Consider the following 56,877-nt stretch of genomic DNA (forward strand, 5'->3'; position numbering starts at 1 on the left):
CCACGCTCCAGGCCGGGACCACCGCTCTGGCGTCCGACGGCAACGGCTCCACCGTAATCATCGGCGGCGCGTCTAACCAGGCCACCCAGGTGGGCGCCACCGCCCTGCAGGCTCAGGTGAACATCCCCGATACGATCAAGGTCGCCCAGGGCGTACCGGTCCAGGTGTTCGTCGCCCGTGACCTCGACTTCGCCGCGGTCACCCGCTGAGCCGACCATGAGCGCCAACGTCTATCTCTCGGCCTATCTGGCCCCCCTGGCGCCCTGGCTCTCGCGGCCGGACGTCACCGACGTACTGATCAATCGGCCCGGCGAGGTGTGGGTCGAGACGACCGGCGGCGGCATGACCCGAGAGCCGGCCGACGAGCTGACCGAGACCGCGCTGCAGCGCCTGGCCCGCCAGATCGCCGCCGCCAGCCACCAGGGCGTCAATCGCGAGCAGCCCCTGCTCTCGGCGACGCTGCCCGACGGTTCGCGCGTGCAGGTCGTTTCGCCGCCGGCGACTCGCGGGGGCTTGGCGCTGGCAGTGCGCAAACACCTGATCTCGGACATGTCCGTGGGCGACCTGGCCCGCGACGGCCTGTTCGACACCGCCGCCCGCACCGACCCGGCCCGCGAGAAGGAGGTCGACGCCCAGCTCGAGGCCCTGCTGGCCGCCGGCGACATGGCCGCCTTCCTGAAGGCCGCCGTCCAGCGTCGCAAGACCATCGTCATCTCGGGCGGCACCGGGAGCGGCAAGACCACCCTGCTGAACGCCCTGGTCAAGGAGATCGACCGCGGCGAGCGCCTCGTGGTGATCGAGGACGCCCCCGAGGTGCGCCTGGATCATCCCAACAGCGTGGGCCTCGTGGCCGTGCGCGGCGAGCTGGGCGAGGCCAAGGTTGACGCCGACGCGCTGCTGGCCGCGTCCCTTCGCTTGCGACCCGACCGCATCCTGCTGGGAGAGTTGCGCGGCAAGGAGGCCTTCGCCTTCCTTCGCGCCGTCAACAGCGGCCACCCTGGCTCGCTGACCACCATCCATGCCGACAGCCCGACCGGCGCGCTAGACCAGATCGCCCTGCTGGCCCTGACCTCCGGCGTCGACCTCGGTTGGGACAAGGTCCAGACCTACGTCAGTCGGGTGATCGATATCGTCGTTCAACTGGACCGCCTGGATGGCGCCCGCAGGGTCACCGAGGTGCTGTTCCGGCCCCGATGACTCGCGCTTGGCGCGACTATGGGTCGCGCAAAAGATGACCCTTGGTTGCGGGAATGCGAACGAGTTCTCAACCAGACTTGCGTAAGGTTCGGGCATGTCATCGCGGCCGATGCCCAATTTCTCCGAACGCAGGGTGGAGCCCCGCCTGCCGGCCAGCGCGCCTGGACGCGTCATGCACGGCGAGCGCCTCGCACTTTGGGCGGATTGTCTGATCAAGGATCTGAGCGCGTCGGGCGCCAAGATCGAGCTTTCGCACTTCTACCGCCTCCCGCCTCGCTTCGTGCTGTTGCACTTCCACGAGGCCGTGGCGTTCGAGGTGGTGCTGAAGTGGCGTCGCGGCGACCTCGCCGGGATGGCGTTCGAGCATCGCCACCCACTGGACACCCTGGACGACCCGCGGCTTGCCCCCGTCGTCGAGGCCTGGCGGGCCCTGCAGCCCGGCCAGGGCCCCCGGCGGGGCGATCCTGGGATGATCGGCTAGACGAACCCCAGGTACTTGGTCTGGAAGTTTCGCGCCCGCGGGAAGATCAGGTCGATGTCGCTGTCCGAGACCCCGAACCAGCGCCCCAGCGTCGCCCCGTACTGATCCACCGACGTTGTCGGGATCTGGGCGCCGCCCACGCCGTCCGGATTGTTGAAGCCCGCCACGTCGGCGCCGATCGTCGGATACTGTCCGTAGAAATCTCCGCCGTTCACGGCCCCACCCATGATGAAGTGGTGGGCTCCCCAGGCGTGATCGGTGCCGTCGCCATTGGTCGCGAAGCTGCGCCCGAAGTCCGAGGCGGTGAACGTCGTCACCTGGTTGCGCCGATCGAGACCGCCCAGGTTCGCAAGCGCGCCGTCGAAATAGCTGAGCGCGTGCGCCACCTTGGCCAGCAGGTTGGGCTGGGTGGCGTTCTGGAAATCGTGGGTGTCCCAGCCCCCCAGGCTGACGAAGAACACCTGCCGACGGACGCCCAGCGACGGCGCGGCTGCGATCATCCGCGCCACCGTCTGCAACTGCAGCGCCAGCGAATTGGTCTCGACCCGCGCCGTCAGGGGGTTGGTATACGCCGGCGCCGTCGCCACGCTCGTGACGGCCGACTGAGTGAAGGCGTTATTGATGGTCGCCGACGCATTGAGCGAACGGGTGACCACCGATGAATAATCAGCGGCGAAGTTGCTGGTCAGGTTGGTTTCGGTGATCAGGTCCCGCACCCGAGCGGGTCCCAGGGACGAGCCGAACAGCGTCGACCCTTGCGCGCCTGTCACCACGACGGCCGGCTGCGTGCCGGTCGACAATTGGTACTGCACAACCGACTGGCCCGACAGGAACACCGCGTTTCCCGACGTCGAGATGGCGGTGAACAGTGTGTTCTGGCCGTTCATCCCCGCCATCAGGTCGGCGAACCGGCCGCCCCAGCCGGACTGGGCGCCCTCGGCGGACAGCGCCTGCCATGTCGACTGCTGGTCGTTGTGCGAGAACAGGCTGGTGGGCAGCGCGACCGACCGGGCCTGATACTGCGCCTTGGTCGTCGGCTGGATCAGCGGACCAACGTTCGCCAGGACCGCGAGCCGGTTCTGGCCGAACAGCGTCTGCAGCGACCCCATGAACGGGTGCAGGGCGAAGCTCCGGCTGGACGCGTTGGTGCCAGGCGGCACCGCCTGGGCGGTCCGAGGGGTGATCGGCAGCACCCCGCCCCAGGCCTCTGGGGAGCCCATGGTCGCGACCCGGCCCGTGACCGAATTGGTCTGCCCCACCGGCGTGGGCGCCGTGCCGACCGGCATAAGGGCGATCGGATCGGTCCCGGTGTTGCGGGTGTTAAAGTAGCGGGTCCACGAGTCCGTATCGGTCGCCAGGACCATGTTGTGGGCGTCGTTGCCGCCGAACAGGAACACGCAGACAAGGGCCTTGTAGTCCGCCGCGGACTGCCCCGCAGCCGAGCCGGCCGCCGCCAGTTGCAGGGCCAGAGGCGCGCCCACTCCCAGGGCCGAAAAGGCGCCGCCCACGCGCAGGAAGTGGCGTCGATCCATCGGGCTCATCGCTGCACCAGGTATTCGGGCGAAGCCATCGACATATAGATCGCCAGCTTCACGCGGTTGGTTAGCGCCGTGGTCTGATTGGTCGTCGGCACGTTGATCGCGGACACCGCCTCGACGATGCGCGACCGTGTCGAGGGTGACATCCGTCCACTCAGCAGGATCAGGTTCATCCGGTCGACCAGCACGCCGGCGTCGTTGGCCAGGGCGATCTCGGCCGCGTAGTTGGGGCGCACGTCGCGGACGCCGTTCGACGCGGTCCCGATCCCGGCGTCGATCGTGGTCTGCATAGTGTTGAGATAGCCGGCGACCGTGATCTCATCGACGATCTGGAACTCGGGCGCCACGAGGCCCGCCGCACCCACCCGCGAATTCGGCGGCGAATAGCCTGGCCGGAAGAAGTTGAACACCGAAGGCGACGTCAGTGCTGACTGGCCCAGCGATGTGTTCGCGCTGGTCGTCGTGATCAGCCAGTCGCCCGACGACGAGGTCGCCCCGAAGGCCCGGGCCCAGTGCGCCATCCGTACGACGGGCTCGCGCACCTTTCCGAAGTTGACGCCGTTCGAGACCGTCGCGCTACGGGCCTCCTCGTCCAGTAGAATGGCGCGGACAACGGCGGCCATGTCGCCGCGCACACCCCTGCCGTTGTTGTTGAACACCGTCGCCACCCGCGCCACGTAGGCCGGGCTAGGATTGCTGGTCACCAGCCGCTGGATCAGCTGCTTGCCGATGAACGGTCCGACATTCGGGTGGTTGAACAGGGTGTCCAGGGCGATCCGCAGGTCGCCGGCCGGATCCGAGACCGTGGAGGCCGGAATCACGGTCCCCAGGAACGCCTTGCTGCTCGTCGAGTGGAACTGGGGATACGGGATCATCGAGCGCGTGACCGCTTCCGGCGGCAGGTTCCCGCCCCGGAACGTCGTGTTCGACGGCGCGCTGGAGAAATAGCTGTAGCCGGTGAACACCTTGGCCAGGCCGCTGATGTCGTCGGCGGTGTAGGTCGGGATCGGCCGGCCCGAGAGGTCTGTCTTCTGCGTGCCGTCGAGGTTCAGCTGGTAAAGCCCGATGGTCATCAACTGCATGACCTCGCGGGCGTAGTTCTCGTCGGGCTGGCGTCCGGTGGCCGGATCCTCCTTCTGGTTGCCCAGCCACGTGAGGTAGACCCCCATCTGCGGATGGAGCGTCACCTGCTCGAGCAGGGTCCGGAAGTTCCCGAAGGCGTTGGCGCCCAGCATGTCGTAGTAGGCGCCGGCGCCGCGGTAGGACACGTTGGAGTCCGCCAGCGAGATCACGAAGATCTCGGACAGCGCCAGCTTCATCCGCTGGCGCAACTGGTCCGGCCCGGTCACCGCCTGACGCCAGTACGAATAGTAGAATTCAGAGTTGCTGGGCGACACGCCGGTCGCGACCCGAGCGTCGATCTCGGCCAGGTGGCTGGTCGGCGCCGGCGTCGTCATCTGCTGGTCGATCCACTGGGAGTATCCCAGCGCGCGCACCTTGCTGATCTCGCTCTCGGTGGGGCCGTAACTGGCCTGGGCCAGGAACCGCGAGGCCTCGACGGCTGTCGGCGGAGCGGTGTTGTCGGCGCCGGTCCCACGCGCGCCGCTGCACGCGGAGAGGGCCAGCGCCGCCAGGACGCCAAGCCCGCGCAACCACCTGCGCGGCATCGAATCCCCCACGTGTAACGCCCCTTCCACTTAAGCTTGCCGGGCCGGCAGGCCCGTGTACACCCGTCTAGTATACGACGGATGCGACTTATTGGCTTCCACGGCTGGTCAAGCTCTCTCCGTCGGAACTGGTGATTGTGCGCGTGTAAGAGCCAGCTAGGATCGCGCAGGGCAGGAAACCGGGCATGGCCACATTCACCGCGGGCGCGATCGGCGTCGACTTCGACATTCTGGACCTCGGGCCCCTCGCCCTGGCCCCGATCGCCGGGGCCACCCCCACGTCGGTCGCCCTGAACCTCGCCGGCGTTTCGACCCAGCTTTATGGAGTCGGCTTCACCTTCGGCGCGTCCGGGCCGCCCACCACCGGGACGATCCAGCGAATCATCGTGGGCGTCGACGCGGGCACAGTCTACGACATCGCCGGCGTCTCGATCTCGGCGACCACCTTCCGTAACTGGGTCGCGACAGGAGACAACGCGTCGGCCAAGGCCGGCATCTTCGCGGGCTCTGATCTGTTCACCGGTTCAGGCGTCGACGACCGCCTGAGGGCCTATGCCGGCGCCGACACCCTGAACGGCGGCGGCGGGGCCGATGTTCTCGATGGCGGCGATGGCGACGACCAGGTTTTCGGCGGGACCGGCGCCGACACCATCGTCGATCCCACCGGCTCGAACTACCTGCGCGGCGAGGATGGCGACGACTACATCGTGGGTGGCGTTGGTTTCGACGACATCAACGGAAACATGGGCGCCGACACCGCCGATGGCGGGCCGGGCGACGACTGGGTCGTGGGCGGCAAGGACAACGACCTGCTCTACGGCGATACCGGCAATGATCTCGTCTACGGCAACCTCGGCGACGACGTCCTGTTCGGCGGCGACGGCGCCGACACCATGCGGGGCGGCCAGGCCAATGACAGCCTGTCGGGCGGGGCCGGCAATGACTTCGTCTCGGGCGACCGTGGCGAAGACACGATGACCGGCGGCACGGGCGCCGACATCTTCCATTCGTCGAACGAAGTCGGCACGGATCGCGTGCTCGACTTCAGCCTGGCCGAGGGCGACCGGGTTATGCTGGATCCGGGCACGACGTTCAGTGTCGCGGTCGTGGGCGGCGACACCGTGATCACCGTCACCGGCGGGCAGATCATCCTCGTCGGCGTGACGACGCCCCTGCCGGCCGGAACCATCTTCGGCGCCTGAGGCGCCGCGCTACGCCGTTAGATGATTGGCCAGCCGCAGGCTCAACTGCACGATCGGCAAGGTCGGGTTCGAATGCCCGCCCGAGGCGAACACCGCGGCCCCCGCCACGTACAGGTTCTTCGAGCCGTAGACCTTCAGGTTGCGGTCGACCACGCCGGTGGTGGGGCTGTCTGACATCCGCGCGCCGCCCATGTGGTGGTGGCCCGCCAGTTCGTCGTCCTTCGGATAGTCGCCACGCCCCAGCACCCAGTCGTCCAGCTTCAGGCGGCCCAGCTTGCGGGCCATCAGCCACTCGTTGAACTGTCCGGTGGTGGCCGTCAGGGTCCTGCGCTCGAGCGGGCTCTTGCGCCAGGTCAGGACGGTCGACGGAATGCCGAACCGGTCGCGGGACTTGGTCGACAGCGTGATCCCGTTCTCCAGCCTGGGTCCCTGCTCCCATGCCGCGCGCAGCTTCACCCCGCACACCAGGTTCTCGCCCATCAGTTCCGACGCCCATGAGCCTACGGCCGGCGCCACGCACATAAGGTCCTTGACCAGTCGCTTGGCTGCGCTGGGGCTCAGCGGTTCGAACCGCAGTCCGCAGTTCAGCACGCCCAGCTCGGCCTGCTTCTGCGGCGTCAGCGAGAAGAACCGGCGCTTGCCCGGCAGACCGAAGTCCACCAACGCCGCTCCGATCGTGAAATGCGGGTGTTCCATCCAGTAGCGGCCCACCGGCGCGCCCTTGGCGTACAGCTGCCCGTTGTTGCGCGAATTGTGCCACAGCAGCTGCCGGCTGTTCTCGATCCCGCCCATCGCGAAGACGTACTTTCCGGCGACGATGTCCAGCTTCTTGCCGGTGTAGGACTGGAACGTCGCGTTGACGACCTGGCCGCCGCTCACCTTCACGTCGGTGAGGTTGGCGTTCACGAACAGGGCGATGTTCTTAGAGTCGGTCAGCGTCTTGCGGTACTTCGTCCCGAAACGGGTCGGTGGCGAGAACGAGAAGTAGACCTCCTGGATACCCTGCTTCGTCGACAGATGCCGGGTGGCCCGCGGCGGCTTGATGTCGAGGATCGTGCAGGCCGGCGCCAGGTATGGATCCAGGTCGGACTTGCTGATCGGCCAGTGGGCCAGCGGGTTGATGCGGTCTTTCCGGCGGAAGTCGACCTCTTCCAGGGTGTGACACCACCCGGCCCAGTGGCCGCTGGTTCCGCCCAGGTAGCGCAGGCGGGTCGCCATCAGGTCGAAGTAGGGATCGCCGACGGTCTCGCCGGAATAGCAGCCCTGGGATTCCTCGCTCAGCTCGAAACCGCCGGCCTCGCAGAGCGCGACGCGCTTGCCCTTCTTCGCGAGTTCCAGCGACAGCGAGATGCCCGCCGGGCCCGACCCCACGACGCAGACATCGAACGTCTGCGCGGTCGGGGGCGCATTGATATTCAGATCGGTCAGCATGGCTCGCCCCTAGAGATCTTCAGGCTTCAGGATCCAGCCATTCTTTTCGACGTACTTGGAGCCGACGCCGAAGTGCCGAAGGAGCCCCAGCGACAGCGGGACAAGCATCGCGAACAGGAAGAACTGCCGTCGCTTCATTTCACGATTTCCTTTCGGGCTTCCACCAGGACGCTTCATGCAAACCTTCACCGGCCATCGACGATCCAGGCTCCCCGCCAACTATGAGGTCGTCGCGCTGGAAGGCTCGTCGGCCCGCCTCGGGGATACGCCTCCGTCGTCGCACCGGTCAACAACGGGCGCTCTCGACGGCCACCGCAGTAAAGGCGATTCGCGTCGGGCGCGCGCCGCCTTGAATCGGCGCCCCCTACCGGGCAGAAAGCGTCCCTGTGTCGGCGGCGCGACTCCGCGCTGGATGGCGAGCACGGGACAGGGTCCGACCCGATGGTCTTCAGCGGCATGAGCAAGGCGTCCCGGCAAATGATGCTGTGCGGCGCGACAGTGGCCCTGGCCGTCGTCGCCGCGGGGTGCGCCCGCAGCGCGCCGCGTGAGCTCCGCGCCAACCCCGCCAACGCTGCGAACGTCCTGTCCTCGGCGCGCGATGGCGACACGGTGGTCCTCACCAAGGGCGTCTACAAGCTGCTGCGCCTGCCGAAGCGGACCTTCGCCAAGCCTCTCGTCATCGACGCCAGCGCGGCCACCATCGAAGGCCTGTCCGGCAAGGACGTCGACGGCTTGGAGATCCGCGGCGGGACGTTCCGCCTGCCGCCGCCCTTCATCAGCCAGAAGAACGGCCGGTTGGTTTATCATCAGGGCGTCCGCCTGGATCAGGTGAAGAACATCCGCCTGGTCGGCATCACGATGATGGGTCCGGGCGCTTACCCGGATGCACCGCCCGACACCTTCGGCGATGGCACCGGCGTCCTGATCGCGCAGAGCGAGGGCATCGAAGTGGCCGACAGCAAGTTTGCGGGCCTGAAGAACGGCGTGGTCATGAGCCGGGTCGCCAAGTTCCGCATCTTGCGCAACACGCTCGAGGGCCAGCGTTCGGACGGCATCAACGTCGGCGAAGGCCGCGAGGGCCTGATCGAAGGCAACGAGTGCCGCGGCACCAAGATCCGCGACAACGAGCACCCCGACTGCATCCAGCTGTTCTCGCGCCCCACCTCCGCGCCGACGGCCGACATCGTCATCCGCAAGAACCGCGTCACCGGCGACACCCAGGGCATCTTCCTGGGTAACAAGACGCGCGAGGGCGTGAACGACGGCGGGTTCGACCGCATACTCATTGAGGATAACGACCTCAATGTCAGCTTCCCGAACGCCATCGCCCTGGTCGACGCGCGTAGCTCGACGATCCGCAACAACCGGATCGAGACCTTCCCCGGCGCAAAATGGATCGCGCGCCTGAACACGCGTGGCGAGATCGCCCTGTGTGGCAACGTCGTGAAGGCCGGAGCCGGCAAGTCCAGTATGAAGGATCCGTCGTGCAAATAGGCTTGTCGCGAGCGTGAGACGCGGCGCCAAGATCTTCCTGATCGCCTCGCTGGTGGCGCAGGCCGCGGCGCTCGTGCGCTATGTGATCCTGGCCCGGATGCTCGGGCCGGCCGAACTCGGCCTCGCCGCCACGCTGATCCTCACCGCCCAGTTCTTCGAGAGCCTCAGCGACACAGGCGCCAACCGCTACGTGGTCCAGGACGCCCGAGGCCATACGTCCGAGGTGATGGGACTGGTCCACATGATCCTGGCCGGGCGAGGGATCCTGCTGGCAGCCGCCCTGGCCCTGACGGCCGGCCTGGTCGCCGATCTCTACAAGGCGCCGATCCTGGCCCCCGGACTGATCGCGCTGGGGCTGACTCAGGTGATTCTGGGCTTCCAGAACCTGGAGGTGCGCCGCGTCCAGCGCGACGGGGACTTCCGTCCCGAAGCGGTGATGACCATCGCCGGCGAGGTCACGTCGGCCATCGCGATCGCCGCGGCGGCCTGGATCGTTCGCGACCATACCGCGGTCATCTATGGCCTGACGGCGCGGGCCCTGATCATGCTGATCGTGTCGCACGTCATGGCGGAGCGACGCTATGCGTGGGCCTTCGGGAAGGCGGACGCGGTGGCCTTCTCGCGCTTCGCCTCCCCGCTCTTCCTCAACGGCTTGCTGCTGTTCTTCGGCTCGCAGGGCGACCGGATTCTGGTCGGCGCGTCGCTGGGCGCCGAGGGGCTCGGCTACTACAGCGCGATTATCCTGCTCATCTACTACCCGGCCGCCGCGCTCTCCCGGTTCGTGGCGAGCCTGCACATGCCCAACGTGGCGCGCACCCGCGACAATCCCGAGAAGTTCGCGCGCGAACGCGAGCAACTGGGCGGCCGGGCCGTGCTGTTGTCCACCGCCATGCTGCTGGGCTTCTGCCTGGCGGGCCCCCTGTTCGCGCCGCTTCTCTATGGTCACGCGTTCGCCCAGCCGCTGCCGATGTTCGCCGCGCTGGCGCTGCTTCAGGCCGTGCGCCTGGCCCGTTGCTGGCCCACCACCCTTGCCCTGGGCACGGGTGACAGCTTCAGCGTGCTCGCCGCCAACGTGGTCAGGGTCGTCGCCCTGCCGGCCGCCATATTCGCCTACAAGGCCTGGCCGTCCGTCTACGCGATCGTCGGCGCCTTCATCCTCGGCGAACTGCTGTCGCTCGCCACCGCCCTCATCTACCAGTGGCGCCGTCGCGTGGTGCGGGCCCGCCGCGAGTTCGTGCGCTCATTCCTGTTCACCCTCGTGGGCAGCGTCGCAGTGGCGCTCAGCGCCACGCTGCAGGAAAGGATGTGGGCCTGGTCGGCTGGCGTGGCCGTGGTGCTTCTGGGGACCTTGGCGCTGCACGCCTGGACCGAGCGGCCGACCATCCTGCACGCGTGGGGGCTGGTGAGATCTCGCATCTTCCGGCGCGCCTGACCTCACCGAGACGGGTCGGCCAAGTCGCGTCGACTGGGGCGGCCTAACCCAGTGCGTTCGAGAGCTTGGTGCCGATGAAGGCCTTGCGGCGCGCCATCGGGATCGACCGCAGAAACTGCGGGACGAACTTCTCCAGCATCTTGAAGGACTCGTTCGAGTCGTCACCCAGGGCCGAAAGACGCACCAGGATACCGTCGGGCACGATGCCTTCGATCGATTGATCGATCCGCGTCTGACGCTGCTCGCCCGCACTCTGCGGCAGCGCCTCGCCGAGGCGGGTCCAGTAGATGATGTTTTCGGTGCGCTCCTTGGTGTAGGCAATCACCTTGCGCGCCGGCAGCATCACGCCGCCACCCAGTGCAACCGTCGCCGGCTCGCTCAGGCGCACGTTGAACCCCACGGCCGGATAGCAGGACTCGGGCCTGTGCAGCTGCAGCAGGTCGCTCTGCGTGTCGCCATAGGCCGCAAGCAGCATCACCCCGTCGCCCGTCTCGTCGTCGAAATAGGTGCGCGGAACGATCTCGCTGTAGAGCGCACGGGTCAGGCTGCCGTCGAGCTCCGGGCCGATGTAGTCGGCGCTGCGCTCGGATGACCATGTGCCGAATGACTCCGGGAGCGACTTGTCGATGGTGACGCCGCTTTGCAGAAGGCGCAGCTTGTGACGGGGACGCAGGGCCTCGGCGGCGCCCAGGGCGCCGACTCCCAGCGCGCCGAAGATGAGATATCGGCGGTTCATGCGGGGGCTCCCGAACGCACCCGCAGCAGGCGGGAGGCCACGTTGTCGATGGCGAACATCAGCACCAGGGCCACGGCGAAGAGGAACAGGCCCGCCGTCACGTGCAGGAAGCCCTGCCCCACGGCGTCGCCGAAGTGATAGGTCAGCAGGATCAGCGTCACGATCCGCAGCACGTTGGCGGTCACCGCCACGGGGATGATCAGGCAGAGCAGGAACAGTGAGTAGCGCCAGCCGGCGTTGCGCAGCAGGTAGATGTAAAACAGCGTGATCGCGATCAGGCCGATGAGCGAGTTCAGACCCGAACAGGCGTCCTCGACCAGCAGCTGGTAGGGACCGGCCGTCATCGTGACCCCCTCGCGGACGATGGGGATGCCCATCGGCTCGACGACCCCGAAGGACAGCACCGAGACTAGCAGCTTCAGGGGCGCCGTGAACTGGTCGATGACCCAGCCAGGCAGCGGCAGCAGTAGCGCCAAGTACAGCAACGGGAACCAGTTCTTGGCCAGCGTCCGGACGCCGAATCGGTCGTGCATCAGCGACATGGCGAAACCGTAGAGACCGGCCGCCTCAAGGCTGATGATGTCGTAGGCGCGTCCGAACACGTACATCGGAATCGACACGAGAATACCGAGGGCGGTCAGGGCGATATGGCCCGGACGCGCCTCTTCAGTCATCGAGGGAAGCTTGCGCCAGACCAGCCAGAGGCCGGTGGCCAGCACGATGGGACCGTGCGCGCCGATATCCCTGGACCAAACCTGGACACCCAGGCGGTACAGAGTCGGCGCCGCGAGCGCCACAGCCAGCAGAATCCAGGGTCCTCGCGACAGGAGCCAAGCCCTGTCGATCGTCTGTACGTCTCCGGCGGCCGTCACGATTGCACTCTCAAGCCTGATTAAGGACCGCGCCGATCACACGGGCGCCATCTTCCTGCAAGTCTCTTGCCAGATGCTCGACGTCCTTGATCCGCGTGATGTTCGTCCGCGCGACGACCAGGGCATAGCCGATGATGCTGGCGACCCGCAGCGCATCGGAGCTGTCGCTCGTGGGCGGGGTGTCGATGATGGTGAACTCGTAATCGCGCAGGCACCGGTCGATAAGCCTGCGGAAGCCGCCACCGCCCAACAGTTCCTCGCCGATATCCATCATGCCGTCGGCATATAGGATCGACAGGTTTGGAAGGACTTCGCTGTGTACGTTTTCGGTCGGCGAAGCCCCCAGCGCCGCCTGCCGCCGGATATCGATCGGCTCTTCCGGCCGGATGAAGTCGCGCAGCCCTGGCGAGCGTAGGTTGCCGTCGATCAGCAGCGTCGAGACCCCGACCTGCGACATGGCGACAGCAAGGTTGGCGGCCGTGAAAGTGCACCCGACTCCGGGCTTCGGACCGCAGATCGCCAGGCCTCGGCGCCCGTCGTTCAGGTGTCGCGCGATCACGTGAGTCCGGATCGTGCGCACGGCCTCGGCCTCGCCGGGCCGACCCTCGGTCAGGGTGACGAGATCGGGCGAGAACGTGTACCGCCGCTCAGCAGGTTCGGCTTCGGCTCGCGGGGCGAGCTTCTGAGCTTCCTCGGACATCAGGACTTCGCCGATTGGGGTCGGAGGCTGGGCATCGACGGCAGAGCCGGGATCAGGCTGCGCCAGCCGCGACGGGACTTGGGCTTTTCAGCCTGGATCACACCCAGCACTGGTGCGCCGATCGCCAGAGCCACATCCTCGGCGCTGCGGACTCTGCGGCCCACCAGTTCCAAGACGAGGCCGACCAGCAGGCCGAAGATCGCGCCCAGAGGGAGGGCGCTCCCCACGATGAGGCCCTTGTTCGGGAACACCGGGTTCTGCGGCGTCACGGCCGCGCCCAGCGGCGTGACGCCCGTCACCGCGACTTCCGCTTCCTGGCGCAGCTGGGCGGCGCGAGTGGCGGCCTGATTGTACTGGTCGCGACGAAGGTTGACGTCGGCCTGCATCAGCCGCAGGCGCTCGACTTGCTCGCGCTGCGCCATGACCTTGGCCTTCTGGGCCTCGAGCATGCCGCTGCTGGCGCGGGCGGCGCTTACAGCGGCGGCGCTCGCAGCGCCCCCGGCGTTGCGCTCACGCGCGACCTGGGCCGCAAGCAGTTCACGACGGCGACGCATTTCCAGCAGCTGTGGGTGGTTCGGGCCCAGCGTCTTGCTCGCCTGGCTGAGTTCGGCCTCAAGCAGCGCCAGACTGTTCTCGCTCGGAGACGCGGCCCCGCCGGCGGCCGGGGCGATGATGGGCGTGGCGCCCTGCGAGGCCAACGCGGCCAGGCGGGCCGACTCCAGGTCGACCTGACCATCCTGCAGGACAATCCCCGTCTCACGTTCGAAATTCGCCTTGGCCTCCTCGGACCGCAGCAGCAACCCCTTCGCCTTCTCGGCCTGGGTCTCATACCATTCGGCGTTCCGCTTGGCCGCCTCCTGCCGTGACTGTAGCGCGAGGTCGACGTAGGCCTTGCGGAGCGCTTCGGTCACTTCCTTAGCGCGCGTAGGCGAAGCCGAGGTGTAGGTTATTTCCAGGATATTGCTGCCTTCGATCAGGCGCGCTTTCGTCCCCTCGACGATCTCCTTCGAGGCCCACGAACGGAAATCGATGTGGCTGTCCTTGACCTGATTCTTGAACCAATTCTGGACCGCCGGGTTCGTCGCCCACCCCAGATTGTCGACCACGCGGCCCGCCACCTGATAGTCCTTCACCAGCTCGACCTGCGTCTTCGAATAGGCGCGCACGAACGGCGAGGAGATCACCTGACCTGTAACCGGGTCAGGCTTGACGATGTCGAGCATCACACGCGACTGGGCCTCGTAGCGAGGCGTCGCCAGCTGGACGAACACCACGGCGCCGATCAAGGCCACAGCGGCGCAGCCGCTGATGATCAGCCGATAAGCCCAAAGGATTCGGAGGAACTGAAAGACGTTCATGGCGCTCTCGTCAGAATAGCCGTTCGCCGATTTCGATCACGTCGCCCGGCTCGACCTTGGAATCGAGATCGACCTTCGTCTTCTTGCCCCCGCGGCTGACGGTGACTTTCTTGTCCGAGCCGGACTCGGCCAGGCCGCCCGCCCGCGCGATCGCAGTACGAACCGTCGTATCGCCGGTCAGCGTCAGCTGCCCCGGGGAATTGACCTTGCCGGAAACGTAGAACGTCTCGGCCAGAGGTGCGAAGATCTTGTCGCCAGCCCGAACGAACGGATCCTGCGCGTCGCCGCCGGTCGAAAGCTCGCGGATCGGATACTTGCGCTCTTCGCCGTTGGCCGAACGGACCAGTAGGTAGTCGGCCGCGGTGTCCCGCACCCCGCCCACACGGGCCAGAATTTCGGAAAGACGATAGGGCCGGTTGATCGGGATAAGGCCGGGCGAACCGATGGAGCCCAGGACGGTCACGTAGCGGCTGGCGTATCCGACCACCTCGACGGTGACCACCGGATCCGAGAAGAACCCGCCCGAGACCAGCGCCTTGCGAACAGCTTCAGAGACCTCCGCGGTCGTGCGATCGGCCACCGGCACCTTGCCGATGAGCGGGAGCTGGATCGTCCCGTCAGCCTGAACGCGCGTGCGGCCGCTGAAGTCCTGGCGCCCTAGCAGCCCGACCTCGATCACGTCGTCACGGCCCAGGATGTAGGCGGACGATGCGGAGTCTGCGATGCCCGCCGCCGGCGGCGGGCTGGTGGCGTTCGTCGTGGAGGCGGCAGGTTGTTGCGCCTGCGCGCTCGCGCTCGCCGCGGCAAAAAGGCCGGCAGCAAGGACAGCGCAGAAGGTACGAGTGCTCATGTTCGCCTCTTCTAGAAACTCGTCTGGGCCGAGACCCCGATGCGGGTGGCAGTATAGGTGAATTGCGGCAGGTTCGCGTTTCGATCCTCGTACCGAATGTTGAGCGCGACGCTCACCCTGTCGTTCGGCGAGAATGATACGTTGCCATATATGGCGCCGGTTTCAGCGTTCGTGACGACCAGCAGCGCCGAGGCAGTGTCGGCGTTTGAATTGATCTTCTGCCACGAATAACCAGCTTCAAAGCCCAAGCGATCGCCCGCTTGATACCGGACGATAGCGTCGGCCTTAGTCGCCTTGTCGAACGTCTTGCCCACCTGCTGCGACGGCGTGATGTTGCGGCTTCCGCGCACCTCGAACTCGATGCGCTCGCCCAGGCCGTAGGTCACGTCTGCGCTGTAGGTTTTGGAATTGAAGCTCTGGTCCACGCCCGGTGGCGAGAACTCGCGCTTGAAGTGGGTCAGGCCGCCCTGCCCCGTCACCGTCAGACGCTGGCCGAACTTGCGGCTGTAGCCCACGAAGTACGACTGGGTGAAGAATCCATCTCCCACCGGTCGGGTCGGAATGATGCGATTTGGGAACTCGGTGCTGCTGTAGGCGAAGCCCGCCGAAAACGTGCCGAGCGACGGGCGCGTGTAGAGAAGCTGGACATTGGCCAGTTCGGTGGTCGTGTCCGACTCCTTCACGGTTCGGGCCGAGTTCTTCACATCCGAACGCTGAACCATGAACGAGGCCCCCGGGCCGGACGACCGCGCGCATTGCGCGCCGACCCCGGTGGCGACCACCTGCTGAAGGTTCTTCGTCGTACCCACATCGAGGCTGGCCAGATCTGATTGGGCGGCCTGGTAGCTTCCGAACAGGACCGGACGACAGGGTCCGAGCACGCCCCCGACGCCGCCCGAAACCTTGGCGCGTCGGCGGTCCAACTCGTCGTTGTAGCGGTGGAAGGCATAGCCCACATCGCCGTTCAGGAATACCGATTGGCGGCCGAAGGGTTGCACGAGCGCGACGGTCACCGCCGGCAGGAGCACATAGTCGTCCTTCGACAGATTGCGCTGGGCCGTGAGCGCGGAACTCGAGCGTGATATATTGTTGTCGTAGTAGGCCTCGGCGCGCGCGCCGACTTTCCACTCACGCTTGTTCTGAACGACCGGCATCTCCTGCGCCGTCGCCAGCGCAGGCAGAAGAGTCCCAAGAGTTAATGCGGCTCCTCGGGCCAGCGCCTTCAATCTCATGTTATAGAGCCCTCGGGTTCACGCGTGTTTGACCCATCAGTTGCTAACTATCAACTAAGGCGAGAACGTGTATAGGCGTCGGCCTCGAACCTAGAGCCGGCTCCGCCGACCCTGGATCGTGCGGCGCACGGTGCCCAAAAGGTTCTTCAGCGCCTCGACCGACGGCGCCTTTCGGGCGGCCTCCACCACCTTCAGTCCCCCCATCCGCGGACGCGGCTGCGCCACCAGCGGTAGCGCTGCCGTGCGCGCCAGGACCAGCCGCTTCCGCCGCGCCTGAGAGGGCTGCATCTTGTCGATCTCGCCAGGGGCAAGCGGCTCGACCTCAAGGGCGCGGGCGCCCAGAGCGCTCTTCAGCAGGGCCTCGCCGGCGTCGGTCCGCGCGATGATGAGGCTGCGGCCCTCTTCTTCCTCGAAGCTGGGATAGCCGGAATCGTCTCCGTACCAGGCGTCGGCGCAGGCGATGTCGGCGACGCCGCCCACCGCATCAGGACAGATCTTGCACCGGAATTGCACCTCCTTGGAGAGGTGGGCGCCCCAGCTGTCGGCGTACGACATCTCGCCCACCCGCCCATCGGGTGTTTCGGCGGCGCAGTTGCCGGGCCAGCCTCGGCCCCGGAACCGGAATGCCGAGAGCGGCTCGCCCGCCAGGCCCATGGCGCTCAGGATCCGGCCTACGCCGTCATGGCTGGGTATGCCGCCACAGAAGAACGACAGCACGATCGGCACATGGGCGGCGACCCGCGGATCGTGGCGGGCAAGGCGGCGCAGCGCCGAGGCGTCGCACGGCTTTCCCACGAACGCCGCCTTGCCGCCCTCGGCCACCAGGGCCTCGATGTCGGCCAGCGGCGACGAGGCCGTGTATCGCGAACCCGCCGCGGCCAGCACCTCCGCGGGCGAGCGCGAGACGACCGTGATGTTGCGCGTCGGCTGGGCGGGGTCGGCGGCGATGTGGACGACCCGGTCGACGAGACCTGTCTCCAGGGCATGGATCAGCAAGCCGGAGATGGCCCCCCCGGAAGAACCTTCGAACCGCGTGTGCTCGTTCGTGGCCGCCCCGGTCAGCACCTGGCGCAATGGCCCCCAATAGGGATGTATCTCGGGCGCGCCCGCCCACGGCTCGACCACGGCGCCGGGGCACGTGTCGGCGATGGTCCGCTCGGCCTCGCGGCTCACCGGGCCTAGGACCACGGGACGGTTATATCCGGGTGGCGTCGACTCCATGCGGATGGCGCCTCCGGACACGCCGGCGCACAGGCCGCAGCCGGTGCACAGCTCTCCGGCAAGGACCCGGCGGACGGTCGGCGAATCGGGAAGGTTCTCGGACATCGGGCTCCGCTTCGAGGCGGCTTGGACCTCTATGGTCTCCGCCACCGGCTGTCATCTGCGCCAAACAACCCTCGGTTAGACGGCATAAGGTTCACCGGTCCTTTACGCTGTCGCGGTCGATAGATAGGCGGACAAACAACGGGGCGGCTTCGGCGATGGCGAATTCAGGCGAGAGGGACGCGGTCCAGACCCCGGAAAAGGGGCGGCGGCTGCGTCTTTGCCTGGCCGCGTCGGGCGGCGGTCATGTGCGCCAGCTGCTCGACCTGCAGCCGGTCTGGTCTCGGCACGACTACTTCTTCATCACCGAGGATACGGCTCTCGGCCAGACCCTGAAAAACGACCACCGCACCTACTTCGTCCCGCACTATGCCTGGGGCCAGGTCAAGTTCGGCACACCATTCAAGATGATCGGCCGGGCCATCGCCAGCTTCTTTCGCACCGCCGGCATCATGCTACGCGAGCGCCCCGACTTCGTGATCAGCTCGGGGGCCGGCGCCGTGTTCTTCGCCGTGCTCTGGGGCCGGCTGCTGGGCGCGCGGATCGTCATCATCGAAAGCTTCGCGCGTTTCGAGAAGCCGTCGCTGTTCGGCCGGATCGCCGCGCCCTTCGCCCACGACATGGTCATCCAGTCGGCCAAGCTGGCGTCCATCTATCCGAAGGCCCGCGTCTACGACCCGCTGAAGTATCCGGACACCGAGCCGCCCGCGAAGCAGTCGCTGCTGTTCGCCACGGTGGGCGCCACCCTGCCCTTCGACCGCCTCGTGGACTCGGTCGCCCAACTGCACGCCGAAGGCGCGATTCCCGAGAGAATCCTGATCCAGACCGGAATCGGCGGTCGCGCGCCCGAGGGGCTCGAGGTGCATGAGACCCTCCCCTTCGACCAGATGCAGGCGCTGCAGCGCGACGCCTCGATCGTGATCTGCCACGGCGGGACCGGCTCGCTGATCACGGCGCTCCGCCAGGGCTGCCATGTCATCGCGATGCCGCGCCTGTTCGCGCAGGGCGAGCACTACGACGACCACCAGCTCGAAATCACCGAGGCCTTCGAGGTCCGCGGCCTGGTCAAGGTGGCTCGCTCGGTCGACGAGTTGCGCACGGCCCTGGCCGAGATCCGCGACCGTCCCCGTCGTCAGGCGACCACCGATCCGCGCGAGCTGATCGACTTCCTGAACGGCCTGATCGCCGACAAGGCAGGGGCCCCGAACCCACCGATCCCCGCGGGGGCGTCGTGACCAGGTTCACCCTGCACCGGATCGGCGCCGAACCCTCGAACGGGTTCTATTTCAACCCCCCCGCCTTTCGGGTAATGACCCGCCGACGCGCGCGCCTCGGGCTGGCGCGGCGCTTGCAAGCAAACCCGGCCGCTCGCGGCGGCCACATCCTCCTGTCCGCGCCTGGCGCAATCGAAATGGTGGTTTGATGTCCCAAGAGAGCATTCTCGGCGAACTGCGTGAGATCATGATCGACGTGTTCGACGTCGACGACCTCGAGATCACCCGCGCCACCACGGCCGAAGACGTCGAGGAGTGGGACAGCCTCAGCCACGTGCGTCTGGTCGTGGCCGTCGAACGTAAGTTCGGTTTCAAGTTCAAGAACTCTGAGATCGAAGGTCTGAAGACCGTTGGCGACCTCGCCGACGTGATCGCCGCCAAGACCGCCTGAGGCTCACGCGCAAACGGTACCCACATGCTTTCGGACCTGGCCTGGCTGCCCGCCGCTGCTCCTGACTTCCGCGAACGCGTCCGCGCCCTGCGCGCAGAGGCCGCCGCGCCCGGCGAGCAGTACTTCGAACGCGCCGTGGCGCTGGCCACGGCGGCGCTCGACGAGAACCAGCTGGGTCAGCTCGCCAGGGTGGCCCGCGACGTCGCGCCGGCCGCGCCCGCGGCGTTCTCGAAGGTCAGGCTGGGCCTGATCGGCGACGGCACGCTGTCGCTGCTGGCCCCGGTTATCTCCGGCTCCGGCGTCCGCCACGGCCTGCTGATCGATGTGGTCGAAGGCGCCTACGGCAGCGGCGTGCAGCAGGCCATGGACCCTACCAGTCCGCTGCACGGCGCCGGTCTGGACATGTTGCTCATCGCCTCGGACGCCCGGTCGCTGGGTCTCCACCGGGCCGCCGACTCCCTTGAGGACGCCGACGCCCGCGTCGAGGCGGCCCTCGCCCAGCTCAAGCTGGTGGTCCAGGGCTTCAAGCCCGCCGTGGCCGCCGCAATCCTGGTGCAGACCGTCGCGCCGCCGCTGGAGCCCCTGTTCGGCAGCTTCGACCGCGTCGAGCAGACCTCGGCCTTCGCCATGGTCGAGGCCCTGAACCGGCGCATCGGCGAATGGGCGGCCGAGGGCCAGATCGTGGTCGTCGACATCGCCCGCCTGGCGCTCTCGATCGGCCTGGAACGCTGGGACGCGCCGCGTCACTGGCACGCCTCGAAACTCTCGTTTGCGCCCGAGATGGCGCCGATCTACGGCGACGTCGTCGCCCGCACCGTGGCGGCCCTGCGCGGCCGGGCGAAGAAGTGCCTGGTGCTCGACCTCGACAACACGCTGTGGGGCGGCGTCATCGGCGACGACGGCGTGGCCGGCATCGCGCTGGGCCAGGGATCGGCGGCGGGCGAGGCCTTCCTGGCCATCCAGCATACCGCCTTGGAATTGCGCCGCCGCGGCGTCGTCCTCGCCGTCTGTTCCAAGAACGAAGAGGCCGCCGCCCTCCTGCCCTTCCGCGAGCATCCCGAGATGGTGCTCAAGGAGGACCACATCGCCGTCTTCCAGGCGAACTGGACCGACAAGGCCGCCAATCTGCGCGCCATCGCCGAGACCCTGAACATCGGCATCGACGCCCTCGTGTTCCTCGACGACAACCCCGCTGAGCGCGAGCAGGTGCGTCGCGAGTTGCCGCTGGTGGGCGTGCCCGAGCTGCCCGAGGAGCCGGCCCTCTATCCCCGGATGCTGATGGCCGCCGGCTACTTCGAGGCGGTCGCCTTCACCCAGGACGACCGCGACCGCGCCGGCATGTACCAGGCGAACGCCGCCCGCGCCGCCGCCGTCAACGCCTCGGGCGACCTCGACAGCTACCTGGCCTCGCTGGACATGGTCTGCACCATCGCGCCGGTCGACAGCGTCTCGCGACCCCGCGTCGCCCAGCTGATCAACAAGTCGAACCAGTTCAACCTGACCACCCGCCGCTACACAGAGGCCCAGGTCGAGGCCGCCGAGAGCGATCCGCGCCGCCACATCAGCCAGGCGCGCCTGGTCGACAAGTTCGGCGACAACGGGATCATCTGCGTGATGGTCGCCGATCGCCAGGGCGAGGCCTGGGAGATCGACACCTGGCTGATGAGCTGCCGAGTGCTGGGCCGGCGGGTTCAGGAGGCCTGCCTCGACCATCTGGCGCGCGCCGCGCGGGCCGACGGCGCACAGCGGCTGATCGGCCGCTACATCCCGTCCCCCAAAAACGCGATGGTCCGCGACCACTACGCTAAGCTTGGATTTACGTTGCTGAGCGAAGAAGCCAGCGGCGAGACGCTCTGGACGCTCGACCTTGCCGCCTACGCCAGCCCGGAGCTTCCGATGCTGGTCGACGACAAGGCCGTCGCCGGCGCCGCCCTGGAGCTGCAGCAATGACGACCACCGCCAACGACGCCCTCTCCGACATGCTGGCCAGCCGGCCGCACACTCGGGCGGTGATCGACAGCGTGCTCGAGGCCTGGCCCGAACACGCCGGCTATCTGCAGAAGAGCCTGGCCGCCCGCTCGCCTGAGATGATGCGGGCGACCGAGGCCGTGGCAGAGGCCGTGCGCCGGCTGTCCAAGGGTTCGGAACGCCAGGTCGCTGAAGACTATCGCTGGACCTGCGACCGCCTGCGGGAAGAGGAGCTCTTCTTCCACCGTGAGGGCCGCTACCGCCTGTCGACGTTCGAGGCGGCGATGGCCGAGGTCTACTCGAACCACGACTACATGGCCCGCTACGTCAATGGACTGCTGCTGACCCAGGTGCTCTGGTACAACCACATCGGCACCTTCGAGCAGTTCCTGCACCGCGTTCTGGGCGCCGCCACCCAGCCCTTCGACTATCTGGAAGTGGGCCCGGGCCACGGCCTGGCGGTCTACTTCGCCGCCGCCTCAGCGCACTCCAAGAGCCTCGAGGCCTGGGACGTCAGCGCCGTGTCGCTGCGCGAGACCCGCGCCGCCCTCGACAAGCTGGGCGTCGACAAGCCGGTCAGCCTGACCGAAGTCGACATCCTAAAGGCCGAGAAGTCTGACCGCCGATACGACCTGATCGTCATCTCCGAGGTGCTGGAGCATCTCGAGCGCCCCGACGTGGCGCTGAAGTTCCTGCACACCGCTCTGCGCCCCGACGGCCGCATCTTCATCAACGTGCCGCTCAACAGCCCCTCGCCCGACCACATCTACCTGTTCTCCACGCCCGACGACGTGAAGGCGCTGGTCAACGCGGCCGGGTTCGAGATCGAGTCCATGGAGATGTACGCGACGCAGGCCAAGCGCCTGGAGTTCGCGCTCTCGAATCGCATCACCGTGTCCGCTGGCGTCATTGCGCGTCCGGTCTGAGGCCAAGAGCGGGGGACGGGTGTTGGTACGGCGAGGCGCAACTCAGCGGCTGAGAGGCCTGTAAGTGCTTTTCAGCTCCTACATCTTCATCTTCGGCTTTCTGCCGCTCGCGCTGGTGGCGACCTACCTGGCCGGCTGGCGCATGCAGCCGCTCGCCAAGCTGGTGCTTACGGTCCTGTCGCTGGGCTTCTACGCTTGGTGGCGTCCGGCGCACCTGCCGCTGCTGCTGTTCTCGATCGTCTTCAACTATGCGGTCGGCGGCATCATCCAGAAGGCCCATGAACGCCAGCGAGACCGTGCGGTAAAGTTCTGGCTAGTCTTCGGTCTGGTCGTCGACGTCGCCCTCCTGGGCTACTTCAAGTACGCGAATTTCCTCGCCGACAATCTCAGCGGCCTGTTCGGCTTCGAGAGTACGCTGCCGCCGATCATCCTGCCGCTGGCGATCTCGTTCTTCACCTTCCAGAAGGTCGCCTATCTCATCGACTCCGCACGCGGCGACGCGCGCAAGATGAGCCTGCTCGACTTCTCGCTCTTCGCGTCCTTCTTCCCGCAGCTGATCGCGGGCCCGATCGTCCACTACAAGGAGGTCGTCCCCCAGATCCAGACCCGCCGGTTTGGCAAGCTGATCTGGCGCAACATGCTGATCGGCCTGACGATCTTTGCCATCGGCCTGTTCAAGAAGGTGGTCATCGCCGACACGCTGGCGGTCGAAGCCAACGCCCTGTTCGATGCGGGGCGGCAGGCGCACGAGTTCACCTTGGCGTCCGGCTGGATGGCCGCGCTGTTGTTCACCTTCCAGCTCTACTTCGACTTCTCTGGCTACTCCGACATGGCCATCGGCCTGGCGCGGATGTTCGGCGTGAAGTTACCGCTCAACTTCCACTCGCCGCTGCGTGCGGCGAGCGTCATCGAGTACTGGCGCCGCTGGCACATGACGTTGCAGCGTTTCATCGTGGCCTACATCTTCCAGCCGCTTTCGGTGCCGCTGAACCGCCTGGCCGCCGAGAAGGGCCTGGACGGCTGGAGCGCCTTCGGGGTCGCGATCGCCATTCCCACCTTCATCACCTTCGTCGTGGTGGGCATCTGGCACGGCGCGGGCTGGACGTTCGTCGCCTTCGGGGTGATGCACGCCATCTACATCTGCACGAACGAGGCTTGGCGCGAGCGCCGCAAGCAGCTTCGCAAGAAGCTCCGCAAGGCGGGCAAGAAGCTGGCCGATCCGGGCGCGCTCGAGATTTTCGGCTATCACGCGATCACCCTGATCGCCGTGATCTACGCCAACGTAATGTTCCGCGCCGCGACGGTCCCTGACGCCCTGGACGTCTGGTCGGGCATGACCGCGCTCCGCGGCTTCGATTTCACCCTGCCGATCGAGATCGGCTGGGGCGTCTACCTGACGCTGCTGCTCAGCATCGCCATCGCCTTCCTGGCGCCCAACACTCAGCAGATCATGTCGCGGTTCGACCCGGCGTATAACTGGCGTGAGTGGCGCGACGTGGCCAAGGCGCCGATCTCGTGGACGTGGAAGCCCGACACCAAGGGCCTGATCTTCGTCGCGGTCATATTGCTGGCCGGCGTCCTGCTGGTGCAGCGCGGCCGCGCTATCTTCCTTTACTTCAACTTCTAGCGGAGGCGACCGATGCGAACCCTGCACGCCCTCCGCGGAACCCTGGTGATCCTGGGCGTCGCCGTGGCCCTCGCCGTGGGCCTGAGCGTCCTGCCCGAGCGCGAATACCAGCGCTGGCAGCTTCTCGAGGGCACAATCCATGCCCGTTCGAAATGGATCTACGAGCGGATCAATTTCGATCCGGAACCGATTGATGTTGTGTTCGTCGGCCCGTCACGCGTCGGCGCCGCGATCGATGCGCCGCGGATCGGCGCGGCCCTTGCACAGCGCGGCCTGCCCAGCAATGTCGTGAACTTCTCACTTCCCGAGACCGGGCGGAACATCAACTACACGATCATCGACGAACTGCTCAGCAAGAAGCAGCCCAAACTGATCGTCATCGGCGTGGTGGAGAAGCCCAGCCGCCTGGGCCACCCCACCTTCAAGTTCCTCGCGCCGCGCGAGCAGATCGTGCATCCCGGCTATCCGGCCGACATCAACTACCTGTCCGACCTGGTCTACCTGCCGTTCCGCCAGGCGCAGCTGTTCGCCGCCTATGTGGCGCCGGGCGTCCTGGGTCCGCCGGCCGAGTTCCAGCCCGAGACCTATCGGGGCCACTCGGTCGACACGACCGGCGACGTCGCGCTTCCCGACGGCCGCATCCTCAACGCCACCCATCCCGGCGCGCCGGATGAGATCGAGCGCGGCGTGCGCAAGTTGGAGGCCCGTTCACGGCCGCCCATCCTGCCGGCGGAGTACGCGGAGTGGGAGTTCGGCGACGAGCGGCACTACATTCGCGAGATCGCCAAGCTGGCAAAGGCCCGCGGCGTGAAGCTCGCCTTCCTGTTCCTGCCCTATTACTCGGGCCCCTCGGCCATTCAGGAAGAGGCGCTCTACCGCCAGTATGGGCCGATCTGGATGGGCGATTTCACCGCCTTCCAGCCCGATCTCTATGCAGACTACGCCCACCTCACCAGCACGGGCGCAGACCAGATGAGCGACTTCCTGGTCGACCCGATCGCCCAGCAGCTTCAGAGCAAGGCCAAGCCGTGAAATTCCCTGCGCTCCACCACGTCGGCATCGTCCAGCCCTCGGAAGAGGACGCTCAGACGCTGATGGCGGTCATGGGCCTGGAGGAAGACTACCGCGGCTATGTCCCGCAATGGTCGGCGCTGTGTATCTTCACCAAGCGCGAAACGGGCTCGCCCATCGAGTTCGTAGTGCCCGACGGCGGCCCCCTGCTGCGTTTCAACAAGGGCGCCGGTGGCCTGCACCACATCGCCCTTGAGGTGCCCGACCTGGACCAGCTGGCCCGCGACCTGGAAGCCCAGGAGATGAAGCTTCTGGAGCCCGAGCACGTCAAAGGCGCTGGGCCCTTCCTCTGCAACTTCCTGAGCCCGGTCTACACGCGGGGCATCACCATCGAATACGTCCAGTTGCTGGCAGACTGATGGCAGCACCCCGCGAAATCCGCATTGGACTTCTCTGGCACGGCCGCGGCTCGGGCAACCTGGGCATCGGCGCGCTGACGGTCGGCAACATCCTGTGCGCACGCGCGGCCGCCGAGGCGCTGGGCCTCACGCCACGCTTCACGCTGCTGGAGTTCGCCAACGATTTCGACGAGCCCTATGTCGAGGGCCCCGACATCGACGCCTTCGAGATCACCACGAAGTCGATGCTGTCGCCCGCGGGCTACTGGTCGCGCATCGGCAAGCTGGACTGCATTCTCGACATCGGCGCGGGCGACAGCTTCACCGACATCTATTCGTCCAAGCGCTTCGGCTTCCTCTGGTTGTCGAAGGCGATGGCCTGGCTGCGCGGCGTGCCGCTGCTGTTCAGCCCGCAGACGATCGGGCCCTTCAAGCGCCAGCCGCACACGGCGCTGGCCAGCTGGGCCATGAAGCGCGCCTTCGCCGTCGTCGCGCGCGACCCGCAATCGTTCGCCGCCATCGGCCAGATGGCCCCGGGCGCCAAGGCCGTACAGGCCGTGGACGTGGCGTTCCGCCTGCCCTTCGACCGACCGGCCCGCGCGGCGGGCGGCCCGCTCGAGATCGGCGTCAATGTGTCTGGCCTGCTGTTCAACGGCGGCTACACAGGCGGCAACGAGTTCGGGCTGCAGGTCGACTACGCCGACCTGATGCGCCGCTTCATCGCTGAGATGCTCGCCCGTCCGGGCGTGCGGGTGCACCTGATCACCCACGCCACCGGCGACAAGCTGCCCATGGACGACGACGGCCGCGTCGCCGACCGATTGGCCGCCGAGTTCCCCGCCGCCGTGCGCCCGCCGAACTTCCCCTCGCCGTCCGCGGCCAAGTCCTACATCGCCGGCATGGACTTCCTGGTGGCCGGGCGCATGCACGCCTGCATCGGCGCCTACTCCGCCGGCGTTCCGGTGGTCCCCATCGCCTACAGTCGGAAGTTCTCGGGTCTCTTCCAGGGCGTCCTCGGCTATGATTTCGGCGTGCCGGTCTCTGGCATGAGCACGGAGGAAGCCTTGGGCTACCTGCGGACCTGCGTCGATGATCGCGCCCGCCTGGCCGAGGCGGTTCGCGCCGGACAGGCTGTGGTCGAGGGCGCGCTCGCGGCCTACGACACCGAGCTGCGCGCGCTGTTCACCTCCGCCACGGAGAGGAAGGCCCGGTGAGCGCCCGCGCCAAGAGCAAGGCGGCGGTCGCCAAGAGGGACAAGCCGCCGAAAGCGCGGCGGGTGAAGGAAGATCGCCCGCGCCGGCCGGCCCTATTCTCGCGCCGCAGCCCGGCGCCGCCGCCGACCTACGACGGCGCCCTCCTTGCCGGCTATCGTCGCCCGCCCCTCTCGAACGGGAAGCGGACCCTGCTCTACCTGCTGCTGGCGGCCATCTGCATCGGCTGGGGGGTCATGTTCGGCCTCGCCGCGCCCTTCAAGATCATGCCGTTGCTGGCGCCTCTGCCGCTTTTGGCGCTGCTTCTCGTCTGGGTCTTGCCGCAGGGCGAGTACGCACCGACCGGCGCTTTAGAGCCACTCTTCCTCGCATTCTTCGCGGCCCTGTTCGTCTGGCCCAATTACATCGCGATCACGATCCCGCACCTGCCTTGGCTCACGATGCTGCGGATCTTCGCCGCACCCCTGATCTTCGTGCTGCTGATCTGCATCTCGGTCTCACCGAACTTCCGCAAGGCGATCGGGGACCCGATGCGGTCGGATCCCTACATCTGGAAGCTGGTGGTCGCCTTCGTCGTGATCCAGACGGTGTCGCTGCTGTTCACCAACCGTCTGAACATCTCGCTGAACAAGTACATCGTCGCGCAGATGAACCACACGGCCATCTTCTTCGTCAGCTGCTATCTGTTCACCCGGCCGGGTCTCGCAACGCGTTGGGCCGGCGCCTACCTCGCCATGGCCTACGTCATCTGCTTCGTCGGCATCTGGCAGATGCTGATCGGGAAAGTCCCCTGGGTGGGACACATCCCACCCCTTCTGAAGGTCGACAGCGCCCTGATCGACAACGTGCTCGACGGGATCGAGCGTTCCGCTATCGGCAAGCAGCGGGTTCAAAGCCTTCTCACGTCGCCCCTGGGGTTGGCGGAAGTGCTCGGACTGGCCGCGCCGTTCGCGATCCATTTCGCGGTCGCCCAGGGCAGCAGGCTGTTTACCCGCATCGTCTCGGTGCTCTACCTGCCGCTGGCCCTGTACGTGATCCTGCTCAGCGACTCCCGCCTGGGCATCGTTGTGCTGATGGGCGCAGCCTTGTTCTACGTCCTGATCTGGGCCTCGCTGCGCTGGCGGTCCGACCAGCGCAGCCTGATCGCTCCGGCGATGGTGCTGGCCTATCCCGCCGTACTCATGGGCACCTTTGTGGCCAGCTTCTTTGTGGGCTTCCTGCGGCGCGCGGTCTGGGGCAGCGGCGCCGAGGCGTCCAGCACCACGGCCAGGCTCACGCAGTGGGAAATGGCCAAGCCACACCTGTTCTCGCACCCCTGGGGCTTCGGGATCGGTGAAGCGGCCCGGACCGTCGGGTTCCGCAGCCCGAACGGGCAGATGACGCTGGATTCCTATTACATCCAGCTGCTCATGGACTACGGCTTCCTGGGCTTCATCGTCTACATGGCCATCTTCATCCGCGCCTCGTGGGTCGCGGGCAGCAGCGTGGTGAAGTACAAGCCGACCGGTGACCTCACGATCCTTCTGCCGATCGCCGTCGCCCTGATGAACTTCGTTGTGGCGAAGATGGTTTTCATCCTCGACTCCAACCATCCACTCATCTTCATGATGCTGGGCGGCGCGTTGGCCCTGTCCTGGCGCCTCAAAAACAAGGCTGAGGCCGAAGCCCGCGGAGCCCCGGTGGGGGCCTAGCCCCCCGTCACCTTCTCGATGACGCCCCGATAGGTCGCCACCACGCCGGCGCGCTTGTAGGGGTCCAGTCCGCCGTCAGCATGCAGCTTGGCGATGTCGGCCTTCAGTCGTGCTTCCTCGGCAAGCAGGTACTTCAACGCCGCCTGGACGTCGGCGTTGTCTTGGCTGCGGCAGGCATAGCCCACCTGGCCATGCTCGAAGAGGCCGTCGACGCTCCATTCGCGGGTGTAAAGGATCGGCAGGCCCGAGAAGAGCGCCTCGATGAAAACCATGCCGAAGGTCTCGCGCAAGGTCGGCATCACGAAGGCCACATAGCCGCCCAGGATGCTCTCGAACTCGCCCTCGGGCAGTGGCCCCTTCATGAACACCCGCTGGCCCGCGCCCGCGGCGGTGATGATCTCGGCGACCTCGGTGATCGCCTCCGGACCACCCTTGCCCCAGACGTCGAGCGTGACGTCAGGGGTGGTCTTGGCCACCTCCATGATCGCCTGCACCAGGCCCACGAAGTTTTTCCGCTTGTGGACGTCCAGGTTGAACAGGGTGACGAACCGCGGCGCGCCGGCCGGCTTCGAGGGCGTGAACTTGTCGTGCCACACGATGGGCGGCAGCACCGTGGCCTTGCCGCGGTCCAAGCCATAGCCGGCCTCGAACTTGTCGGTGGCCCACGGCGCGCAGGGAAAGACCTGGGCCGCGTCGGCCACGATCTGGCGCCACTTGGGCATCAGGTCCTTGCGGGCGCCGGCGATCTTCAGGTCGGTGTCGCCCCAGATGTCGCAGACGTACGGCGCGCCCAGCGCCTTGGTGAGGTCCAGCGCGATCAGCCCCTCGACCGACAGCTTGTGGGCGTGGATCACGTCGGGCTGGATCCCGGCGGCGCGGACATCCTTCAGGATCCAGTCGGCCACCGGCTTGAGGCGGGAGGCGTGGAACAGTCCCTTGGGCGGCGCGCCATAGGCCAGCGCCGTCCGGTCGGTCCCAAAGCGGAGGGCATGCACGCCCGTCTTCCAGTTCGCCCGGTTCAGCGAATAGACGACGTGGCGGTACTCGGGCGTGTTCTCCACCAGGTTCTGCACCGACCGGGTCTTGGCCCCCACCATCGGGTCGGGGAAATCGCACGTGATGTGGAGGATCGTCTTCATGCGCGCGCGTCGGCCCCTGGAGTTCTGCCCGCCCCTTATTCCCGCCCAGTCCCTACAGGGTCCTTAAGCACGAGGCCGCGCAAGGAAGCCCACGCGACCGGCAGGGTCAATGCGGCTCCGGTCACCCGTTGGGGTTCTCTTTACGCCCCACGGGATACCTGCTTAGGGCAGGTCGCGAAGCAGGGTGTGTGCGAATGACGATGATTGTGACGGGCGCCGCCGGCTTCATAGGCAGCCAGCTGGTTGACCGCCTCCTCGCCGACGGCCACCGGGTGGTGGGCGTGGACAACATGAGCCGGGGCACGCGCGAGAACCTGGCAATGGCCCTGCCGCACAAGGACTTCACCCTCATCGAGGGCGACTGCGCCGAGCCCGCGAGCCTCACCGCCGCTCTCGCCGCGCACGGCACCGCGGACATCGTCTGGCACCTGGCCGCCAACTCCGACATCGCCGCGGGCGTCGCCGACACCCGCATCGACATGCGCGACACCTTCATGACCACCTGGGGCGCGGTTGAGATCGCCAAGGCGGCGGGCGCGGCGAAGATCGCCTTCGCCTCCACATCGGCCGTCTACGGCGCCCATCCCGACCCGCTGGTCGAGACCCACGGGCCGATGCTGCCCATCTCCAACTACGGCGCCATGAAGCTGGCCGGCGAGGCGCTGATCAGCGCCGCGGTCGAGTCCCACCTGAAGCAGGCCTGGATCTTCCGCTTCCCCAACGTGGTCGGCGACCGCGCCACGCACGGCGTCATCAACGACCTGTTCCTGAAGCTGAAGCGCGACCCCACCGAGCTCGAGGTCCTGGGCGACGGCAAGCAGCAGAAGCCCTACCTGCATGCGTCCGACCTGATCGAGGCCATGCTCTACATCGTCGACAAGGCCGACGAGCCACGGGCTCTGTACAATATCGGCCCGGAGGACGAAGGCTTCGACGTCGCCGGCATCGCAGCCGGCGTCATCGCCGCGTCGAAAACCGGCGCCAGGATCCGCTACACGGGCGGCGATCGCGGCTGGGTAGGCGACGTGCCGAAGTTCTCCTACTCGGTCGACAAGCTGGCCCGTCTGGGTTGGCGGCCGTCCATGTCGTCGGCGCAGGCCGTGGCGCGGGCGATCCAGGAAGTGGCTGTTCAGCGGGGATTTGCTTGACCCAGGTCGTCATCCTGGCCGGGGGCATGGGCACCCGGCTGAAAGAGATCACCGGCGACCTGCCGAAACCCCTGGCCCCCATCGACGGGACCACCCTGCTCGGCCGCCAGCTCGAGCTGGTGGCGGCCTCGGCCATGACGGACGTCGTGATCCTCTGCGGCTACAAGGCCGACGTGATCGCCGAGTACTGCGGCGATGGCTCCAAGTGGGGCCTGAACGTCCGCTGCGTCGTCGAGGCCGGCCCGCGCGGCACCGCCGGCGCCGTTCTGGACGCCATGGGCGAGCTGCAGGACCGCTTCATCGTCATGTATGGCGACGTGGTGCTGGACGTGGACCTCGACCGCCTGGTCGCCATCCACGAAAAACACGCGCCCGCCGCGACTCTGCTGGTGCACCCCAACGACCACCCCTTCGATTCCGACATCGTCGAAGTCGACCGCCAGGGCTTCGTCACGCAGATCCGCGGCTATCCGCACCCGCCGGGTCTGGACCTGCCCAACCTGGTCAATGCGGGCCTCTATGTGCTGGAGCGCGACGCGCTACAGGGCTTGCAGGGCCTCCCCGAAAAGCCCGACTTCGGCAAGCACGTCTTCGCCGCGATGGTGGCCCAGGGCCTGCGCCTCTACGGCTACCGCAGCCCCGAGTACATCAAGGACGCAGGAACGCCGGAGCGCCTGGTCAAGACCGGGCGCGACATCGCCAGCGGCAAGGTCGCCGGCCTGTCCCTGCGCAACCTGGCCCCGGCCATCTTCCTGGACCGCGACGGCGTGCTCAACGAGGAGGTCGGCCTGATCTCCAGGCCTGAGAACCTGCGCCTGATCCCGGGCGTGGGCGAGGCCGTGGTGCGGATCAACCGTTCCGCCTACCGCTCGGTGATCATCACCAACCAGCCGGTCATCGCCCGCGGCGACTGCACCGAAGACGAACTGCAGGCTATCCACAATCGCCTCGACACCCTGCTGGCCGCCGAGCACGCCTACGTCGACGCGCTCTACTACTGCCCGCACCACCCGGACAAAGGCTTTCCCGGCGAAGTGCCCGAGCTGAAGTTCGCCTGCGAATGCCGCAAGCCCGAGCCCGGGATGATCCGCAAGGCCGCCGAGGAGCTGCGCATCGACCTTTCCCGCTCCTGGTACATCGGAGACACGACGACCGACATGGAGCTGGCGCGGCGCTGCGGCCTCAACTTCATCCTCGTCGAGACCGGCCACGCGGGCCGGGACGGCAAGTTCCCCGGCGAACCGCAGCATCGCGTCCGCGACCTGGCGGCGGCCGTAAATCTCATTCTGGGAGAGCCTGTTGCGGTCGCCGGGTAAGGCGGCGGCTTCAGAGGAAAGTAACGTTAGCTGGCCTAAGCCGAAACGAGACGCCGGCCGCAGGGCCAGCGAGGGGTGCGAGCGATGATCATCTCGAAGACGCCGCTGCGGCTGAGCTTTGTGGGGGGCGGCAGCGACCTGCCGGCCTTCTATCGCGATGGCGTGGGCGCGGTGCTCTCCACCTCGATCAACAAGTTCGTCTACGTGACGATCAACAAGCGCTTCGAGCCGGGTATCCGCCTCAGCTACTCCAAGACCGAGGAAGTGTTGTCGGTCGCCGAGATCGAGCACCGGATCGTCAAGGCCACCCTGGGCAAGCTGGGCGTCGATGGCGGGGTCGAGATCACCTCGGTGGCCGACATCCCCTCGCGCGGCAGCGGATTGGGCTCGTCCAGTTCCTTCACCGTGGGCCTGTTGCACGCCCTGTACGCCTACCTGGGCCAGTACCGGCCCAAGCTGGACCTGGGCCGCGAGGCCTGCGAGGTCGAGATCGACCTATGCGGCGAGCCGATCGGCAAGCAGGACCAGTACGCCGCCGCCGCCGGCGGCCTCAACATCATCAAGTTCTATCCGGACGAGACCGTGACCGTGGAGCCGGTGATCGCGCCGGCGGGCGTGACCGACACCATCGAGTCCGAGATGCTCATGTTCTACACGGGCATTGTCCGCTCGGCCTCGGGCGTGTTGCAGCAGCAGTCCGACGCGGTGGCGGCCGACAAGGCCAAGAAGCAAGCGCTGGTGCGGATGACCGAGCTGGTCGACGTGCTGCGCGATGAGATCTCCCGCGGGAACACCGACGCGCTGGGCGAGATCCTCCACGAGAACTGGATGCTGAAGAAGGGGCTGACCGCCGCCATCTCCAGCGGCGACATCGACGACTACTACGACGCCGCCCGCAAGGCAGGCGCCCGTGGCGGCAAGCTGCTGGGGGCCGGCGGCGGGGGCTTCATGGTGTTCTCTGCGCCAAAAGAGCGCCACGCCGACATCAAGGCTGCACTCTCGCACCTGCGTCATGTGGACTTCGGGTTCGAGAACATGGGCACCAGCATCGTGTTCTATCAGTGACGTTGTCCGGAGCGGCCAGGCCGCGACGAACATCTGAAAGGGGCTGCGCATGACCTTCTTCCCCGACCGCCTGTTCGACGGCGCCGGCGCCTACGCGGCGGCCTATTTCGAGCAGTACAGCCACGCGGCGGCCACCCTCGACCAGGACGCCCTGAAGCGCGCCGGCGAGCTCGTGGGCGACGTGATCGCCCGCGGTGGCACGATCTACTCCTGCGGCAACGGTGGGTCGGCCGCGATCGCCAACCACCTGGCCTGCGACTGCCTGAAAGGCATCCGCGCTGGCACTTCGATCCGGCCCAAGGTGTGCAGCCTGTCGACCACGGTCGAGCTGATCACCGCTATCGCCAACGACATCAGCTATGACGACGTCTTCTCGTACCAGCTGGACTCGCTGGGCCAGCCCGGCGACCTGCTGATCGCCATCAGCTCGTCCGGGTCGTCGCCCAACATCGTCAAGGCGCTGAAGTTGGCGAAGGAGAAGGGCCTGAAAACGCTGGCCTTCACGGGCTTCGGCGGCGGTGAGTCCGCCAAGGTCGCAGATGTCAGCCTGCACGTTCAGGCCGAGAACTACGGCGTCGTCGAAGACGTGCACCAGTCGCTGATGCACCTTCTGGCCCAGTACACCCGCCACCGGAACCTGGACGACACGTCCACGCTCGGCAGCGTGAAGTTCTGAGCGGACCCGCGCCGTTGCACGTCTCGATCTCGATCGTCGGCTACCGCAATGCGGACGACATCGCCGCGTGCCTGCGCGCGCTCGAGGCCGGGACCTACGCCGATTTCTCGGTCTTCATCTGCGAGAACGGCGGAGACGACGCGTTCCGGCGGCTGGTTGCGGCCGTACCGACCAGGCTGGCCGGCGGCCAGACCGTCACGACGCACCAGGCCGGCGGAAATCTGGGCTTTGCTGGCGGGGTCAACGTCTGTCTCAGGAGCACGCCCGACGCCGACGCATGGTGGGTCCTCAATCCCGACACCCAACCTGATCCGGACGCGCTGGGCGCCATGGTCGCGCGGCTGAACGTCGGCGATGTCGACGCCGTCGGTTGCACGCTCTATCGCGAGACCGGGGAGGTGCAGTCGCACGGGGGCCGCTGGCGCGCCTGGCTGGCCCGGGCCGAGTCCATCGGCAACGGCTCACGGCTGGAGGCGCCGGTGGACGGCGGCGCCGTAGAGCGGGCCCAGTCCTTCCTGAACGGGGCCTCGATGCTGGTCGGCCGCCGGTTCCTCGAGACCGTCGGCCCCATGCGCGAGGACTATTTCCTGTATGCCGAAGAGAGCGAGTGGTTCCTGCGGGCCGCGCGCCACGGCATGCGGCTGGGCTTCGCGCCGGGCGCCCGGGTCAAGCACGCGCACGGCGCCACCACCGGCTCCAACGCCGGACTGAAGAGCCGCCCGCGCCTGCCGATCTACCTGGACGAACGCAACCGCATGCTGCTGACCCGCGACCTCTTCCCGGGCCGCCTGCCCGTGGCCGCGATGGCCGCGCTGGGGCAGCTCTTCATGCGCTACGGACGGCGCGGCGCGTGGACCCAGTTCAACTACGGACTCTCGGGCTGGGCCGCCGGCCTGCGCAACGAACGCGGTCCCCCCGCCAGCTGAGGGCTCAGCCCTCGTTGAAGATCGATCCGATGACTTCTGTCCGGTCGAGGCGAAGATCCTTGATCAGCGTCCCGAGGTCGTCAGCCATGGTCACGTCACGCCGCGCCACCAGGACGGCATACCCCGCCACCGCTGCGATCCGCCTCGTCTCGGCGCAGCGGTTGGCCGGCGGCGTGTCGATCAGGGTCAGGTCATAGGTGCGCAGCGCATACTGCATCACCTGCTCGAACCGTTCGGTGTCGAAGAGGTCCTGGACGTCTTCGCCCGCACCGCCGGCGTAGATCGCCGACAGATTGTATTCGACGTCGGCCTGCACCAGCGCGCTCGGGTCGTCGAGTTCACCTCGAAGGTACTGCAGGAGCCCATGCGACGGCGTGGACGGCGGGGGGATCATGTCGGCCAGCGCCGGCGCCCGCAGGTTCGCGTCGATGACCAGCGTGCGAAGCCCGCTCTGAGCGACGGTCAACGCAAGGCCGGCGGTCACGAAGCTCACACCGGCGCCTTTGGCCGCCGCGCAGACGGCCAGACCCCGGCGACCGCTGATGGCGTGCTGCTGAACGGCTGCGGCCGAGCCTTGCAGCAGCGAGGCGGCGCGCGAGTCGACGCCCAGCTTCGCGATTCGCGTCAGCAGGCTCTCCGGGGCGGACGCGTCGGAAGGCTCGGTGCGGTCCATCACGCCGCGGCGGGCTTGAGCTTGCGCAGGCGAATCCGGCGTCGCTGGCGTTTCACGGGCGGGTCGCGAAGCGCCGGGATCGAACCCAGCACCGGGATCGGCGCGGCGGTGCGCAGACCACCCAGCGTGCGGACACGCAGGTTGAACATCTCTGTCAGCAACGCCGCGATCACGCCCGCAACGAAGCCAAGCCCCCCCGTCCCGCCCAGGATCAGGGCGGTGTTCGGAAATGCGACGCCGGGAACGTTCTTCACATCGCCCATCGACGTCAGACCGCTCTCCGTCGTGGTCGTCAGCTGGCGCAGGTAGGCGACCTGCTTCAGCGACGCCTCCAAAGCCTTGGCCTTCAGGTTGATCTGATCCTGGAGGAGACGCAGACGCAGCGCGTCCTGGCGCTGGCTCAGAACCCGCTCGCGCTGGGCGTTGAAGGCCGCGGCCTTCGAGCGTTCGTTCGCGGTGACCACCGCGGCGACACCGCCTGCCTCGCGGTCCTCCGCATCCGCACGCGTCGCCAGCTGCGCCCGCATCCGGCGCATCTCCACGATCCGCGGGTGATTGGGCCCCAGAGTCTGGCTGGCCTGGTTCAGCTCGGAATCGAGCACCGCCAGCTGACCGCGCAGGGTTGCAGGCGTTGCGATGACCGGGAGGTTGTTCATCATGGACGCGCGCGACGGCGGCTGCGCCAGCGCCATCAGGCGTTCGCTGTCCAAGTCGGCCCCGTTCGGCGTCAGGATCACGCCCGTCGCCTGCTCCATGGCGAACTTCCTGGTCTGAAGGGCGAGGAGTTCGGCTCGCAGGCGCTCCGCTCGCTCGGCCTGAGCCGTCGCGTCGCTCTCCGAGGAGTTCCGCCGCTCGGCGATGCTGCCCGCGATGTAGGCGTCCCGCACCGCGCCGGCCACCAGGGCTGCCAGCTCCGGCGACGCCCCGCGATAGCGGATTTCGATGATGTTGCTGCCTTCCACCAGCGACGTGTCGAGAGCCGCGGCGACGGTCTGCGCCAACCAGAGAATAAGCGGCCGCGTGTCACCGGCCGGCCGCGACGCGTAGGCGTTCAGAATTTCCGGATCGTCCAGCCACCCCACCGCCTCGACAGCCGGCGCGACGACCTGGGGCTCACGGATGAACGCGAGCTGCGATTCGAGGTAGGGGTCGATCTGCCTGCGACCGATGACGGCGCCGGTGATCGGGTCTGGCTTGTAGATGTTCAAGAGCACGCGGGCCGTCGCGTCGTACTGGCGATCGGCCGTAGCCACCACCCCGGCTCCGCCGGCCAGGGCGCCCAGGGTCACGATCGCGATGATGAGCCATCGCGCCCAGAGGATCCTGCCGACCGTAAGCCAGAACATCTCGAGATTCGCCGCCTCTTGAATCGCGGACATGCAGACCGCCGCTCGGGTCCGCACGCAACCCTGGCAGGGTATCTACCGGACCTCACCAAAATGCAAAGCGCCGCCACAGAAGGCGGTGCCGCGCGAGGGCCCGCCCCCCACGCGCTCCAAGGCGCGCCTGTTACAAATCAGGACGCGAAAACGCAAAAGGCCGCCGACCCGAGGGTCGGCGGCCTCCGCAATTCAGGCTTGGTTGTCGCTTAGGCGAAAACCGCGCGGCGACGACGGATCATCGCACCGGCAGCGCCGAAGCCCATGATCATCAGAGCCCAGGTGCCGGGTTCCGGAACCGCAACGGCTTGAGCGGTCGCCGAAGCCGAACGCTGAGCGGCGCCGGAGTTCGCCGTGATCGTGTACTTCTGGGTCCAGGAGTACACACCGCCGCCACCGATGTTGAAGACACCATCGATGCCGTTCTGGCCGAGGCCGACCTTGGTGACCGAACCCAGCGACGTGCCGCCGTACTTCTGGTTCGCCCCACCGAAGAACTGCTCGATCTTCGAGGTCAGGCCGTTGGCGTTGTTGTTGTTGGTCGAAGACCAGAAGGCCTTGTAGTCACTGGTCAGGCCCGTCCGCGTAACCCAGACGGTCAGGTTGGCGGCGGTGCTGGCGGCCGTCACGTCGACCGAGGTCGTGTGCAGGATACCTTGACCGACGGTGTCGGCGTTGCCTTGGACGAGCACGGAGGCGAAGCCACCCAGCGAGCCAAAGCCCTGATTGATCAGGCCGTCGTCGAGATCGACGAAGGCGTCGGTCACGCCGTCGAACGAGATGTAGACGGCCGCGCTGGCCGAACCGGCCGTCGCGAGAGTGGCAGTGGCCGCAGCGACCGCCAGAGCCTTAGAAAACACGTTCATTTGTGCACCCCTATTTAACTTGCGATTCACCCTAGAGGTCCGGAAATAGCCTGTCATCCGGGTTCCCCTTAGGGGCGAGTAAGCCTTGCCTCTCGCCTGAAATTTCGCTGGCCGGGCCGTCTGGCGACCCATAGCTGCAACGAAATCCGAGCGACCACCATGGCGCTGCAAACTCCGGGCCAACACATAGCACTCGCGGTTAACGGGAGCCAGAACCTTTGCCGCACCGCGGCATGAAAAGATGTCGGGGCGCCCTAGAATCGACTTCAGGGGGTGGTTAAGCAAACAGAAGGTAGAAGGCGTGCACCCTGCGCGTCCAAGTGCGGAACGCGCGCGTACGCGTCTGTATGACACCTGACGAACCGACGATGGAGCACGAGTTGGCCGGCTGGAACCCGTTCAAGCGAAAGCCGCCCGCAGCAGCGAAGGCGCCGCGCCAGCAGGCGGCCCCGACGGCCGTCGTGAAGCCGCTGGTCCGCGAGGCGCATCGCCGCGCGCCCGAAAGCGGCACGCTGCCCCGATTCAATACAACCGCCAGCGATCAGATGAGCGGCCGCAGCGCCGATCGGTTCTCCGCCGTGCGGGCCAAGCTGCGCCACGCCTTCACGCCCTCGCAGCCGGTCGCCGACCGCCGCCTGTTTGCGGGGCGTGACGACGTGCTCAAGACGATCATCCGCTCGATCGAGGACCAGCGCCTGCACGTCGTGCTCTACGGCGAGCGCGGCATCGGCAAGACCTCGCTCCTGCACATCCTCACGCAGGCCGCGACCGAGGCGCGCTATATCGTCGTCTATACGTCGTGCGGCGCAAACTCGAACTTCGACGAGACCTTCCGCGCGGCAGCCGCCGAGATCCCCCTGCTGTTCCACTCGGGTTTCTCGCCCACGGGCTCCGAGGCCGAAAAGGGCGCGTCGCTGGCCGACCTGCTCCCCAACGAGCCGCTGACGCCGCGCAAGTTCGGCGATCTTTCCGCGCGCCTCACGGGCACCCGCGTGCTGATCATCCTTGACGAGTTCGACCGCGCCGAATCCAGCGCGTTCCGCCGGGACGTGGCCGAGGTGATCAAGAATCTCTCCGACCGCCTGGGCCGGGTGCAGCTGGTGCTGGCCGGCGTCGCCGCCGACCTGACCGAACTGGTCGAGCACATCCCGTCGATCCGACGCAACATCTTCGCCCTGCGCGTCCCCAAGATGTCCGAGTCCGAGGTCCTGGAAATCGTCGCCAACGGCGAGCGCGAAGCCGACCTCAAGTTCGACAGCCAGGCCAGCGCCTTCGTGGTCGAAGTGGCCCGGGGCTCGCCCTATATCGCCAACCTGATCTGCCACCACGCCGGCCATGCGGCGCTGGACGCCGGTCGCAGCACGGTGACGCCGGCCGACGTCGCCAGCGCTGTGGATCGCACGATCCAGGAGTTCCAGGGTCGGATCGCCACGCCGGCGCAGCAGCATGTGCGCCGCCTGTTCGATCAGGGCCGCCAGGACGTGCTGGCCATGACCTCGCGCGCCTCGCTTTCCGCCGACGGCGTCTTCGATGCGCACGACGTTGAGACGGTCAACACCATCTCGGCCCGCAAGGCGCAGGACGCCATCGAGGTGCTGCTGAGCGAGAATCTTCTGAAGCCCATGGCCGGCGGCGAGAGCGGCGCACGCTACGCCTTCGTCGAGGAAGGCCTGCCGACCCTGATCTGGATGATCTGGGCCCAGCGCAATCTCAATCGCGAGGCCACGGCGCCCCGCGCGGCGACCGCTTCGTAGGCACAGTCGGTCGACGTCCTCGGACGCCGGCCCTCCACAAAACAGAAGGGCCGGCGCTGAGCGCCGGCCCTTTTTCGTGACCCGATGACGCCGCGATCTATTTCGCGGCGGGTTCAGCCGGGGCCGCCGCAGGGGCGGAAGCGGCGGGAGCCGCAGGCGCCTTGGCTGCTGGCGCCGCCTTCTTTTCAGGCGGCGGCTTGAACGCCGGGTTGTAGACGATCTTCGATTCGGCGGCCTTGCGCATGTCGGTGATCTGCTTCGTCACCACCTCGCCGGCCTTCTGTTGCCGCAGCGCGTTCATCGCATAGGCCGTGGCCATGTCGCCCGTGAACGGCACCGAGCGAGACGCGCTCACGTTGTTGAACAGGATCGCGCCGCCCTGCGGGATCACGAAGATCTCGCCCGGCGGCAGGTTGGCGATGCCCTGAACCAGCCGGGGGTCGGCCGACAGCGTGTCGAGCACCACCGCGTTGGTCTGGTACTGGACGCCTTCCGAGTCGAGCAGCGCTTTGACCTGGTCGAGGGTCTGCAGCGGCCGCAGGCGTTCCGGCGAGATCTTGTTCGGCGCGGCGATCACCTGGTCGACGAAGAGCACCTTGCGCTGGAAGAAGCGCGCGGGATTGGCCGCCACATAGGCTTCGGCCTCGGCCTTGGTCGGCTGGGCGGCCTTCGAGGCCAGCTTGCGCTGATACAGCTGAGCCAGCAGGGCTTCCTGGCCGCGCTCGACCTGCAGCGTGTAGTCTGTGCCCTTGTCCAGCTTCTCCTCGCGGGCCTTCTTCGCGATCAGCTTGCGCATGATGATGCGCTGCAGCGCCTGCTGCTGGGCGGCCTTCATCACCTCCGGGTCGCGCGACCCGAAGTTGCCCAGCTCGGTCCGGAGCTGCAGGCTGGTGATCTCTTCGCCGTCGACGGTGGCGACGACCTGGCCGCTCGCTTTTCCGCCGCCCATGAGCTTCTTGACCTGATCGCAGCCGGACAAGCTGAGCCCGGCGCTGACAGCGGCCACAATAACAAGTGCTCTGATCTTCAAGGGCCCCTCCCTAGAACCGCGCCGCGCTCTGCGGCCTCGGCGGGTAGATGATGCGAAATTCCTTACGAAACTCAGACCGGCGCGGATGCCGACGTCGCCGCCGGTCGGCCTTGCCGCCGAATTTTCCAGAGTAGATGCCTAACAGTCTCCGCCGATCCTGGCGAGTACCGCCGATAGCGTCCACCTCCGGTGTTAAGCCCCTCGATCGGCAAGGTCGCGAAGATAGCGGCCGTACTCGCTCTTTCCCTGAGCATCGCCCTGCTTCATCAGCTCGTCGCGGCTGATCCAGCCGTTCTCGAAGGCAATCTCCTCGAGACAGCCGATCCGCAGGCCCTGGCGCTGCTCGTAGGTGCGGATCAGCTCGCCGGCCTGGATCAGGCTGTCGTGCGTGCCGGCGTCCTCCCAGGCGAAACCGCGTCCCAGCAGCTCGACGTGCAGTTCGCCCCGCTGGAGATAGAGGTCGTTCAGCGCCGTGATCTCGAGCTCGCCGCGCGCCGAGCGCTCCAGAGTCTTCGACATCTCGCTGGCGCGCCCGTCGTAGAAGTAGAGGCCGGTCACGGCGTAGTTCGACTTCGGCTTGGCGGGCTTCTCCTCGATGGAGAGCGCCTTGTTGTCGGGCGACAGCTCGACCACGCCATAGCGTTCGGGGTCGTGCACCGGATAGCCGAAGACCGTCGCGCCCTCCTGGCGGGCGTCGGCCGACTTCAGCATCTGCACGAAGTTCTGCCCGAAGAAGATATTGTCGCCGAGGATCAGCACGCTGGGCTCGCCGCCGACGAAGTCCTCGCCCAGCAGATAGGCCTCGGCCAGGCCGCCCGGCGTGGGCTGGATCACATACTCGAAACGCGCGCCGAACCGCGAGCCGTCGCCCAGCAGGCGCTTGAAGCCCGCCTGGTCCTCGGCGGTGGTGATGATCAGGATCTCGCGCACGCCCGCCAGGAACAGCACCGACAGCGGGTAGTAGATCATCGGCTTGTCGTAGACCGGCAGAAGTTGCTTCGAGACCGCAATGGTCAACGGGTGCAGCCGGGTGCCGGCCCCGCCGGCGAGGACGATGCCCTTTCTCACGCTTTCACCAGCCCCAGACGGTCGGAATGGAAGCCGCGGGTCCGGATGCCCTCGACCCAGGCGTAGTTGTCGACGTACCAGCGCACGGTGTCCTCAAGACCCGCATCCAGCGGCATCCGCGCCTTCCACCCCAGTTCGCGCTCGAGCTTGGAAGCATCGATGGAATAGCGGAAGTCGTGGCCGGGACGGTCGGTGACGAACTTGATCTTGTCGGCATGCGGCGTGTTGGCCGGCGCCATCTTGTCGAGGTGGGCGCAGATGATCTTCACCACCTCGAGGTTCCGCTTCGTGGCGTCGCCGCCGATGCAATAGGTCTCGCCCAGGAGACCCTTCTGCAGCACCAGCAGCAGCGCCTCGGCGTGATCGTCCACATGCAGCCAGTCGCGCACCTGCCGGCCGTCGCCGTAGACAGGGATTTCCTTCCCCTCCATCGCGCGCGTGATCACCGTCGGGATCAGCTTCTCGGGGAACTGGTAGGGCCCGTAATTGTTCGAGCAGTTCGTGATGACCACCGGGAACTTGTAGGTGTGGCCCCAGGCCCGCACGAGGTGGTCGGACGAGGCCTTTGACGCCGAATAGGGCGAACGCGGGTCGTAGGGCGTCTCCTCGGTGAAGTCGCCGTCCTCGCCCAGGGCCCCGAACACCTCGTCGGTCGAGATGTGGTGGAAGCGGAAAGCGGCCTTCTTTGCGGGTTCCAGCTTGCCCCAGTAGTCCCGGGCGGCTTCCAGCAGGATCGCCGTGCCCAGGATGTTGGACTTCACGAAGTCCAGGGGCCCCTCGATGGCGCGGTCGTTGTGGCTCTCGGCCGCCAGATGCATCACCGCGTCAGGCTGGTGGCGCGCGAAAACCGCCTCCACCCTGGCGCGGTCGCAAATGTCGACATGCTCGAACGCATACCCCGGATCGTCGGCCACGCCGGCCACGTTCTCCAGGTTGGCCGAGTAGGTCAGCGCATCGAGATTCACCACCTGGTGGCCGTCTGCGATGGCGCGCCGCACAACGGCCGAGCCGATGAAGCCGGCGCCGCCGGTAATCAGGATCTTCATGCTGGCCTTCCTGTGGGGGACTTCCGCCGCCGTCAACCGTCTCGGCATGGAGAATCCATGCAGACGAGGCGTTTACAGGCCGTTGCTGAGCTATCCGACAATCCCGCCTGGCGGCGTCTGAGGCGTCCCTTGCGCCATCGGCGCCTCGACCGCGGGCTTTCCATGCCGGCGCTCGATGTCCTTTTGCAGGGCGCGCGCGGCGAAGGCATGCCCGGTGAAGACCGTATCGACCACCCAGCCCACGATCGGCACGCCGGAACTGAGGCTGTCGGCGCCGAGATAGGCGGCCATCCGCAGGAGCGTGGCTCGCGAGGCGCCAGCCTGGAACGCCTCATGCAGCAGGATGCCGGCCGCGCCGACCGAGTACACGGTCCCGGCCACCGGAACCCACGCCAGCACGCCGTCTATGCCCAGGCCCCACGGGCCCACGCCGATCAGCCGGTCGGAGAGTTTGCGGATCCGTTCGGCCCGGCGCCACGCGATGTGGGCGCGCTCAGTTTGAGTGTCCATGTCGCCTCAACGCCGCTGCGGGCGGCTCGGGTTCCCCTAGACGGTGTCGCCGGCCGCCGCATCCAGAAGCAGGAAGGTTCGCCCGCCCTCGGCCTCCAGCAGGCTGGCCAGGGCCAGGCCTCCTGGATCGCGCGCCGCGGCGTCGTCGGTCAGCGTGCGGAAACGACGGACGAAGATCTCGGTGCGGCGGCGGATGTCCTCGTCGGTGAACAGCCGCCGGGCGATCCGCCGGGTGGCGGCGGGCGCAAGCTTGCGGACAACCTCCCTCGCCCCGTCCAGGTCGCCGGTCTGGAGGGCCGCGGCGATCTCCTCGACGCGCCCCGGCGGCAGCAGCCTGACCGGATCGACACCCATCTGGGCCAGTTCGCCCGCCAGGGTCTCCTCCAGGCGCTCGCCGTCAGTGTCGGAACCGTCCAGCGACGCCAGGAGGTCTTTCCAGGTCCACGGCTCGCCCGCAGCCTCCTCCCCGTCGTCCCCCTCGGGCGGCGCGGCGGGGGGCGGCGCGCCTGCAGCCGTCTCGAAGACGGCGGAAAACTCGCGGTCCGTGGCGGTCGGCGTAAAGCGGATGCGGTTGCGCAGGCCGATACGGTCGGCCAGGTCGCCGGGCTCTTCGACGGGCAAGACAGCCTCAGGCTCGGCGGCGCGGCGGGGCTTGGGGGGCGGCGCCGACGCGGCGGGCGGCGGCGGCGCGACGGCCAGCGGCGCGATCGGAGGCGGCGGCGCGGCGGCCGCGACGCCCATGATCCGGACCGCCTCCGACAGCATCTGGAAATTGCGTCGGACCCGCTCCTGGAAGGCCGCGTCGATCGCTTCGGCCTCCTGGGCCGTACGCCGCGCCTGCGCCATCAGTTCGTCCATGCCGTCGGCGACGATGGCCCGCACCTGGTCGGCCTGGCCCGCGGCGGCGGCAGGCAGTTCCCTCGCCCGCGCCTCCAGGTCCGAGAGCATGGCGGCCAGTTCGTCCATGGCGGCGCGGGCCGAGGCGGCCCCCTGCTCGAGCTTGCGCGCCGTGTTCTGCCCGGCGGTCTCGACCAGCTTCGAGGATTCCTCGATCAGCGCGCGGGCTTCCTCAAGACGGGCCTCGAACACCTGGTTGGCCTTCTGACCGGCGCCGAAGGCGGCCTCGGACAGGTGATCGACCTGCTCGCGCGCGGCCGCGGCGTGGCGGGCGGCGGCCTCGCGGGTCTCTTCGGCGGCCTTCGCCAGCGCCGTGATCGCCGAGCGGGTCTGCGCGTCGAGTTGGGCCCGCTGTTCGGCCGCCGCGGCCGAGACCGCTTCGAGCGACTGCAGCGTCGACTGCCCGAACTCCTCGCGCTCGGCCTTGGCGGTCTCGGCCAGGTCCCGGAACTGCAGGGCCGCATCGCTCATCAGGCGTCGCAGCTGCTCGCCGCCCGCCGAAGCGCGCTCGCCCATCTCGGCCGCCGACGTGCGCGCCTCGTCGATGAAGGCGGCCAGCTTGGCGGCGTGCGCCTCGGCCTCGCCGGCGAAGACATCCTGATCGGTCCTGAGCGACTGGCTGAGCGCGACCAGCGCCGAACGCTGCTCGGACAAGCCCGCCTCGACGGCCCGCACCTGCTCGGCCACGCCCGTTCCGGCGTTTTCCAGACGGGCGATGTGCCGGGTCAGATCCTCACCGGCCGTGCGCGCGGCGCTGCTGGCTTCGCCGGCGGCGGCGGCAAGGTCGGCGGCGCGAGCCGAAAGCGCGGCTTCGGCCTCCCGGATCTGGGCTTCGGCGACTCCGGTAGCGTCGGCGACCATGCGGGCCTGAAGCGTGATGGCGTCGGCGACCTTCGTCGCCTGCGCGTCCAGGGTCTGGGCCAGGACGCTCATTTCCGAGCGCTCGCGGCCCAGCGTGCCGGCAAGTTCGCCGGCCGTGCGCACGGTCTGGGCGGTCGCCCCGGTCAGTTTGTCGGTCTCGAAGGCCAGGGCGTCGCGCATCGCCAGCAGCGTCTCGCGCGCCTCCTCCGCCGCGGCGCCGGCCCGCGCGATCTCGTCCCTGACGGCCTGGGTCACATCGCCGGCGCGCGCGGCGGCTACGAGAGCGGGCGACAGCATATCCTCGGCCATGGCGCGGCCGCGGCGGGCTTCGAACGCCAGTTTCTGAGCCTGGCGGATCATGTAGGCGGCCAGCAGGACGAAGACGGCGGGACCGATCGACAGCAGCGCGAACACGCCCAATGCGAAGGGGTCATACTGCAGCGGAGCGATGTTGGCGCGGTAGCCCACCGCGAACGCGATCGGCGCGGCCGCCCACAGAACCGCCACGGCCGCAGCGGTCAGCCAGATCGGCCAGCCGGCCGGCGGGGTCTCCTCGTACTCGAGGACATGGGCGTGGGCGTCATCCGCCGCAGGCTCGAGCTCGGCGCGATGGGCGCGCAGAGCTGGCGACCGTTCGGCCGCTGGGTCGATCCGGCGAAAGCCCACGGACTCGGCGTCCAGCATGGGGGGGTCATGATCGTCGTTGTTAGGCGCGTCCTCGACGGGGCGCCCGAAGTCCATCGGTTGCGGCCGCTTCGAGAACTTCATTACGCCCATTCCTTCCCGTCCGAGGGACCGGCGCATCCAGCCCCGCCCGGCCCCCGAAGTCCCCGCTAGAACCTAGCCGGGCGAGCGGCGCACGCAAACAGGCGCGCGCTCGATTCGCGTGTTCTTGGGCGGAATGTCGCGCTGAGCGACCAACGCGCCGATCAGGCGCGGACGATCCGGGCCCTGGCGTCTTCCGGACAGTTCGAGGTCCGCTCAATGCGATCCGGGGCCTTGCGGGGCGTGCGAGCCACAATGCGCTGGTCGACTGGAACGGCCGGGCGCTCGACGCGCGGCGGCTCCAGGGTGACGCCGAAATGCGAGAAGGCGGCGGCCGAGGAATGCACGACCACAGCGGCCACCATTTCCGTCAACGACGCCATGGGCCCTTCCCCGACGATTCCACCTGCGGTCGCTATACGCTGCAGCCTGCCGCGACGCGAGCGAGGCATCGTGAAATCTTCGTCATGTTCGTGAAGGCGCCGAAAATGCAAAGCGCGGCGCCCCTGGGGGACGCCGCGCCGCGCTCGACCCCGAAGGGGACCGGTCAGAGCATGAAGTCGCTCGCCTGGAAGCTCGTGACGTTTTTCATCAGGAGCCGGAAGTCCGCCACGCCGTCGCCGTTCAGGTCGCCCATCACGTAGGAGTCGGCGCCCGAGACCTCGTACCGGAGCTGGCCCGCCACCTTCGAGAAGGCCGCCGTGCCGATGAAGGCGAACGCCTGGTTGCCGTCCATCACCGTGTTCGCATCCAGCGCCGTCAGGATCACCTTGTCGCCTTCGGCGCGGTTGAAGTCGAAGATGACTTCGCCCGAGGCCTCGATGTTGTTGTAGGTGAACTGGTCGGCGCCGAGGCCGCCGGCCATCACGTCCTGGCCGAGGCTGCCGTCAAGGACGTCGTTCCCCGCCCCGCCCGACAGCGAGTCGTTGCCGGCGTCGCCGCGCAGGCGGTCGTTGCCGGCCTCGCCGGCGATCGTGTCGTTTCCGTTGCCGCCGAAGACCGAGTCGGCGCCTTCGCCGCCAAAGACGCGGTCGTCGCCATCGTTGCTCTGGATGTTGTCGTCGCCGCCCATCCCGGAGATGGTGTCGCCGCCGATCGAGCCACCGATGCTGTTGCCCAGCGCGTTGCCGACACCGACCCGCGCATCACCGATCATCGAGAGTTTCTCGATGTTCTCGGACAACGTGACGTTCACCGACGAGATCACCTGGTCGTTGCCGCCATTTGCGCCTTCGACGACCACGTCGTTCAGCGAAGTCAGACGATAGGTGTCGTCGCCGGCGCCGCCGACGAGCGTGTTGTGGCCCACGCCCACGCTGTCCAGCAGGTCGTTGCCGTCGCCGCCTTCAACGCGGGTATTGCGGTCCGCCAACGTCTTCAACTGGTCGTTGCCCGCCGTGCCCGTGACGATCGCCGACTGGATGCGGGTCGCCTCGATCACGGCCAGGGACTTCGAAATAAGGCTCTGGAGCTCGGTGGTCGTCGAAAGCGCAAGGAGCTGGGGGTGCACGGCGAGGTAGGCCTTTACCAGCGCCGCCCCGCCGTCGGTCACGGCGCCCAGCGTGGTGCTGGTGTTGCTCATGTTGGTGACCGTGCTGTCGAACGAATACTGGCTCGACTGATTGCCGGTCAGCTGGATGTTCGTAGCCTTCGTGAGGCCGATGCCGGCGGTCTGACCCGGCAGAGCGACCACGGTGTTGTTCAGGATCTTCACGCCGTCGCCGCCGTTGACCATCACACCGTTGGCCATCGTGCCCACGATCATGTTGTCCTGAACCAGCACGTTCTTGAACGGCATGGTGCCGACCTGGTCGCGGAAGAAGATGCCCTGGGTCGCGGCGCCCTCGCCACGCAGGATCAGGTTGCCGCTCACCGTGATGTCGCTCGCCTGGGCCAGCGTGCCCTTGGTCCAGAACTGGATCGCGTCCGGATGATCGCCGTCGACCGGGTCGAAGTTCGAGAAGGTGTTGTTGGTGACCTTGATGTTCGAGGTGCCGCCGCCGCGAACGCCGTCTTCCTGGATTTCGGTGAACTTGTTGGCGTTGATGGTGACGGCCTTGGAGTCGACGTGGGCGATGCCGTACTCCAGCTGGTGGAATTCCGAGTTCGTCACCGTGACGTCGCTGCTGAGACGGATCAGAATGCCGCCGCCGTCGTTCTGGGCGTCACCGTCCAGCGAGCCGTGGACGTTCACGTTGTTGAGCACGATCCGCGAGGACTCGATCACCTGGTAAGGATTGACCTGGGTTTGCGCGACTTTCAGCTCGAGCGCCTGGAAATTGAGGCCCTCGCAGCCACGCAGTTCGAAGCCGTTGAGGCTGGCCTCTTTCGCCGGATCCAGCGACGTGATGGTGACGCCTGCGCCGCCGAACTTGACGCCGTTGAGCGAGAAGGATGAGTAGTCGCCGGCCGCCAGCTTGATGATGTCGCCGGCCTGGGCGCTCTTCAGCGCGGTCGTCAGGCCGGTCGTATCTTTGACGATAATAGTAGCCACCCGTATCTCCAAATTCTCACGACCCGGGTGCGCTCGACAACTTAGGTGCGTCGAATGTCGTCACCCCACCAACGGTCGTGAGAATGTGGAACGCCGGTTCCGATCGGATTAATCTGGGTGGTTAACTTAACCTTATGATATTACCTCATTAACCAAGGCACATAGAGACTGGATATACTTGAAATGCCGTATTGGCCGAGGCGCAGACCTTGACTCCCCACGGGAGCAGCCGCATGCACGAGGCATGGAGCAGTACTCTCTCCTCATCCTGTTTGTGACCATGATCGCCGTCTGGCTGTTCGCCTGGCAGCCCTGGGCGAAGCGCCCTGACGACGAACTGTCGCAGGACGCGCCCGACCCCAATGATCAGGACAACGGCCGACGGCGCTGACCGCCGGCCCTGTGCGCAACCGTTAAGCCGCGGCGCGGGCCCGCGCGCCTTCATGCTCCAACAGCCAGCGTTTGCGGTGCAGGCCTCCGCCGTAGCCGGTGAGCGAGCCGTTCGACCCGATTACCCGGTGGCACGGAACCACCAGCGCGACAGGGTTTGACCCGTTGGCGAGGCCTACGGCGCGCACCGCCGTCGGGCGACCGATGCGCTCGGCCAGCTGGGCGTAAGTCCAGGTTTCTCCGGCAGGGATCGAACAAAGGGTCTTCCAGACGGTTCGCTGAAACGCTGTGCCCGCGCCGTCCCAGGCGATGTCGTCGAAGGCGTCGGTCTGGCCGGCGAAGTAGGCGTCGAACTTCGCGCGTAGCGGCCCCTGCCCCTCGACCAGCTTCGCCTTGGGATAGCGGCGGCCGATCCACTTCAGCATCGCGGGCTCGTAATCCGTCCAGTTGAAGGCCCGCAGGACGCCGGCTTCGTCGGTGACGACGAGGGCCGTGCCGATCGGGGTCGGCGTGCGATCCAGCGTCAGGGTTTCAGGCAGCTTGGCGGTCATCGGGCTTGTCCTTCTTGGATGGGGTCGTCTCGGCGCCCGCCGGCGCCAGGCCAGGATCGTGCGCCCAGAGATGCTGGGCGGCGTAGGCGCGCCAGGGCGTCCAGGCGGCGCTGCGGGCGAGCAGCTGATCGGCCGTGGGGCGCACCCCGTTCTGGTCGGCCATCGCCCGCATCAGGCCGATATCGGCCTGCGGGAACGCGTCGGGTTCGCGCAGTTCGCGCAGCGCGATGTACTGCGCCGTCCACTCGCCCACGCCCGGCAGGGCCTTCAGAGCATCGATGGCGCTTCGCAGGTCGCCGCGCGGGGTGAAGATGCTGCGATCGGCGGCGACCGTCCGAGCCAGGCCCTCCAGGGCCGCGCCGCGGGCCCGGGGCATGCCCAGGGCGGCGATGTCTTCGCCCACCAGGCGCTCGGGCGTCGGGAACACGCGGGTCAGGCCCAGGTCTGCCGCGGCGCGGTCCTCGATCGGCTCGCCGTAGCGCTCCACCAGCTTGGCCGCGAGGTTGCGGGCGGCTGTGACGGTGATCTGCTGGCCCAGGATCGCCCGGACCGCCAACTCGAAGCCGTCCCAGGCGCCCGGCGCCCGCAGACCCGGCCGGGCCGCGACCAGCGGGGCCAGCGCCGGGTCCTGCGACAGATGCGCCCCAATCAGTATCGGATCCGCCGAGAGGTCGAAGACGCGGCGGATGCGCGCGATCACCGCCGGCAGGGCGTTCATCTTCGGGAAGCGGATTTCGGCCGAGAGCGCCCCGTCCTTGCGGGGCGTGACGATCACCACGCCGGTGGCGCCGTCCACCGACAGCGTCCGGGCATAGCGCCCAGGTTCGACGAGCTCGACTCCGGGAATCGCCCGATCAGCCAGGAAGCGGATGATCGCCTCCCAGTCGTAGGGCGGCTTGTAGGGCAGCCGCACCGTGATGCCGTCAGCGGCCGGGATCTCGGCCTGGCGCGAGCGGCGCAGCTCGCCGGGCGGGCGGCCGAACAGCTGCTGGAAGGTCTCGTTGAAGCGCCGCACGCTGCCGAAGCCGGACGCCAGCGCCACCTCGCCCATCGGCAGGCGGGTTTCCTGGATGAGCTGCTTGGCCAACAGCACCCGGCGGGTCTGCGCCACCGAAACCGGCGAGGCGCCCAGATGCTGGCGGAACAGCCGTCGCAGCTGGCGCTCACCGACCCCCAGTCGCGAGGCCAGGGCGTCCACGTCGCCGCTGTCCATCGCCCCGGCCTCGATCAGGGCCAGCGCCCGAGAGACGGTGTTCGAAGTGCCCCGCCAGGCGCCCAGATCGGGCGAGGCCTCGGGGCGGCAGCGCAGGCAGGGGCGATAGCCCGCCTCCTGCGCCGCGGCCGCCGTCGGGTAGAACGTCATGTTCTGCGGCTTAGGCGTGCGCGCGGGACAGATCGGCCGGCAGTAGATGCCGGTCGTCTTCACGGCGCCGAAGATGCGCCCGTCGAACCGCGCATCGCGGGTCTGGAAGGCGCGCCGGCAGGCTTCGAAATCCATGTCCATGCCTCGAAGAATGAGGCTTCAGCCGCCGATAGTCTCGCGGTTTTCGGACACGGATCGTGGCGCGATGGCGGTTTTCGGACGGCCTTAGAGGGCAGCCGCCAGGCGCTTGTCCCGGGCGATCGAGTACGACGCCGCAAGGTGAGCGACCACCGTCAGCAGCACGAACGGGATCACGCCGGCATAGCCGTAGACCAGCGCCTGGTCGCCGTGAGCGGGCTCCATCCGGTCAGCGATCCAGCCCACGTAGACGGGGCCTACGCCCAGACCCACGAGGTTGAGGACGAACAGCAGGATCGCCCCGGTCATGGTGCGCTGCGCCGGCGGCACGGCGTTCTGGGCCACCGTCAGGGCCGGCGCCAGATAGGCCTGGTTCATCAGCATCGGGCCCAGCAGGAACAGCATCGCGATCTGCCAGGTCGGCGCCCAGAGCATGCCGAACCAGAACGGGATCGAGAGCGTGAACGCGATGGCCGGAACCCAGGCGAACCAGCGACGGTCCTTGTGGCCCAACCGGTCGACAAGCCAACCCGACACGACCGTGCCAACGATGCCGGTCACGCCCAGGGCCAGCGCGTAGTAGGTGGCGACGTCGGCTGCGGCCATGCCCTTGGTCGTCTCGAGGAACTGCGGGTTCCAGACCAGGCCGGCATAGCCCACGAAGGCCGACATGGCGCTTGAGACCGCGGTGAGCACCAGCGTTCGGTTGGCGAAGAAGGCCGCGATGGCCTTGAGGATCGGCGGCGCCGGCGGATGCTCGGTCGCCCCATCCACGAAGGCGTCCAGGCCGCCCCGCTTGGGTTCGCGCACCACGATCAGCATCAGAATGCCCAGGATGATGCCCGGCAGGCCGATGATCACGAAGGCCGTCCGCCATCCGTACTCCAGGGCCAGCTTGCCGCCGAAGAACGCGCCCAGCATCGAGCCCACGGGCACGCCCAACGAATAGATCGCCAGCGCCGTGCCGCGTTTCGCCGCCGGAAAATAGTCCGAGATCAGCGAATACGAGGGCGGCGAACCGCCCGCCTCGCCGAAGCCGACGCCCATCCGGTAGAGCAGGATCTGCGTGAAGTTCTGCGCCGTGCCACAGAGCGCGGTGAACACGCTCCAGATCGCGCAGGCCACGCCGATGATCCATTTGCGGCTGACCCGGTCGGCCAGGTACGCCACGCCGATGCCGCAGGTCGTGTACAGCAGCGCGAAAGACGTGCCGCCCAGGAGGCCGAACTCGGTTTTCGACAGGTTGAGATCCGCCGAGATCTGCTTGCCCAGGATCGAGACGATCTGCCGATCGAGGAAATTCAGGGTGTAGATGAGCGCCAGGAACCAGACGACGAACCAGCTGTAGCCCGCGGACGCCTGTTTCGGCGCCGTCGCTGCCTGCTCACTCATACCGATAGCCCCCAACCTGATCCGCCTCCGGCCGGTGTTCCGGCTCGAAAGACGGGTATGCGCTTCCGTCGCTTGCTTGTGCCACGCCGTGGCGGCCTATTCAAAGCGGCATTGCATTGCAGGCCTGACGCCTTGTTGCAGAGAGTCGGCGCCGGCCAGAGGGGCTGGACGCCCGTCGAGAAATCCTGGGGTCGGCTCGCCTTGCGCCCCCAGAAGCCGACCGCTAACTCATCGCCCGGGCCGACCCCGCACGCATCCGCGAGCGGGTTTCATCAGCATTGTGTAGGGTCCGTCCCATGGACGTCAGCGTCCTTCCCCGAACATCCGCCAAAGAGCCGGCCTTGTTGTCCCCCAAGACCCTGACCCACCTGCAGCGGCTCGAAGCCGAGAGCATCCAGATCTTCCGCGAGGTCGTGGCCGAGTGCGAGCGCCCGGTGATGCTCTACTCCATCGGCAAGGACTCGGCGGTGATGCTGCGCCTGGCGCAGAAGGCCTTCTATCCGTCCAAGCCGCCCTTCCCGCTGCTCCACATCGATACGACCTGGAAGTTCCGGGCCATGTACGAGATGCGCGAACGGATGGCCCGCGAGAGCGGCATGGAACTGCTCATCCACCAGAACCCCGAAGCCAAGGCCAAGGGCATCAACCCTTTCGACCATGGCAGCGTCCACACCGACATGTGGAAGACCGAGGGACTGAAGCAGGCGCTCGACAAGTACGGCTTCGATGCGGCCTTCGGCGGGGGCCGGCGCGACGAAGAGAAGTCCCGCGCCAAGGAGCGGATCCTCAGCTTCCGCACCTCCGAACATCGCTGGGATCCCAAGAACCAGCGCCCCGAACTCTGGCGGCTCTACAATACCCGCAAGGCCAAGGGTGAGAGCCTCCGCGCCTTCCCGATCTCCAACTGGACCGAGCTCGACATCTGGCAATACATCTACCTGGAGGACATCCCCATCGTGCCGCTCTACTTCGCCGGCGTCCGGCCGGTGGTGGAGCGCGACGGCGTCCTGATCATGGTCGATGACGACCGCATGCGCCTGCGGCCGGGCGAAGTCCCGATGATGAAGTCGATCCGCTTCCGGACCCAGGGCTGCTACCCGCTCACCGGCGCCGTCGAGAGCACCGCCGCCACCCTGCCCGAGATCATCCAGGAGATGCTGCTGGCGACGACGTCCGAGCGCCAGGGCCGGGTAATCGATCACGACCAGTCGGCGTCGATGGAGAAGAAAAAGCAGGAGGGCTACTTCTGATGTCGCACCAGTCCGCCCTCATCGCTGAAGACATCGAGGCCTACCTCAAGGCCCACGAGACCAAGAGCCTGCTGCGCTTCCTCACCTGCGGCTCGGTGGACGACGGCAAGTCCACCCTGATCGGCCGCCTGCTCTACGATTCGAAGATGATCTTCGAGGACCAGCTGGCCGCCCTCGAAGCCGACTCCAAGAAGGTGGGCACGCAAGGGGGCGATATCGACTTCGCGCTTCTGGTCGATGGCCTCGCCGCCGAGCGCGAGCAGGGCATCACGATCGACGTCGCCTACCGGTTCTTCTCGACCGACAAGCGCAAGTTCATCGTCGCCGACACGCCCGGCCACGAGCAGTACACGCGCAACATGGTCACGGGCGCCTCGACGGCCGACGCGGCGATCATCCTCATCGACGCGCGCAAGGGCGTGCTCACCCAGACGCGCCGCCACAGCTATCTCGTCAGCCTGCTGGGCATCCGTCACGTGGTCTTGGCGGTCAACAAGATGGACCTGGTGGGCTGGAGCCAGGAGACCTTCGACACGATCGTGGCCGAGTACCACGACTTCGCCGCCCAGATCGGGATCAAGGATTTCACGGCCATCCCGATGTCGGCGCTGAAGGGCGACAACATCACCGAGCCGTCCGACAAGGCGCCCTGGTACACCGGCCCGGCGCTGATGCGCTGGCTCGAGAACGCGCCGGTCGAGGACGACCTGCAGGGCAAGCCGTTCCGGATGCCCGTCCAGTGGGTGAACCGGCCGAACCTGGACTTCCGCGGCTTCTCGGGTCTGATCGCGTCAGGCGTGATCCGGCCGGGCGACAAGGTGAAGGCGCTGCCGTCCGGCCGCGAGAGCACCGTCGAACGGATCGTCACCTTCAACCGCGACCTGGACGAGGCCGTCGCCGGCCAGTCCGTGACCCTGACGCTGAAGGACGAGATCGACATCAGCCGGGGCGACGTCCTGGCCCTGGCCGGCCGGCCGCCCGAGGTGGCCGACCAGTTCGAGGCCACGATCGTCTGGTTCGACGACGAGAGCCTGCTGCCCGGCCGCCCCTACCTGCTGAAGGTGGGCGCGCGCACCGTCCAGGCCCAGGTCCACGAGCCCAAGTACAAGGTCAACGTCAACACGCTGGAGAAGCTGGCGGCCAAGAAGCTCGAGCTGAACGAGATCGGGGTCTGCAACCTCTCGCTCGCGGCCCCCATCGCCTTCGACGCCTACGCCGACAACAAGGACCTGGGCGGCTTCATCCTCATCGACCGGATCACCAACCGCACGGTCGGCGCCGGGATGCTGCACTTCGCGCTGCGCCGCAGCCAGAACATCCACTGGCAGGCGATGGACGTGGACAAGCAGACGCGCTCGTTCGCGAAGGGCCAGGTGGCCCGCGTGGTGTGGTTCACCGGCCTTTCGGGCTCGGGCAAGTCGACGATCGCGAACCTCCTGGAAAAGCGGCTGCACGCCGAGGGCCGCCACACCTATGCGCTGGACGGCGACAATGTCCGCCATGGCCTGAACAAGGACCTGGGCTTCACCGACGCCGACCGGGTGGAGAACATCCGCCGGGTGGCCGAGGTGTCAAAGCTGATGGTCGACGCCGGCCTGATCGTTCTGGTCAGCTTTATCAGCCCGTTCCGGGCCGAGCGGCAGATGGCGCGCGAGCTGATGGGCGAAGGCGAGTTCGTGGAGGTGTTCGTCGACACCCCCCTGGCCGAGGCCGAGGCGCGCGACGTCAAGGGCCTCTACAAGAAGGCCCGCGCCGGGGATCTCAAGAACTTCACCGGGATCGACAGCCCCTACGAGGCCCCGGAGAACCCCGAGATCCGCATCGACACCACCGCGCTCACCGCCGAACAGGCGGCCGAGCAGATCTTCGAGTGGCTGGAACGCGGCTTCGATCCGGGGATCTGACGCGCTACTCCGCCGGCTCGAGGGCGCGGGCGGGCTCGTGCGCCACGTCCTCGGGCCGGAAGTCCCGGAGCGTGGCGGCGAACTCCAGCATCACGCCGTTGGGGTCGCGGAAGTAGACCGAGCGCACCCACACGCCGTCGTGCATGTCGCGGGCGACGCCCATCGGGCTGTCGTCGTGGTTCACGACGATCGGCACAGACACATGCACGCCGTTCGCCTGCAGCCGCGCGATCGAGGCGTCCAGCTGGTCCTCGTCCATGTGGAACGCCACGTGATTCATCGAGCCGACCGCCGTCTTCGGCTTGGACGGGAAATCGGCGACCGAGGCGATGCCGGGCGCCGCCGGCGGGGCGTCGCCCCACCAGAAGAACGCCAGCAGCGAGCCGCCGCCGCAGTCGAAGAAGAAGTGCTGCCCGCCATCCGGCAGGACCACCGTCTTCACCAGCGGCATGCCCAAGGCCTCGGTGTAGAACTTCACCGTCTCGGCCATGTCGCGGCACACGAGCGCCAGGTGGTTGATCCCCTTGGTCTGCATCGCGCCCTCCCTTCGTCAGCTTTCTAGAATTCCAGCACGATCTTGCCGAAGTGCTCGCCGGCCGCCATGGCCGCGAAGGCCGCCTTAGCTTCGGTGAACGGGAACACCTTGTCGACGACCGGGGAAATCTTCCTCAGGTCAATCATCCGCCCCATGGCCTCGAACATGTCGCGCGACCCCACCGACAGGCCCTGCAGCTTGGCCGAGTTGCCGATCAGGGCCGCGGGGTTGAACGGCTCGCCAGCCCCGGCCACCACCCCGATGATCGCGATATGGCCGCCGATCTTGATGGCCTTCATGCTCTCCTGGATCGTGCCGCCGCCGCCCACTTCCATGATGAAGTCCGCGCCGCGGCCGTTCGTGGCGGCGCGCACCGGTCCCGACCAGCCGGGCGTGGTCTTGTAGTTGACGACGTGATCGGCCCCCAGCGCCTTGGCCCGCTCCAGCTTCTCGTCGGACGACGACGTGATCACCGTGCGCAGGCCCGCGGCATGCGCGAACTGCAGCCCGAAGATCGAGACGCCGCCCGTCCCCTGCAGCACCACCGTGTCGCCGGGCTCCAGCCGGGCGTCGACGAACAGTCCGCGCCAGGCGGTCAGCGCCGCGCACGGCAACGTCGCCACCTGATGGTCGGTCAGGAAGTCCGGGACCTTCGACAGGCCCTCCTCGGTGAAGGTCTGCAGCTCCGAACCCGCGCCGGGGATCGGGAAGCCCAGGGCGGTGACCAGCTTCTCCAGGGTCGGCGGGCCCGAGACCCAGCCCTGGAAGAACAGCGTGGCGACGCGATCGCCGGCCTTGAAGCGGGTGACGCCCTCGCCCACCGCCTCGACGACGCCGCAGCCGTCCGAGAAGGGCGTGATCACGTCGGTCGTGGACGCCGGCCCGCGGCCGTACATCCCGTTGACCATCAACAGGTCGCGATAGTTCAGCGACACCGCCTTCATGCGCACAAGCACCTGCCCCGGCCCGGGCTTCGGGTCCGGCAGATCCACCACCTTGATGGCATCCAGGCCCCACGGGGCCGCGACGTTCAGAGCACGCATGACTTTCCTCCTGCGCCCATCTGGCTCCGGCGCCCCGCCGGCCGCAAGCGTGTCGCCACGTCAGCCGACGCGAGGTCAGGGCCTCGCGACAGGCAGCACCGGCTGGTCGCCCCACTGATCCGGGTCATGGCCCCAGACCATCACGGTCTCAGGCCCGCGCAGGGCCAGGAGCGCATCCAGCGCGCGGTTCATGGCCGCGTGGTCCGCATGCGGGGGAAACCGCCGGGTCTCGACCACCCCGCAGTGGTAGCAGGCGTCCCCCACCAGCAGGTGGTCGCCCTGCTCGCCCCTGACCCGCAGCGACTGGTGGCCCGGCGTGTGGCCGTGGCTGGGGATCAGCACCGCTGAGCCGTCGCCGAAAAGGTCGTGCTCGCCGTCCACCAGGGTGACCGGATGTCCGAGATCGAAGTAGCGTTTCCGCAGGCCATACCGGTTGGCGACCTCCTTCTCGAAGCCGGCTTTCCATTCGCGGCGCTGGACCACGATGGTGGCGTTGGGCAACTCGCTGAGGCCGCCCGCGTGATCGAAATGCAGGTGCGAGAGGGCGACGAACCGCACGCGGCCGGGATCGATGTCCAGCCGCTCGAGGTTGGCCGTCAACGTCTCCTCGGCGGAAAGCGTCGCGTCCATGTCCTGGGTCCGCAGCGCCGCGCGATAGGTGTCATCGTAGTCGATCATCGCCGCCGGC

Annotated in this window: 52 protein-coding genes (1 of these 52 only partly in view); 24 read left to right on the forward strand and 28 right to left on the reverse strand. The window is 67.5% G+C overall.

The window, feature by feature from the left end; all coding sequences use genetic code 11:
- From EPN98_RS20970 to EPN98_RS20980, 3 genes are all read left to right on the forward strand, one after another.
- Window positions 1–209 (forward strand): TrbI/VirB10 family protein (locus tag EPN98_RS20970; protein ID WP_293364884.1); only part of this gene is annotated, 209 nt, incomplete at its 5' end.
- Window positions 210–216: 7 nt separating this feature from the next.
- Window positions 217–1,197 (forward strand): P-type DNA transfer ATPase VirB11, encoded by a 981-nt coding sequence (gene virB11, locus EPN98_RS20975; protein WP_293364885.1) that lies wholly within the window; start codon window positions 217–219, stop codon window positions 1,195–1,197.
- A gap of 94 nt (window positions 1,198–1,291) precedes the next feature.
- Window positions 1,292–1,678, forward strand: a complete 387-nt coding sequence (locus EPN98_RS20980) for a PilZ domain-containing protein (protein WP_293364886.1) — start codon at window positions 1,292–1,294, stop codon at window positions 1,676–1,678.
- On the opposite strand, the gene EPN98_RS20985 is transcribed toward EPN98_RS20980, so the two are convergent.
- Window positions 1,675–3,210 (reverse strand): DUF1501 domain-containing protein, encoded by a 1,536-nt coding sequence (locus EPN98_RS20985; RefSeq protein WP_293364887.1) that lies wholly within the window; start codon window positions 3,208–3,210, stop codon window positions 1,675–1,677. The two genes, EPN98_RS20980 and EPN98_RS20985, sit on opposite strands and share 4 nt — an antisense overlap.
- Window positions 3,211–3,215: 5 nt before the next feature.
- Window positions 3,216–4,883: a DUF1800 domain-containing protein gene (locus tag EPN98_RS20990; RefSeq protein ID WP_293364888.1), complete on the reverse strand. Its 1,668-nt coding sequence runs from the start codon at window positions 4,881–4,883 to the stop codon at window positions 3,216–3,218.
- Between the two features lie 185 nt (window positions 4,884–5,068).
- On the opposite strand from EPN98_RS20990, the gene EPN98_RS20995 reads away from it, so the two are divergent.
- Window positions 5,069–6,085 (forward strand): calcium-binding protein, encoded by a 1,017-nt coding sequence (locus tag EPN98_RS20995; protein WP_293364889.1) that lies wholly within the window; start codon window positions 5,069–5,071, stop codon window positions 6,083–6,085.
- A gap of 9 nt (window positions 6,086–6,094) precedes the next feature.
- Here the strand turns inward: EPN98_RS20995 and EPN98_RS21000 are convergent, their stop codons facing one another.
- Window positions 6,095–7,516, reverse strand: coding sequence for a GMC oxidoreductase (locus tag EPN98_RS21000; protein ID WP_293364890.1), 1,422 nt, complete (start codon window positions 7,514–7,516; stop codon window positions 6,095–6,097).
- Between the two features lie 9 nt (window positions 7,517–7,525).
- The gene (locus EPN98_RS21005) at window positions 7,526–7,654 is read right to left on the reverse strand and encodes a hypothetical protein (RefSeq protein ID WP_293364891.1); all 129 of its coding nucleotides are present in this window, start codon (window positions 7,652–7,654) and stop codon (window positions 7,526–7,528) included.
- A gap of 318 nt (window positions 7,655–7,972) precedes the next feature.
- Between EPN98_RS21005 and EPN98_RS21010 the strand changes: the two genes are divergently transcribed.
- On the forward strand, window positions 7,973–9,010 hold the full coding sequence (locus EPN98_RS21010; RefSeq protein WP_293364892.1) for a right-handed parallel beta-helix repeat-containing protein: 1,038 nt from the start codon (window positions 7,973–7,975) through the stop codon (window positions 9,008–9,010).
- Between the two features lie 13 nt (window positions 9,011–9,023).
- Window positions 9,024–10,442, forward strand: coding sequence for an oligosaccharide flippase family protein (locus EPN98_RS21015; RefSeq protein ID WP_293364893.1), 1,419 nt, complete (start codon window positions 9,024–9,026; stop codon window positions 10,440–10,442).
- 43 nt (window positions 10,443–10,485) lie between these two features.
- Here EPN98_RS21015 and epsI read toward each other — a convergent pair whose 3' ends face one another.
- The 7 genes from epsI to EPN98_RS21050 all read right to left on the reverse strand — a co-directional run bounded on the left by epsI (window position 10,486) and on the right by EPN98_RS21050 (window position 17,516).
- Complete coding sequence (epsI, locus tag EPN98_RS21020; RefSeq protein WP_293364894.1) at window positions 10,486–11,178, reverse strand: exosortase-associated protein EpsI, V-type; 693 nt, start codon at window positions 11,176–11,178, stop codon at window positions 10,486–10,488.
- On the reverse strand, window positions 11,175–12,050 hold the full coding sequence (gene xrtV / locus EPN98_RS21025) for an exosortase V (RefSeq protein ID WP_293364895.1): 876 nt from the start codon (window positions 12,048–12,050) through the stop codon (window positions 11,175–11,177). Before xrtV ends, epsI begins: the two co-directional genes overlap by 4 nt.
- 10 nt (window positions 12,051–12,060) lie before the next feature.
- The gene (locus EPN98_RS21030) at window positions 12,061–12,750 is read right to left on the reverse strand and encodes a CpsD/CapB family tyrosine-protein kinase (RefSeq protein WP_293364896.1); all 690 of its coding nucleotides are present in this window, start codon (window positions 12,748–12,750) and stop codon (window positions 12,061–12,063) included.
- Window positions 12,750–14,108: a GNVR domain-containing protein gene (locus tag EPN98_RS21035; RefSeq protein ID WP_293364897.1), complete on the reverse strand. Its 1,359-nt coding sequence runs from the start codon at window positions 14,106–14,108 to the stop codon at window positions 12,750–12,752. The genes EPN98_RS21030 and EPN98_RS21035 overlap by 1 nt, the downstream gene beginning before the upstream one ends.
- A gap of 10 nt (window positions 14,109–14,118) precedes the next feature.
- Entirely contained in the window at window positions 14,119–14,958 is an 840-nt protein-coding gene (locus tag EPN98_RS21040; protein WP_293364898.1) for a polysaccharide biosynthesis/export family protein, read from the reverse strand.
- 11 nt (window positions 14,959–14,969) lie between these two features.
- Complete coding sequence (locus EPN98_RS21045) at window positions 14,970–16,184, reverse strand: hypothetical protein (protein WP_293364899.1); 1,215 nt, start codon at window positions 16,182–16,184, stop codon at window positions 14,970–14,972.
- Between the two features lie 96 nt (window positions 16,185–16,280).
- On the reverse strand, window positions 16,281–17,516 hold the full coding sequence (locus EPN98_RS21050) for a Coenzyme F420 hydrogenase/dehydrogenase, beta subunit C-terminal domain (protein ID WP_293364900.1): 1,236 nt from the start codon (window positions 17,514–17,516) through the stop codon (window positions 16,281–16,283).
- A gap of 155 nt (window positions 17,517–17,671) precedes the next feature.
- Here EPN98_RS21050 and welK point away from each other — a divergent pair, with 155 nt between their 5' ends.
- The 9 genes from welK (at window position 17,672) to EPN98_RS21095 (ending at window position 28,010) form a co-directional block, all read left to right on the forward strand.
- A complete protein-coding gene (gene welK / locus EPN98_RS21055) occupies window positions 17,672–18,748 on the forward strand; it encodes a beta-1,4-glucuronosyltransferase WelK (protein WP_293364901.1) in 1,077 nt (358 codons plus the stop codon).
- A gap of 187 nt (window positions 18,749–18,935) precedes the next feature.
- Complete coding sequence (locus tag EPN98_RS21060; RefSeq protein ID WP_293364902.1) at window positions 18,936–19,178, forward strand: acyl carrier protein; 243 nt, start codon at window positions 18,936–18,938, stop codon at window positions 19,176–19,178.
- 24 nt (window positions 19,179–19,202) lie between these two features.
- Complete coding sequence (locus tag EPN98_RS21065; protein ID WP_293364903.1) at window positions 19,203–21,128, forward strand: HAD family hydrolase; 1,926 nt, start codon at window positions 19,203–19,205, stop codon at window positions 21,126–21,128.
- Entirely contained in the window at window positions 21,125–22,072 is a 948-nt protein-coding gene (locus EPN98_RS21070; RefSeq protein WP_293364904.1) for a class I SAM-dependent methyltransferase, read from the forward strand. The genes EPN98_RS21065 and EPN98_RS21070 overlap by 4 nt, the downstream gene beginning before the upstream one ends.
- A 64-nt stretch (window positions 22,073–22,136) precedes the next feature.
- Entirely contained in the window at window positions 22,137–23,699 is a 1,563-nt protein-coding gene (locus EPN98_RS21075) for an MBOAT family O-acyltransferase (protein WP_293364905.1), read from the forward strand.
- A gap of 12 nt (window positions 23,700–23,711) precedes the next feature.
- Window positions 23,712–24,731 carry a hypothetical protein gene (locus EPN98_RS21080; protein ID WP_293364906.1) on the forward strand — a complete coding sequence of 340 codons (1,020 nt, stop codon included), beginning with the start codon at window positions 23,712–23,714 and terminating at the stop codon, window positions 24,729–24,731.
- Entirely contained in the window at window positions 24,728–25,129 is a 402-nt protein-coding gene (locus tag EPN98_RS21085; protein ID WP_293364907.1) for a VOC family protein, read from the forward strand. Before EPN98_RS21080 ends, EPN98_RS21085 begins: the two co-directional genes overlap by 4 nt.
- On the forward strand, window positions 25,129–26,322 hold the full coding sequence (locus EPN98_RS21090) for a polysaccharide pyruvyl transferase family protein (protein ID WP_293364908.1): 1,194 nt from the start codon (window positions 25,129–25,131) through the stop codon (window positions 26,320–26,322). Before EPN98_RS21085 ends, EPN98_RS21090 begins: the two co-directional genes overlap by 1 nt.
- On the forward strand, window positions 26,319–28,010 hold the full coding sequence (locus tag EPN98_RS21095) for an O-antigen ligase family protein (protein ID WP_293364909.1): 1,692 nt from the start codon (window positions 26,319–26,321) through the stop codon (window positions 28,008–28,010). Before EPN98_RS21090 ends, EPN98_RS21095 begins: the two co-directional genes overlap by 4 nt.
- Here EPN98_RS21095 and EPN98_RS21100 read toward each other — a convergent pair.
- Window positions 28,007–29,149, reverse strand: a complete 1,143-nt coding sequence (locus EPN98_RS21100; protein WP_293364910.1) for a glycosyltransferase family 4 protein — start codon at window positions 29,147–29,149, stop codon at window positions 28,007–28,009. The two genes, EPN98_RS21095 and EPN98_RS21100, sit on opposite strands and share 4 nt — an antisense overlap.
- A 194-nt stretch (window positions 29,150–29,343) precedes the next feature.
- Here EPN98_RS21100 and EPN98_RS21105 point away from each other — a divergent pair, with 194 nt between their 5' ends.
- The 5 genes from EPN98_RS21105 (at window position 29,344) to EPN98_RS21125 (ending at window position 34,280) form a co-directional block, all read left to right on the forward strand.
- Window positions 29,344–30,297 carry an NAD-dependent epimerase/dehydratase family protein gene (locus EPN98_RS21105; RefSeq protein ID WP_293364911.1) on the forward strand — a complete coding sequence of 318 codons (954 nt, stop codon included), beginning with the start codon at window positions 29,344–29,346 and terminating at the stop codon, window positions 30,295–30,297.
- Window positions 30,294–31,613: an HAD-IIIA family hydrolase gene (locus EPN98_RS21110; RefSeq protein WP_293364912.1), complete on the forward strand. Its 1,320-nt coding sequence runs from the start codon at window positions 30,294–30,296 to the stop codon at window positions 31,611–31,613. The genes EPN98_RS21105 and EPN98_RS21110 overlap by 4 nt, the downstream gene beginning before the upstream one ends.
- An 84-nt stretch (window positions 31,614–31,697) precedes the next feature.
- Window positions 31,698–32,678 (forward strand): kinase, encoded by a 981-nt coding sequence (locus EPN98_RS21115; RefSeq protein WP_293364913.1) that lies wholly within the window; start codon window positions 31,698–31,700, stop codon window positions 32,676–32,678.
- Between the two features lie 49 nt (window positions 32,679–32,727).
- Complete coding sequence (locus tag EPN98_RS21120) at window positions 32,728–33,354, forward strand: SIS domain-containing protein (RefSeq protein ID WP_293364914.1); 627 nt, start codon at window positions 32,728–32,730, stop codon at window positions 33,352–33,354.
- Between the two features lie 14 nt (window positions 33,355–33,368).
- Complete coding sequence (locus EPN98_RS21125; protein ID WP_293364915.1) at window positions 33,369–34,280, forward strand: glycosyltransferase family 2 protein; 912 nt, start codon at window positions 33,369–33,371, stop codon at window positions 34,278–34,280.
- Between the two features lie 4 nt (window positions 34,281–34,284).
- On the opposite strand, the gene EPN98_RS21130 is transcribed toward EPN98_RS21125, so the two are convergent.
- The 3 genes from EPN98_RS21130 to EPN98_RS21140 all read right to left on the reverse strand — a co-directional run bounded on the left by EPN98_RS21130 (window position 34,285) and on the right by EPN98_RS21140 (window position 37,198).
- Window positions 34,285–34,953, reverse strand: a complete 669-nt coding sequence (locus EPN98_RS21130) for a CpsD/CapB family tyrosine-protein kinase (protein WP_293364916.1) — start codon at window positions 34,951–34,953, stop codon at window positions 34,285–34,287.
- Window positions 34,953–36,332: a Wzz/FepE/Etk N-terminal domain-containing protein gene (locus EPN98_RS21135; protein WP_293364917.1), complete on the reverse strand. Its 1,380-nt coding sequence runs from the start codon at window positions 36,330–36,332 to the stop codon at window positions 34,953–34,955. The genes EPN98_RS21130 and EPN98_RS21135 overlap by 1 nt, the downstream gene beginning before the upstream one ends.
- 209 nt (window positions 36,333–36,541) lie before the next feature.
- On the reverse strand, window positions 36,542–37,198 hold the full coding sequence (locus EPN98_RS21140) for a PEPxxWA-CTERM sorting domain-containing protein (protein ID WP_293364918.1): 657 nt from the start codon (window positions 37,196–37,198) through the stop codon (window positions 36,542–36,544).
- Window positions 37,199–37,545: 347 nt separating this feature from the next.
- On the opposite strand from EPN98_RS21140, the gene EPN98_RS21145 reads away from it, so the two are divergent.
- Window positions 37,546–38,952, forward strand: a complete 1,407-nt coding sequence (locus EPN98_RS21145) for an ATP-binding protein (protein ID WP_293364919.1) — start codon at window positions 37,546–37,548, stop codon at window positions 38,950–38,952.
- A gap of 97 nt (window positions 38,953–39,049) precedes the next feature.
- Here the strand turns inward: EPN98_RS21145 and EPN98_RS21150 are convergent, their stop codons facing one another.
- From EPN98_RS21150 to EPN98_RS21180, 7 genes are all read right to left on the reverse strand, one after another.
- Window positions 39,050–39,982 carry a hypothetical protein gene (locus EPN98_RS21150; protein WP_293364920.1) on the reverse strand — a complete coding sequence of 311 codons (933 nt, stop codon included), beginning with the start codon at window positions 39,980–39,982 and terminating at the stop codon, window positions 39,050–39,052.
- Between the two features lie 192 nt (window positions 39,983–40,174).
- The gene (rfbA, locus tag EPN98_RS21155; RefSeq protein ID WP_293364921.1) at window positions 40,175–41,050 is read right to left on the reverse strand and encodes a glucose-1-phosphate thymidylyltransferase RfbA; all 876 of its coding nucleotides are present in this window, start codon (window positions 41,048–41,050) and stop codon (window positions 40,175–40,177) included.
- Window positions 41,047–42,096 (reverse strand): dTDP-glucose 4,6-dehydratase, encoded by a 1,050-nt coding sequence (gene rfbB, locus EPN98_RS21160; RefSeq protein ID WP_293364922.1) that lies wholly within the window; start codon window positions 42,094–42,096, stop codon window positions 41,047–41,049. The genes rfbA and rfbB overlap by 4 nt, the downstream gene beginning before the upstream one ends.
- 90 nt (window positions 42,097–42,186) lie before the next feature.
- Entirely contained in the window at window positions 42,187–42,606 is a 420-nt protein-coding gene (locus EPN98_RS21165) for a DUF4112 domain-containing protein (protein WP_366558509.1), read from the reverse strand.
- A 36-nt stretch (window positions 42,607–42,642) separates the two neighbouring features.
- Complete coding sequence (locus tag EPN98_RS21170) at window positions 42,643–45,132, reverse strand: polar localization protein TipN (RefSeq protein ID WP_293364923.1); 2,490 nt, start codon at window positions 45,130–45,132, stop codon at window positions 42,643–42,645.
- Window positions 45,133–45,293: 161 nt separating this feature from the next.
- The gene (locus EPN98_RS21175; protein ID WP_293364924.1) at window positions 45,294–45,512 is read right to left on the reverse strand and encodes a hypothetical protein; all 219 of its coding nucleotides are present in this window, start codon (window positions 45,510–45,512) and stop codon (window positions 45,294–45,296) included.
- A gap of 164 nt (window positions 45,513–45,676) precedes the next feature.
- Window positions 45,677–47,623 (reverse strand): right-handed parallel beta-helix repeat-containing protein, encoded by a 1,947-nt coding sequence (locus EPN98_RS21180; protein ID WP_293364925.1) that lies wholly within the window; start codon window positions 47,621–47,623, stop codon window positions 45,677–45,679.
- 244 nt (window positions 47,624–47,867) lie between these two features.
- Here EPN98_RS21180 and EPN98_RS21185 point away from each other — a divergent pair, with 244 nt between their 5' ends.
- Window positions 47,868–48,014: a hypothetical protein gene (locus EPN98_RS21185; RefSeq protein ID WP_293364926.1), complete on the forward strand. Its 147-nt coding sequence runs from the start codon at window positions 47,868–47,870 to the stop codon at window positions 48,012–48,014.
- A gap of 22 nt (window positions 48,015–48,036) precedes the next feature.
- On the opposite strand, the gene EPN98_RS21190 is transcribed toward EPN98_RS21185, so the two are convergent.
- From EPN98_RS21190 to EPN98_RS21200, 3 genes are all read right to left on the reverse strand, one after another.
- Window positions 48,037–48,564, reverse strand: coding sequence for a methylated-DNA--[protein]-cysteine S-methyltransferase (locus tag EPN98_RS21190; protein WP_293364927.1), 528 nt, complete (start codon window positions 48,562–48,564; stop codon window positions 48,037–48,039).
- Window positions 48,545–50,062 carry an AlkA N-terminal domain-containing protein gene (locus EPN98_RS21195; protein WP_293364928.1) on the reverse strand — a complete coding sequence of 506 codons (1,518 nt, stop codon included), beginning with the start codon at window positions 50,060–50,062 and terminating at the stop codon, window positions 48,545–48,547. Before EPN98_RS21195 ends, EPN98_RS21190 begins: the two co-directional genes overlap by 20 nt.
- 90 nt (window positions 50,063–50,152) lie before the next feature.
- Window positions 50,153–51,457, reverse strand: coding sequence for an MFS transporter (locus EPN98_RS21200; protein WP_293364929.1), 1,305 nt, complete (start codon window positions 51,455–51,457; stop codon window positions 50,153–50,155).
- A 296-nt stretch (window positions 51,458–51,753) separates the two neighbouring features.
- On the opposite strand from EPN98_RS21200, the gene cysD reads away from it, so the two are divergent.
- Complete coding sequence (gene cysD, locus EPN98_RS21205; protein WP_293364930.1) at window positions 51,754–52,707, forward strand: sulfate adenylyltransferase subunit CysD; 954 nt, start codon at window positions 51,754–51,756, stop codon at window positions 52,705–52,707.
- Window positions 52,707–54,611, forward strand: a complete 1,905-nt coding sequence (cysN, locus tag EPN98_RS21210; RefSeq protein WP_293364931.1) for a sulfate adenylyltransferase subunit CysN — start codon at window positions 52,707–52,709, stop codon at window positions 54,609–54,611. The genes cysD and cysN overlap by 1 nt, the downstream gene beginning before the upstream one ends.
- 4 nt (window positions 54,612–54,615) lie before the next feature.
- Here the strand turns inward: cysN and EPN98_RS21215 are convergent, their stop codons facing one another.
- The 3 genes from EPN98_RS21215 to EPN98_RS21225 all read right to left on the reverse strand — a co-directional run.
- Window positions 54,616–55,146 (reverse strand): VOC family protein, encoded by a 531-nt coding sequence (locus tag EPN98_RS21215; protein ID WP_293364932.1) that lies wholly within the window; start codon window positions 55,144–55,146, stop codon window positions 54,616–54,618.
- A gap of 23 nt (window positions 55,147–55,169) precedes the next feature.
- The gene (locus tag EPN98_RS21220) at window positions 55,170–56,189 is read right to left on the reverse strand and encodes an NAD(P)-dependent alcohol dehydrogenase (protein ID WP_293364933.1); all 1,020 of its coding nucleotides are present in this window, start codon (window positions 56,187–56,189) and stop codon (window positions 55,170–55,172) included.
- 75 nt (window positions 56,190–56,264) lie between these two features.
- Window positions 56,265–56,877, reverse strand: the 3' portion of a protein-coding gene (locus EPN98_RS21225; RefSeq protein ID WP_293364934.1) for an N-acyl homoserine lactonase family protein. Its footprint extends 146 nt past the window's final position; 613 of the gene's 759 nt are visible here — the last part of the coding sequence; the start codon falls outside the window, past its right edge; its stop codon occupies window positions 56,265–56,267.

The organism is Phenylobacterium sp., assembly GCF_004299445.1.
Taxonomy (GTDB): Bacteria; Pseudomonadota; Alphaproteobacteria; order Caulobacterales; family Caulobacteraceae; genus Phenylobacterium.

Excerpts from the sequence above, each read along its gene's own strand:
- EPN98_RS21115 (WP_293364913.1), top strand. The coding sequence starts at position 31,698 with ATGATCATCTCGAAGACGCCGCTGCGGCTGAGCTTTGTGGGGGGCGGC.
- rfbB (WP_293364922.1), bottom strand. The coding sequence starts at position 42,096 with ATGAAGATCCTGATTACCGGCGGCGCCGGCTTCATCGGCTCGGCCGTT.
- EPN98_RS21105 (WP_293364911.1), top strand. The coding sequence starts at position 29,344 with ATGACGATGATTGTGACGGGCGCCGCCGGCTTCATAGGCAGCCAGCTG.
- EPN98_RS21120 (WP_293364914.1), top strand. The coding sequence starts at position 32,728 with ATGACCTTCTTCCCCGACCGCCTGTTCGACGGCGCCGGCGCCTACGCG.
- EPN98_RS21010 (WP_293364892.1), top strand. The coding sequence starts at position 7,973 with ATGAGCAAGGCGTCCCGGCAAATGATGCTGTGCGGCGCGACAGTGGCC.
- EPN98_RS21035 (WP_293364897.1), bottom strand. The coding sequence starts at position 14,108 with ATGAACGTCTTTCAGTTCCTCCGAATCCTTTGGGCTTATCGGCTGATC.
- EPN98_RS20985 (WP_293364887.1), bottom strand. The coding sequence starts at position 3,210 with ATGGATCGACGCCACTTCCTGCGCGTGGGCGGCGCCTTTTCGGCCCTG.
- EPN98_RS21185 (WP_293364926.1), top strand. The coding sequence starts at position 47,868 with ATGGAGCAGTACTCTCTCCTCATCCTGTTTGTGACCATGATCGCCGTC.
- EPN98_RS21000 (WP_293364890.1), bottom strand. The coding sequence starts at position 7,516 with ATGCTGACCGATCTGAATATCAATGCGCCCCCGACCGCGCAGACGTTC.
- EPN98_RS21050 (WP_293364900.1), bottom strand. The coding sequence starts at position 17,516 with ATGTCCGAGAACCTTCCCGATTCGCCGACCGTCCGCCGGGTCCTTGCC.
- cysD (WP_293364930.1), top strand. The coding sequence starts at position 51,754 with ATGGACGTCAGCGTCCTTCCCCGAACATCCGCCAAAGAGCCGGCCTTG.
- EPN98_RS21190 (WP_293364927.1), bottom strand. The coding sequence starts at position 48,564 with ATGACCGCCAAGCTGCCTGAAACCCTGACGCTGGATCGCACGCCGACC.
- EPN98_RS21165 (WP_366558509.1), bottom strand. The coding sequence starts at position 42,606 with ATGGACACTCAAACTGAGCGCGCCCACATCGCGTGGCGCCGGGCCGAA.
- EPN98_RS21070 (WP_293364904.1), top strand. The coding sequence starts at position 21,125 with ATGACGACCACCGCCAACGACGCCCTCTCCGACATGCTGGCCAGCCGG.
- welK (WP_293364901.1), top strand. The coding sequence starts at position 17,672 with ATGGCGAATTCAGGCGAGAGGGACGCGGTCCAGACCCCGGAAAAGGGG.
- EPN98_RS21090 (WP_293364908.1), top strand. The coding sequence starts at position 25,129 with ATGGCAGCACCCCGCGAAATCCGCATTGGACTTCTCTGGCACGGCCGC.
- virB11 (WP_293364885.1), top strand. The coding sequence starts at position 217 with ATGAGCGCCAACGTCTATCTCTCGGCCTATCTGGCCCCCCTGGCGCCC.
- EPN98_RS21005 (WP_293364891.1), bottom strand. The coding sequence starts at position 7,654 with ATGAAGCGACGGCAGTTCTTCCTGTTCGCGATGCTTGTCCCGCTGTCG.
- EPN98_RS21130 (WP_293364916.1), bottom strand. The coding sequence starts at position 34,953 with ATGGACCGCACCGAGCCTTCCGACGCGTCCGCCCCGGAGAGCCTGCTG.
- EPN98_RS20980 (WP_293364886.1), top strand. The coding sequence starts at position 1,292 with ATGTCATCGCGGCCGATGCCCAATTTCTCCGAACGCAGGGTGGAGCCC.
- EPN98_RS21175 (WP_293364924.1), bottom strand. The coding sequence starts at position 45,512 with ATGGCGTCGTTGACGGAAATGGTGGCCGCTGTGGTCGTGCATTCCTCG.
- epsI (WP_293364894.1), bottom strand. The coding sequence starts at position 11,178 with ATGAACCGCCGATATCTCATCTTCGGCGCGCTGGGAGTCGGCGCCCTG.
- EPN98_RS21040 (WP_293364898.1), bottom strand. The coding sequence starts at position 14,958 with ATGAGCACTCGTACCTTCTGCGCTGTCCTTGCTGCCGGCCTTTTTGCC.
- EPN98_RS21135 (WP_293364917.1), bottom strand. The coding sequence starts at position 36,332 with ATGTCCGCGATTCAAGAGGCGGCGAATCTCGAGATGTTCTGGCTTACG.
- EPN98_RS21030 (WP_293364896.1), bottom strand. The coding sequence starts at position 12,750 with ATGTCCGAGGAAGCTCAGAAGCTCGCCCCGCGAGCCGAAGCCGAACCT.
- EPN98_RS21060 (WP_293364902.1), top strand. The coding sequence starts at position 18,936 with ATGTCCCAAGAGAGCATTCTCGGCGAACTGCGTGAGATCATGATCGAC.
- EPN98_RS21100 (WP_293364910.1), bottom strand. The coding sequence starts at position 29,149 with ATGAAGACGATCCTCCACATCACGTGCGATTTCCCCGACCCGATGGTG.
- EPN98_RS21220 (WP_293364933.1), bottom strand. The coding sequence starts at position 56,189 with ATGCGTGCTCTGAACGTCGCGGCCCCGTGGGGCCTGGATGCCATCAAG.
- cysN (WP_293364931.1), top strand. The coding sequence starts at position 52,707 with ATGTCGCACCAGTCCGCCCTCATCGCTGAAGACATCGAGGCCTACCTC.
- EPN98_RS21065 (WP_293364903.1), top strand. The coding sequence starts at position 19,203 with ATGCTTTCGGACCTGGCCTGGCTGCCCGCCGCTGCTCCTGACTTCCGC.
- EPN98_RS21140 (WP_293364918.1), bottom strand. The coding sequence starts at position 37,198 with ATGAACGTGTTTTCTAAGGCTCTGGCGGTCGCTGCGGCCACTGCCACT.
- EPN98_RS21170 (WP_293364923.1), bottom strand. The coding sequence starts at position 45,132 with ATGAAGTTCTCGAAGCGGCCGCAACCGATGGACTTCGGGCGCCCCGTC.
- EPN98_RS21195 (WP_293364928.1), bottom strand. The coding sequence starts at position 50,062 with ATGGATTTCGAAGCCTGCCGGCGCGCCTTCCAGACCCGCGATGCGCGG.
- EPN98_RS20995 (WP_293364889.1), top strand. The coding sequence starts at position 5,069 with ATGGCCACATTCACCGCGGGCGCGATCGGCGTCGACTTCGACATTCTG.
- EPN98_RS21145 (WP_293364919.1), top strand. The coding sequence starts at position 37,546 with ATGACACCTGACGAACCGACGATGGAGCACGAGTTGGCCGGCTGGAAC.
- EPN98_RS21215 (WP_293364932.1), bottom strand. The coding sequence starts at position 55,146 with ATGCAGACCAAGGGGATCAACCACCTGGCGCTCGTGTGCCGCGACATG.
- EPN98_RS20990 (WP_293364888.1), bottom strand. The coding sequence starts at position 4,883 with ATGCCGCGCAGGTGGTTGCGCGGGCTTGGCGTCCTGGCGGCGCTGGCC.
- EPN98_RS21080 (WP_293364906.1), top strand. The coding sequence starts at position 23,712 with ATGCGAACCCTGCACGCCCTCCGCGGAACCCTGGTGATCCTGGGCGTC.
- EPN98_RS21200 (WP_293364929.1), bottom strand. The coding sequence starts at position 51,457 with ATGAGTGAGCAGGCAGCGACGGCGCCGAAACAGGCGTCCGCGGGCTAC.